This is a genomic window from Legionella sp., assembly GCF_965140895.1.
GTDB lineage: Bacteria > Pseudomonadota > Gammaproteobacteria > Legionellales > Legionellaceae > Legionella.
Genome location: NZ_CBCSKT010000032.1, coordinates 1 through 57,671 on the forward strand (window position 1 = coordinate 1; position 57,671 = coordinate 57,671).

Consider the following 57,671-nt stretch of genomic DNA (forward strand, 5'->3'; position numbering starts at 1 on the left):
GCAATTCCAGAGCAAATGCTAGAAGCTACGTTGTTTGGCTATGAAAAAGGATCATTTACAGGGGCCTATAAATCAACCCCAGGTAAATTTGAACAAGCTCAAGGTGGGACTTTACTTCTTGATGAAGTCAGTGAAATGCCTTTAAGCCTGCAAGCAAAATTATTGCGCGTTCTACAAGAAAAGGAAGTTGAGCGCATAGGCTCGAACAAAACAATTAGTTTGGATGTACGAATTCTTGCGACAACCAATAGACAATTAAAGGATGAAGTTCAAGCCGGTCGTTTTCGAGAGGATTTGTTTTATCGTCTGAATGTATTTCCATTACAGTGGCATCCTTTAAGAGAGCGGAAAAATGATATTATTCCGCTTGCGAATTACTTAATTCGCAAGCACTGCAATCATAAACAGCCAATTGTGCCTGTAATTAGCCCGGCAGCACAAAAATCTATGCTTGCGTATGCTTGGCCTGGCAATACACGTGAATTAGATAATGTCATTCAACGTGCTTTAGTATTGCAAACACAAGGGATTATTGAAATCGAGCATTTACAGCTTTCATCAATTGTAATCCAAGAAACGGAGGTTACGGCAGCAAGCAGCAAAAATTTGCAAGTGCATGAATTTGAACTAATTGTTAAAACTTTAATGGAAAATAATGGGAATCGACAAAAAGTTGCTGCATTATTAGGCGTTAGTGAGAGAACTTTACGTTATAAGCTAGCAAAAATGCGTGAAGAAGGGTATGTTGTATAGCATTCATGTTAGGATGTTAATGAAAATATAGGTTTGCGTTTAAAGTATGTTAAACCTGATTTTTCAGTAAACTAAGCTGAATAGTTACCATGTATTTTTAGGCGGAGCTAAACAGCGAGCGTTAGGGACTAAATGCGTTCGGGGTTTAAGTTTTATCGATATAATAAGTATGTTATGTAGAGGAAGACGAAGGAATGAATGACATTAATACCGTTGGCCTGTTTGATCAAATGCAATCAATGGCAGCAAAGGCTGAAGGCGCAATAGTCGATAGGGAAGCAAATCAATCCTCATTCAGTGCAATTTTTAAAAATGCTTTAAATCAAGTGAGTGATTTAAGCAATAATGCCGATTCTTTAAAAAGCCGTTTTGAACTTGGCGATCCCAAAGTAAGTATTGGCGAAGTAATGATCGCAACTCAAAAGTCAAATCTTGGGCTTGAGGCTGCTTTACGAGTTAGAAATAAATTTTTGCAAGCATATCAAGACATTATGGGCATGCCAGTATAGACAAATCATAACTCCCAAGTTATTTTACAGGGTAGATTTTACAGGAGTTTAGTATGGCATTGGCTGATAATGCTTCAATGGTGGCAGCAAAATTTGCAAGCTTATCGATACCTCGACAAATTGGTTTATTAGTTGGTTTGGCGGCGAGTGTTGCTATAGGTTTGGCAGTAGTTTTATGGTCTCGTGATCCTAATTATGTTCCTTTATATACTCAAATGAATGCCCGTGACACTGCTGAAGTCGTATCGGCTCTTGAGCGCAATGGTATTGACTTCAAAATTGATAACAATAACAGTACTATTTTGATCCCCTCAGAAAAATTACAAGGCACACGGCTTAAGTTAGCTGCTGAAGGCTTGCCACGCGATCCGGTTGGTTCTGAGGAGCTATTCACCAGCGGTAATGCATTCAATAGCAGCCAGTTCATGGAGGTTGCGCGTTATAAGCAAGCGTTGGAAGCGGAGTTGGCTCGAACTATTAGCAAGTTTAATGATATTAAAGCAGCTCGAGTACACTTAGCTATTCCACGTGAGTCAGCATTTGTCCGTGACACACAACAGCCTAGCGCATCAGTTTTTATTGATGTCTATTCAGGACTTGAGCTCAAGAAACAAACCATTGCGGCAATCGTGAACTTAGTCGCATCCAGTATCCCTAATTTAGCAGCAAGCCGGGTTACGGTTGTGGATCAGGATGGTCAATTACTGAATGAGGGTGGTGGGCAGAGCTTATTTACTGATACCGAGCGTTTCCTGGATTACAGACAGAATCTTGAGCGTCAATATGCGCAAAAAATTCAAGACATTTTGACACCATTATTAGGTTATGGTCGTGTACGTGCTAAAGTATCAGCGGACGTCGATTTTACCAGCTACGAACAAACTCAAGAGCTGTTCAATCCAGAACAATCATCCTTGCGCAGTGAACAAACAATGCAAGAGAAACGTAATTCGAACAGTGATGCTCAAGGAGTTCCTGGTTCATTATCTAATACGCCGCAGTCTAACCCAGCGCTTACTGGCAAGAATCCAAATGCTCCGGCAAATCCACAACAAGGACAGCAAGCATCTGAGACGACTCAAAATACTGATGTACGTACGCAAAGTACTAAGAACTTTGAGTTGGATAAGACCATTAGCCACACCAGAAATCAGCCGGGCTCGATTAAACGCTTGTCTGTAGCTGTATTAGTAGATAATCCTGCAGTAATGGATGAAAAAACCAAGAAGATGACTAAGAAAGCCTTGACCGCCAAGGAGATCGATCAAATCAAGCTATTGGTGGCTGATGCGATTGGTTTAAATGCGAAACGTGGTGATAGCTTGAATGTAATCAATAGTGATTTTGTGAAGCCAGATCCTATAGCACCTCTCCCGGAAGAGCGTTTTTGGCAAAAAGAAATTTTCTGGTCTATAGCGAAGCAAGTTGCCGGGGCATTGTTCATTTTATCAATAATATTTGGGGTTTTAAGGCCAATGCTTAAAACCCTGGCAAGTAATAAAGGAGCTGGCGGGGATCTACCTTATCTTGAAGAGCAGCCAGAGACTCAAGGCGAATTGCCTTTTGATGACGGAATTAATGTAGGTGATGCACATGATTATGAGTCACAATTAAATTTACTACGCCAAGTTGTTGATAAAGAACCCAAGCGTGTTGCGCAGGTAGTTAAAACTTGGGTTGATCGAGGATAAGCGATGGATGGAATAGAGCGTGCGGCCATACTGCTTCTCAGTATGGGGGAGAAAAATGCGGCTGAGGTTTTGAGGCATTTAGAACCACGACAGGTGCAGAAAGTTGGAGTGGCAATGGCCGCGCTAAATAATGTCAGCAAGACAAAAATGCAAAATGTTTTGGCTGATTTTACTAGTGCTATCGGGGACCAAACGAGTTTGGCTGTTGATACTGAGCATTATTTAAGAACAATACTTATCGAAGCCTTAGGACTGGAAAAGGCTACACCATTTATCGACCGCATTTTGGTGTCAGATAAAGACAGTGGCCTTAACCGTTTGAAATGGTTGGATGGGCGATTAATTGCTGACGTTATTCGAAATGAACATCCACAAATTATAGCAACCATTTTAATTCATCTGGATAGTGAGCAGGCTGCGGAAGTAGTTAGTTACTTTAGTATGGAAAAACGCTCCGAAGTGTTATTACGGATGTGTAATATTGATGCCGTAAAACCCGAAGCTATTAGTGAGCTTGGACAGGTAATTGAAAAACAACTTAGCGGACAAAAGGTGAGTAAATCAGCTTCCGTTGGAGGCATCAAAAGCGTAGCCGATGTTATTAACTATTTTGATGGCTCGATGGAAGAAGAGGTTTTAGACAAAATTAAGGAATGGGATTCTGATTTAAGCGAAAAAATTCGCGATAAAATGTTTGTATTCGAGAATTTGGTCGATATGGATGACCGCAGCGTGCAAACTTTGTTACGGGATGTATCCCAAGAGTTATTGAAGTTAGCCTTAAAAGGCACAACCGAAATAACTAAAGAGAAGATATATGCCAATATGTCCAAACGTGCGGCTGACCTGTTGCGTGAAGATATTGAACTTCAAGGTCCCGTTAAGGTCGTGGATGTAGAACGTGCACAACGAGATATTCTCACCATCGCCAAGAGCTTGGCAGAGGAAGGAAAGATTGCATTAGGCTCTAAGGGTGGAGATGAAATGATTTAATTTTCGATAATTTAAGTAAAAAGTGTGGGGTAGAAGGTAGGCTGGACTGTTAAGCCCAGCAAACACAGTTCGTGCTAGCTACAATGCTGGGCTTGATAGCCCAGCCTACATTAAGACAAGTTGGCGCCATTAGCGTTTATGAGGTTTGTAAATTTTGCCATTGCGTTCGCAATGAGTGAAATATAAGGGACTAAGGGTTTTTCATGGCAAATAAATTTGAGCCTTATCATACAAAACAAACTAATGATAATGATTTTAGTGTCTGGGACTATCAATCAACGCAAAAAAAAGAAGAGAAGGCTCCAGCGGTTGATGAACGAGAAGTCTTTCGTGTTGAATGCGAGCGTTTAAAGCAAGAGGCAATACAAAAAGGTTATGAACAAGGATTACAGCAAGCTCAAGTAGAAATTGATAAAAAAAAGGAAGAGCTAGTCCGTTGGCTTGAGTTGGTTAAAAATCCAGTAAAACTTTTAGATGAACATGTTATTCAGGAAACATTACAAACGATTCTTTGGCTCAGCCAACACTGCATCGCTGTTGAGTTATCCGTAAATCCAGAAAAATTGCGGGATTTACTTAATGAAATTAAAACCGAATTACCTACCTTAAACAATCATCGCATGCTGGCTATGCATCCATCTGACGTCGAGTGGCTTAAGGCTGAAATCGAAGAAAACCAGTTCCCCGGATTACATGAAATATTGGCTGCAGATCCCACATTAAATCGTGGTGATTTTTATTTAAAAGGCGAACATAGTGAGTTAGATGGTCGTATTCATACTCGTTTTGCTACTTTGTTTTCCAAATACATTACGAAAGACAATTTGATGCCAATGAAGGTTCAGGATTAAGTTATGGAACAGTATGAATCTCGCCTTGCAAAAATAATGTCTGATGTGCGTACTCAAGAACATTCTGGTTTATTACATTGTGGGCGAATAAGTCGAGCTGTTGGCCTTACTTTAGAAGCCAAAGGTTTTAATCAGCCAGTAGGGGCTCGTTGCTTTATTAATGTCAATGAATCCCATTCAATTGAAGCTGAAGTCGTTGGTTTTGGCCAAGATCGCGCCTATTTGATGTCAATTGGAGCCATTCAAGGGCTTGCACCAGGTATGATTATTGCCCCTACGGGGCGAGTTGCACGAATTGAGGTGGGCTGGCCTTTATTAGGACGTATTGTTAATGGCTCAGGAGCGATTATTGATGAAGAAGCTCCTATTGAGTTAACGGAAACTTATCCATTAGAGTCTGCAATCATTAATCCGCTCAAAAGGGCAGCTATAGATACTCATTTGGATGTTGGCATACGTGCAATTAATGGTTTGCTTACCGTGGGGCGTGGTCAGCGAATCGGACTTTTTGCAGGAAGTGGTGTTGGTAAATCAGTCTTATTAGGTATGATGACGCGCTTTACAAAAGCCGATGTGGTTGTTGTAGGTTTAATTGGCGAGCGTGGTCGCGAGGTTAAAGAGTTTATTGAGTGCAGTTTGGGTGAAGAGGGGTTAAAGCGAGCAGTGGTTGTCGCAGCTCCAGCGGATGAAAGCCCGTTAAGAAGGCTGCATGGGGCGAAAGTTGCCACCAGTATTGCAGAGTATTTTCGCGATCAGGGAAAACATGTGCTTTTGCTGATGGATTCTCTGACGCGTTTTGCGCAGGCACAACGTGAAATCGCCTTATCTATCGGTGAGGCGCCAGCAACTAAGGGCTATCCACCTTCAGTATTTACCAAACTACCTAAATTGGTTGAGCGTGCGGGTAATGGCGAGCCAGGAAGCGGGTCAATTACCGCATTTTATACGGTATTAACCGAAGGTGATGACTTACAAGATCCTATTGCCGATGCTGCGCGGGCTATTTTGGATGGACATATTGTTTTAAGTCGCTCTTTAGCAGAAGAAGGGCAATATCCTGCGATTGATTTAGAGGCATCAATTAGTCGCGTGATGCAAACGGTAGTTTCTGAAGAACAAATGAAAGATATGTTGCAGTTGAAAAAATATTTGTCTCTTTATGAGAAAAATAAAGATTTTATTTTGTTGGGGGCTTATGTAAAAGGTTCAGACCCTAACTTAGATAAGGCGATTTTAGCTCGAGATAGGATCAGGAAATATATGGAACAGGGAATGAATGAACAGGTTAATTATGAGGATAGTGTCCGTTTATTATCCGAGTTAGCTAAGTCACTTAGGTAGGAGTTAATTAATGAATCAGCGATTGGACCGCTTGACACAATTGTGGGAAATAAAAAAGGATTTAACGAACACTGCATACAAACAGCTTTTACATGCGCAAGATCAGTTTAGTAAAAATAAAGAAAAGCATGATCAATTGGTTGGTTATCGGCAAGATTATTTGCAACAATTAGAAACAATGGGCGAACAAGGTGCCTATGTGAGTCGTTTGCGTAATCGTATTGATTTTATAACTCATCTCGATATGGCTTTAGTGCAATTAAATGGCCATTTAGCTCAACTTGCCAAGGTAAGGCGAAGTGCAGAATCAACGTATAAGCAAGCTAAAATTTCTGAAGAGAGTGTTAATTTATTAATAGAGCGAGTTAAAAAAACTCAAAAAATTAAATTGAACCTCCAAGAGCAGAAAGAAAATGATGAGTATGCACAAAAGCAGTGGTATAGTAGAGAACTTAACGATGAGTGATTAAGCGGATACGGTGAATAAGATTATTAAAAAAATTTGGATGTCCCTTGCCATCCTCATTATTCTTATGGCTGTTTTGTCCAGTGTTTTTCGTTCGTTAACTCCTTGGGCAAAACAATATAAAGGTGAGGTTGAACAGCATCTGTCAATCCTTTTAGGACAGCCCGTGACCATTCAAACTATGGAAACAGGATGGTATTGGTTTCAACCTGTGCTTAAATTGAAACAAGTTACCTTGGGTAGCGACTCCAGAAAATCATTTCATTTAAATAAACTCCTTGTAGGAATTAATGTTTTCAGATCAATATGGAACTGGCAAATCCAGCCAGGTGTTCTTTATATTGATGACATGCACCTCACGCTAAGAGAAAAAGGCGATCATTGGACTATTGATGGTATTAGTACAGATACGCTTAATAGTGAGGAGATTACTCCTGAAAAAACAAAACAGATTTTAGTTTGGCTATCCCAGCAAGAACGTTTAACCATTAAACGTGTTTCCATGTCTTTTCATTTTAGTGATGGCGGCTTGATTCCTGTGGATGGCCTGAATGTTTCTGTATCGAATAATGGGGGCCATTATAAATTCAAGGGTAGTGCCAGACTGGAGCAGACTAATAGCACTGATTTTGAGCTACTTGGGGACGGTTATTTTGACCCTGATAATTTTGATGAAATTGAAGGTAAATTTTATTTTTCTGCGCAAAATATTATGCCAGCCCAATGGCAAAGTCTATTTCCTAATGCGACGGAACATTTAGAAGGTGGGAAAGGCGGCTTACAGGTCTGGATGGATGTGCATAAAGGCTCGGTTGCCTCGGTGCAAGCTCAAGTAAAATTAGAGCATTTGGCTTGGCGTTTGCTCAACAAAGAAAAAAGCCAATTAGTGCAATCCTTTTTTGCAAACCTGTCTTGGCAACCAGATAATCAGGGGTGGCAATTACATGGTGATCATATCCAATTGCGCGTAGGTGGTTTAAATTGGCCTGAGAATCAGCTTTTAGTTAAATACAATCAGGAACAACAAACTTATCAGTTCTTTATTAAAAACATCATTATTGAGTCACTACTTTCAGATGCGATTAATTGGCCTAAAAGTATTCAAAATCTGTTGCAAATAAAACCACAAGGTATTTTACATGATACCCAGGTTTTAGTGAGGCTCGCAGATGCTTCTTTCCGTATTCCATTGATTCCTCAATTATCCTCAGCTAGTGCTGCGCAGGAGCCTGTCAAAACATGGGCACAAGGAAATGAAATTACCTATGTGCTGACACGTTTTGAGCAATTGGGCTGGAATGGCAATCCGAAAAAGAAAATACTTGAAGTAAGAAATCTTTCGGGCGTGGTTAATTGGCAACCTGAAGAAGGCCGCTTGGAGCTGGACTCGGAGAATACACTGGTTGCTGTACATGGTTATCCTGCACAGAATCTGACCTTACTGAATGGGGCGGTCGATTGGAAGGAGTTAAATGACGGCTTACGGATTAGCATTGATCGCTTTGTCTTAAGTACACCAGAGCTTACTTTAAGTGCTCAGGGAGCTCTCGACCAAGTATCGCGGAAGTCTGTTGGGGCTGTTCGTTTGAATGCCGAGTTTTCAGGTAAAAATATTGAGCAATGGGCTCCATTTCTCCCTAAAAAGCATATGAAAGCCAAACTGTATACTTGGCTGACACGGGATCTGAAGCATATTGCTGAGATGAGCGGAACCATCAGTTTAAATGGAGTGGCCCAAGACTTTCCTTTCGATGATCATAACGGTGAATTTACGATTAAAAGTCATGCAAGTGGTGGAGAACTCTACATCAATCCTAAATGGAAGATCATCAAGGACATTGAAGGGGATATTCAGTTAACTAATCGTAATTTAAATATTGCTATTCTAAATGCAGATTTTCAAGGTGTTCCCGTCAATCAAATGAATTTACGTATTGACAATATAGGTAATAATAAAGAAAACCTTATTGTTACAGGAAGCATCAATGCACCCGTGCAAAAAATGGTGAATTATGTGATGTCTTCTCCGTTAAAAACTAAATTAGCTCTATTAAAACAATTGGCAATAGACGGTTATGCTCAGTTGAATCTTAATTTAGAAGTTCCTTTATACCCAGAAAACGACAAAGTATTAGCTAAAGGGGATTTAACCTTTAAAGACAATGTCATTACGGTAAAGTATGACCTTGTGAAGTTTATGTTAAAGGGTGTAACAGGTGAGCTATTCTTCACTGATGATGGGGTAAGTGATAGTTCATTAATTGCTAACTCGATGGGGCATCCACTTAACATTAAGATTCAGTCAGTAAAAACACCAAAATCCGCTACCTCGATTGTTGTAGAAGGTACTTGGACTGTTGATTCTTTGAAAACTCGCCATAATGCGCCAATTCTTGCCTTATTAAATGGTTCTTTTCCTGTTAAGGCCATTTTGAAGTTAGCAAATAAGTCTTCTGAAGCAGATACAATTAAGTTAACTTCTTCATTGCAAGGTTTGGCTGTTAATTTACCTGCGCCACTTGGCAAAGCGCATAATGATACACTTCCATTAGATGTAAATGTGGATTTAAATGCTGATAAATCAATACGTTTAAAATCTAATTATGATGCGCGTTTAAGCACGGATTTATTATTTAAGATGACTAATGGTGCTTTAGATTTGGATTCAGGTCAGATACGTTTGGGTAACGCAAAAGCACTTAACCAGAAATTGCCTGGATTAGCGCTAGTTGGATCATTAACAGGTTTTGAGCTAGATGAATGGAAGACTGTATATAATCAATATACGGCAACTCAAAACACAGGCCCTTCCTTACTTAATAAACTAAGAATTATTAATGTGACTCTGGATAAATTTAGTATTTTGAAACAACAATTTGATGCATTGACTGTTAAAGCAAAATTATTACCCAATAAAGATTGGTCTTTTAGCTTGAACCAAAAAAATATCGCAGCTGATTTATTATATCGTGTGTCAGCTAATGAGTTGAGTGGCCATATTCAACGGTTACATTTAGAGAAGTTTCATACAAAAGGTATTAAGTCGAGTGAGTCTTCGGAAAAAATTCATCCGAACCAAATTCCAAATCTTGACTTACGAGTTGATAATTTATCGGTAGGGGCTGTGCATATTGGTGATGTGACTTTAAAAAGCCAGTCAACCGTGAAGCGTTGGTCATTGAATTATTGTCGTATTGATTCTCCTGTATATCAATTTAATATTGATGGTGCATGGACGCAGACAAAAAAAGCAGATCAATCCGCGTTCCATTTAAAACTCGAGATGAGTAATGTGGCTAAAAGTCTTGAGCGTTGGGGCGTTAATCCTTCGGTCCGTGCCAAAAAAGGCTATCTAGAATTTAAAGGTGGCTGGAACAGTGATTTAGCCGGTTTTTCATTAGCGAAACTAAATGGTGATATGTTTTTGCAGCTTAAAAATGGCAGAATCACTGATTTGAGCAAATCAACTGAAGGAAAATTGGATCTAGGTAAATTACTGAGTATTTTAAGTTTGCAAACCATACCACGACGATTGCAACTTGATTTCAGCGACTTAGCATCCCAAGGATATAGCTTTGATATATTCCAGGGGAACTTTTCGATTCGTAAAGGAAGAATGACGACTCAAGACAGTTACATTGATGGGCCTGTTGCTTATGCAAGTATGAAGGGTGATTTAGATTTAGTAAGACAAACTTACGATATGAATTTAAAAATATCCCCGCACATCACTGCCAGCTTGCCTATTGTGGCAACAATCGCCGGTGGTCCGGTGGCTGGTGTTGCAACTTGGGTTGCAACGAAAATTATTAATCAGGGCATGCAAAAGATTTCCGCCTACAGCTACAAGATTTCCGGCCCATGGAAACAACCTGTAGTGCAACAATTAACGATTGTTAGGAAAAAGAACAATCCCATCTCCACAGGGCAAGGGCCATTGAAAGATCAGCTTAATTTGGATTAATTAACCATCGTAGCCCTGTTGTCTCATATTACGCTGCGCTAATACGGAATGCCTCGCCCCCAATCGCATATAAAAAACATAATATTTTTATCAAGATAGTAGAATTCTCAATCTCTCCTAGACTAAACTTAACAGTGGAAAGAGTGCGTTTTCCACAAGGTGTCGAGATATTGCCTAATCAACTAAGCTGTGGCAGTAACCTCAGCAATTCAGGCTACACATAAAAAATGAAGGTTTTAAATGATTCACTTTGTTTTGGGCCGATATTGGAATATTTGTTTATTAAAAGAAAGCCCTGAAAATACACCTTATTCAATTATCCGAGTATTTTTGGCTGGCATTGTATTAGCCATTATCATGGTAATTGAATGGAACTATTCTTACTACGATTTCTCAGGGGATCGGGGGTGGTTGTTGATTATTGCCACTTGCCTGCTTTTTTCCTATGTCATTTATACCTATCTCGTATTATTTTTAAAAGGATTTACTCCAAGATTAGTACAAACAGTAACAGCATTATTTTATACTAGTACCATTATTCACATTTTAGTGGCGCCATTGCTGTTTTTTGCTCCGTATTTATCGCACATACACATAAAAAGCCCAGTACTCTTGTTTTTAGGTGTTCTTTATTTATTTATGAGTATTGGATTATCTGTATGGCAATTTGTGATTACTGCACATATTTATAAATATGCCCTGGGCACTACAGCCATACAATCAGTGATCGTCGCTTTTGGTTTAATTGCTGTTAATATTTTAACTGTTTCATCACTACAATGAGAGAATTATGCATTTACATATTTTAGGGATAAGTGGGACCTTTATGAGCGCACTTGCGCTATTAGCACGCGATTCAGGTTATATGGTCACTGGGAGTGATGCCAATTGTTATCCACCAATTAGTGATTTGCTAGCCGCCAAAGGCATCACTTGGACTGAGGGATATGAGGATGCCAGTTTGGCATTAAAAGCGGATGTGGTTATTGTCGGTAATGCGATTAAACGGGGTATGCCTGTTCTTGAGGCAGTTATTGAGGCAGGAAAAACTTATACCTCAGGGCCACAGTGGTTTGCAGAAAATATTTTATCCAAGTATCAAGTTATCGCGGTTGCAGGAACTCATGGTAAAACCACTACAACGTCTATGGTTTCTTGGATCTTGGATCAAGCGGGCTTAAATCCTGGATTTTTAATTGGCGGTGTTTCTTCTGATTTTAAAACCAGTGCGCGGCTAGGCAGTGGCAAATGGTTTGTTATTGAAGCAGATGAATACGACAGTGCCTTTTTTGATAAAAGACCCAAATTCATGCATTATCGTCCGCGTATTGCTATTTTAAATAATCTTGAATTTGATCATGCAGACATTTACCCTGATTTAGCCGCAATTCAGTTGCAGTTCCATTATTTACTGCGGACTATTCCTGCCAATGGTGTTGCAATTAAACCTCGTGATGATAAGGCATTAAATGAAGTCTTGGCACGAGGTAGTTACTCGCGTGTCGAAGAGCTTGCTTTAGATGGTGATGCAGAATGGAGCGCTAAACTAATCGAAGAAAATGGTAGTTCGTTCAAAGTACTGCACCGTGGTGAAGAGGTAGCTGAAATTAATTGGTCTTTAATAGGGCGCTTTAATGTTGAAAATGCATTAGCTGCTCTTGCTGCAAGTGCTAATGCTGGAGTAGACCCTAAAGTAGCGGCAGAGGCATTAGAGCGCTTTACGCCAGTTAAACGCCGATTGGAAGTAAAATCAAATAAGTATGGAATAACTGTTTATGATGATTTTGCGCATCATCCTACGGCAATTACCCGCACAATTGATGCTTTAAAACGAAGTAATCGCCATCATCGTATTTTCGCAGTTCTTGAATTCGCTTCATATACCATGCGTACCGGAGTACATGCAGCAGAAATGGCACAAGCTTTAGCACCTGTCCAGGGGGCCTATGTATTAGAGCCGCATGATTTTGATCTTACCGAAACTATTGGTAATTGGACTTGTCCTTATCGTGTTTGTAAAAATACTGAAGAAATCGTCAAGGAAATTATCGGTAATGTACAAGAGGGTGATGCTATTTTGGTAATGAGTAATCGCGGATTTAATGGTATTCATCAACAAATAATCAATTCTATTGACGCTCGTTATTCTAGTACTCATTGCTAAAATTAAGTGAATGAACTCCGTATCGAGGCGTATCCTCGGGGCGGAGTTAGTGTTTGATCCTCCTTAAGGTTCGATACCTTCCCACGAAAAAAATGCGAATGATTCTTTTTCTGTTCAATTAGTTAAATTAATAGTTGCAATATTTCAGATTGGTTGTTATAAAAAAAAGAGTGCCCTTAGAAATTAATGACACGTCGGTATTTACTATGTTCTTAAACGGCTTTAGGGGGTAGATATATCATGCTAAGAATTCAACATAGATTTTAGAGAAAAAATCCTTAGGATTAGGGTATTAGCAAAAGGAGATTGTATGACATTAAAAACAGTAGGATATGAATTTCTACGAAATAATATTCTGAATTTGAATAGAGAATATTCTAATTATTTAGCACGTTATGCAATCGAAATGACCGAAGCTGAAAAGAAAGAAGCTTCTAATATACCTGACAATTCCCTTTTTATTTTGCTCGCTCGCGTCAATAAGCATATTATTAACTGTGAGACTAAGCGAATAACTGCCCGTGACGTATTCCATCAATTGAGTGATGAGATACGGCGCTCTCCTAAAAAGAAACCCCGAGATATAAAAAGTGATACCCTTTATTTATTGGGCGGATTAATTCATCGTTTTTTGAGAATCGAGACCGAATATAACGATTATAATAAATCTAAACTTAATCTTTATACATGGTTTAGCAGCAAACCTCTTTGGAGTCTTACTGATAGCTGTTTATATATGGCAATAAATAGTGTATTAGGGCTGAGTGACGTCAATAAGCTAGATGATTACACGGTAATTAAAGCCTTAGAGGTTTTCAAAGCAAATATGGAGATGGAGATTGATGTTGAGGAAGTAGTAGGCAACGAGAAAAAAGTGGTAAAAAAGCCGCGATATCAAACATACCAACATTTTAATACGGTGGATCCAAACTTCAAAGCTAACTTAAAGAAAATGATTTCCGAGCGTAGAGCGAGTGGAAAATCGATCATTAGACAGTTTGAGGCAATTGATTTTTTGCAATCGTTAATGAAAAAACTCGATCAGGAAAATCGGGCCATTGAAGAAGAATTAAATGAATGGTGTAAGGATCTGGCTAAGACTCACAAAAATTTTGGTACGTTAAATAAAGGGTTAATTGAGCATCATCTTAATCAATATTATCAATCAAAACCCGAAAAAATAGCTGATAAAGAACACATACAGTACTTGCTTGAAGGGGTATTGAATAATGAGCGTTTCATTGCAAATAATGATCACACTAAATTTTTAAATGAATTAGTAACCTCTAATACTGATCCGAGCCGTAGTATTTGTTGTGGTGCTTATATCTTGTTATTGAAACAAGGACATTTAGATAAAAAGCTAATTACACAAATGACGGATACTTTTGGTTTTAGTGAGAAGCTTACAATCGATGTTCAGGTAGCTTGTCTTAAGGCTTTTAAAGCTTATGCGGACTCTGTGACAGAGTATAATGCAGTGCTTGCTCATAAAGATGATGAAGATGAAAAGGATGTACAATTAGATTACAAATTTTTTGGCACATCAACGGCAATGATAAGCCTCACAACACAATTAATCGTCACGTTAGGTGAGGAAACGGTTCATTCTCTAGTTATGTAATGAAGCCTGTTGCTTAGTGGGACCCTGCGGACAAGCCGCAGGGCGTAATAAAGCGGCTAGGCAACTTATTAAACCGTAAACTGCATTAAACCATCCTTATAACCAACACGTATTGTATCTCCGGAGCGGAACTTTCCAGACAATATTGATTGTGCCAATGGATTTTCCAGTTGCTGTTGAATCGTACGTTTTAAAGGGCGTGCGCCATACACCGGATCAAACCCAGCTTCTGCCAAATGAGCAAGAGCTTCTGAGCTAACAGCAAGATGCATTTCTTGTTGACTCAAACGCTTACGTAGATGTTCAATTTGGATGTCAGCAATTTTGGCAATCTGTGCCTTGGCCAAAGAATGGAACACGACAGTATCATCAATTCGGTTGATGAATTCAGGACGAAAATGCTGGCCTACAAGCTCCATGACCGCATTTTTTACCTCTTCATAACTGCATTTACTACCTATTTCTTGAATGACATGAGAGCCTAAGTTTGAGGTCATAACAATTATTGTATTGCGAAAATCAACAGTACGACCTTGCCCGTCAGTGAGACGACCATCATCCATTACCTGCAAGAGAATATTAAACACATCAGTATGCGCTTTTTCTACCTCATCAAGTAAAATGACTGAATAAGGTCGACGTCTTACTGCCTCGGTTAAATAACCGCCTTCCTCATAGCCAACATAGCCTGGAGGGGCGCCAATTAAACGTGCAACAGAGTGTTTTTCCATGAATTCAGACATATCAATGCGAATCATGGCTTCTTCCGTATCAAAGAGGTAAGCGGCTAAAGCTTTACATAATTCAGTTTTACCTACACCTGTTGGTCCTAAAAATAAGAAGGAGCCTATAGGCCTGTTTGGATCTGCTAAACCTGCACGAGAACGACGAATCGCATTTGATACGGCATTAATCGCTTCCTCTTGTCCTATGAGACGCTCATGCAATACTTCTTCCATTTTTAAGAGTTTTTCTCGCTCGCCTTCCATCATCTTGGAAACAGGGATTCCAGTCCACTTCGAAACCACCTCGGCAATTTCATCTTCGGTGACTTTATTACGGACTAATTTAGTTTCATGTTCTTCTTCTGCTGATGCAACCTGCGTGAGGCGTTTTTCTAGTTCAGGAATGCGTCCATATTGCAACTCAGACATACGGCTCAAATCACCTGCACGGCGAGCCATTTCCATTTCTTGTTTGGCATTCTCAAGTGCCTCTTTAATTTGAGTAGCTCCTTGCATCGTTGCTTTTTCAGCTTTCCAAATTTCTTCAAGATCAGAGTAGCTTTGTTCTAGCTCATTAATTGTATTTTGTAAGTCATCTAATCGTTTTTTAGATGCTTCATCATGTTCTTTTTTCAACGCTTCGCGCTCAATTTTTAATTGAATAAGGCGGCGCTCTAATTTATCCATACTTTCAGGTTTTGAATCGATTTCCATACGGATAAGGCTTCCTGCTTCATCAATGAGGTCAATTGCTTTATCCGGTAATTGTCGATCGGTGATATAACGATGAGATAAAGTCGCGGCTCCAACGATTGCTGGGTCAGTAATTTCTACACCATGATGCACCTCATAGCGTTCTTTTAAGCCCCGTAAAATAGCAATAGTATCTTCAACAGTTGGCTCATTAACGAGTATCTTTTGGAATCGACGCTCTAAAGCCGCATCTTTTTCAATATATTGGCGATATTCATCTAGGGTAGTCGCACCAATACAATGTAACTCACCACGTGCTAAAGCTGGCTTTAACATATTTCCAGCATCCATTGCCCCTTCAGCTTTACCTGCACCTACCATGGTATGAATTTCATCGATGAAGAGAATAATTTGACCTTCTTGTTTCGCCAAATCATTGAGTACAGCTTTAAGGCGCTCTTCAAATTCTCCGCGGAATTTTGCACCAGCGATTAGCGCCCCCATATCAAGGGATAGCAGGCGTTTATTCTTCAATCCTTCAGGCACTTCACCATTGATGATACGTTGAGCTAGACCTTCTACAATAGCTGTTTTACCGACCCCTGGCTCCCCAATTAAAACAGGGTTATTTTTCGTACGTCGTTGTAGCACTTGAATGGTTCGACGAATTTCATCATCGCGGCCAATGACCGGGTCTAATTTACCTTGCTCGGCGCGTGCAGTTAAATCCAGGGTATATTTTTCTAAGGCTTGGCGTTGTTCTTCCGCATTGGCATCGTTTACCGTTTCGCCTCCACGAAGCTCATTAATGGCATTTTCAATTGCTTTGGGGGCGCCGCCTGCTTGTTTTAATATACGAGCTAAAGAGGAGTTTTCTTCATTAATGACCGCTAAGACAAATAATTCGCTGGAGATAAAATTATCTTTTTTTTGCTGAGCTATTTTGTCCGTAAGGTTCAAGAGTCGATTTAATGAATTGGAGATATGAACATCACCACCAATTCCTGACACTTTCGGGAGTTTATCTAATGCTTGATCCAAAAGGGTTCTTAATAGTGAAATATTTACCCCTGCTTTACTAAGCAATGGTCGGCAACTCCCTCCTTGTTGATCCAATAGCGCTTTCATCAAATGCTCAGGCTCAATGAAGTTATTATCTCCACCTAAGGCTAAAGATTGAGCATCAGCCAAAGCCATTTGGAATTTTGAGGTCAATTTGTCCATTCGCATATTTATTCACCTTATCTTATGGGTGTTATTTCTATCTTATCTACCGTAGAATGGGGATTAATTTAATTATTTCAAGTGATTAATATGACAACAGAAATTTCTTCTAACTCTGATTCTAATCCTGATTCGCAAGCTTTGCTAAATCAAATCATTATAGACTACATAAAAGAACAAAAACGTAAGCGTCGCTGGCGTTGGTTTATGCGAGTAGTGTACTTATTAATAGTTCTTTTTATTGCTTATCAGTTAATGTCTAGTAGTAATGAAGAAAGCGGCGCTAATACAAAACCGCACGTAGGATTAATTGATCTGAATGGTGAAATATTTGATGCGAAGCCAGCTAATGCTGATGATTTTGCAAAGGGAATGGAATCAGCGTATAAAAACTCTGGATTAAAGTCCTTAATCATTCGCATTAACAGTCCTGGAGGTAGCCCAGTCCAGGCAGAGTATATGTTCAATGCTATTAAATATTATCGAACCAAGTATTCCGACATTAAAGTTTATGCAGTCTGTGTTGATTTGTGTGCTTCTGCTGCCTATTACGTAGCCGCTGCTGCGGATGATATTTATGCTAGCCCTGCAAGTATGGTGGGTTCAATCGGGGTTATCTATAGTGGTTTTGGTTTTGTGGATGTAATGAATAAAGTAGGAGTTAGCCGCAGACTACAAACATCAGGGGCTAATAAAGGATTTTTAGATCCATTCTCTCCAGAAACTGATGCGCAAAAACAAAAATTACAGATAATGCTTGATACAGTACATGAGCAATTTATTAGTCGTGTAAAAGAAGGGCGGGGAAGCCGTTTGCATATTGATAATGATACGTTCTCAGGTCTTATGTGGACTGGTGAGCAAGCTTATCCTTTAGGTTTGATTGATGGCTTTGCTAGCAGTGGTCAATTGGCTCGTGATGTTATTAAAATTGATTCATTAATTGACTACACACATAAGCAAAATATTTTTGACCGTGTGACTAAAAATTTAGGTACTGCGATGGCTGACGAATTGCCATCTAGTTTGGGAATGAAGACGGGACTTAGGTAAGTCTTCATGTAGCCCAGCGTAATACGGGTGTTCGTGTCACAATATCCCGTATTACGATTTCGTCTATACGAACTGCAGAGGCTATAAAAGATTAATGGCTGGCGCTGACGGATATTAGCCTATAAAATTATTCGCCGTAAGAAATATGTGTCACCGTGAAATGATGTTCGCCATCACTAACCCGCAAGGTTATGCTATCCCCAACTCTAGCCTTCAATAATGTTTTTGCCAAAGGAGAAATCCAGCTTATTTTTCCTAAGTTAATATCGGCTTCATCCAGTCCTACAATTTTAACCGTATGGGGTTCGTCATTTTCATTAGTGTATTGGACGGTGGCGCCAAAAAATACTTGGGTAAGACCTACTTGAAGTTTCGGGTCGACAATTGCAGCATTTTCTAATTGTTTTGTTAAATAGCGTATGCGCCGGTCAATTTCACGTAAGCGCTTTTTTCCATAAATGTAATCACCATTTTCCGAACGGTCACCATTACTCGCAGCCCAACTAACGACGCTGACAATTTTAGGCCGTTCATTACTAACTAAATCACGTAGTTCAGTTTGCAGCATTGAAAAGCCAATAGGGGTGGTATAATTCTTGATAAGAGCTGATTTATTATTCTTTTTAGTGAAAGGCTTACTCACCACAAACTCCTATTATGATAGTCGTTATGACAGGTCGCGTTGATTATATCACTCTTTATGAGCTGAGAACTCTGGGTTGGGATATTATTTTGCTTTGTACGAAGGCCGTCATTGCGAACGTAGTGACGCAATCTAGTGGCTTCGAGCACTGTGCTTGTTTCATTGCTATGATTCGACTGCCGTTTCCGGAAAATCTGGTTGTGAGCAACCTGGTTACACCATTTTAAGGTAAGTGTTTGACTCATCCAGAATGGCTTACTGCGTTAAATTATAAGTAAGCTGCCTACTTCCAGATTATCTTCGAGTTTTTGAAGAGAGGTGTTTATACGCTGTTTTAGCTGATTGATGTCTTGAGTTCTTACTTCCAATAAAGTGATTATAGCGGCTAAATCTGTACTGCTACCACCTGCTTTGGTTCCTCGTCCTCCCTCGCCATAAGTCCACAAGGGCCTATATTTCAAGGCATATGTGTTGCCAGTGATAGCAAAACTTGAACCTAAGCCAGCCATCGCAGTAGAGGAGAACCAGACATCAACTTCTTCAGTCACAAGATTATGGAATCCTAGGGTACGCTTGAAAGTTGGTTCTGTAAAAGAATGCTCGCCATCAAATCGTTTATCGGGATCACAGTAATGCTGGGCAACATGGGCCGGAAGAGTGCGCTGAGCACTGCCTACTTCTTGGCACCAATAATTATCCATCACATCCCATGCTTCATTTGTTGCCCAATCTGCACGCTTAGTAGTATATTCTATTAATGCATTGATTAGTGATGAAAAGTTATAGTGTTTTTCTTGATAAGACGTATTTTCGAGAGAGTAGCAAACACCTTGTTGTTCATGGTTAAGCAATTGTTTTTGTAAAGAGAGCCTTATTTCTTCCCCTTGTTCATTTTGGGGTAGGCAATCCAGCATCATGGTGCACATATAGCGAGTGTCCAATGCCCATAATGCATATTGAAATGGGGAGATGTTTTTAAAGGTTCTTCCTGAGTAATCGGTCACAGTCCCTGCTTGCATGAGGAGTTCAGGGTATTGTTTCAGTATTTTCTCGGCATTTTCTTGATTCCCATGGGCAACGCTTGAGAGTAAGGCGTTGAATAGTCGACGGGGTTGGAACAGACTATAAGCTTCTCTCGAAACCAACGAGAGTGCTGATTTACCTTGTTCATGCGGAGGCTTATTTTTTACTTCGGAGAGATTTTGGCCAATTTTACCACCCATCACTTTACATAAATCAGTCAATTGATGATCGGAGTTAGTAAGATTTTTTGATTTTTCTATGTGATTACGTTCCGATGGGGAATAGCTAAAAAAATCTGGGGTTATGTTCATTAGCTTAAAGATCAAGCTATTTTGGTTAAATTTATAGTAAGTTAGATAATCCATATTGCTTGTAGCTGGTGTCGTTTGATTCAAGATTTGCCGTAGGACATAAATTTTTTTATCTACAGGTTTTACAATGTAGTTGATAATAGGAATATAGCTTAAGAAATTACGAGCTATAATGGTCGTTGTCCACGGGAGTGTTTCATCAAGGCATTGGAATAACGAAGAGTAGAGACGCATAATTTTTCTCAACAAGTAAGCTGATTAATTATACATTTTATTTATTGGTTGAACAATATGCTGACTTGGTAGTGTAGGTATCTAATATAAAAGGGTGGAAAACCTGGTTGCTAGCAACCAGGCTACATTATTTTAAAAAGCCTTATCTTAACGCTGGGGAGATTGTTTGTAATAGCGCTTTAAAGACTTTTGGTGTTCCTGCTACCACATCACCATATTTTAAGAAGTCTTCACCGCCTTGAACATCGCTGATTAAACCCCCTGCCTCTCTAACGATTAACGAACCAGCAGCAACATCCCAAGGGCGTAAGCCTAATTCCCAAAAGCCGTCAATACGGCCACTGGCAACGTAAGCTAAATCAAGAGCTGCGGAACCTGTTCTTCTTACTCCGGCACATTTACCAAAGAGGGCTTCAAATGCAGGTAAATAGCGCTGGCCTATGCTTGCGTCACGAGAAGGGAAGCCTGTTCCTAAAAGTGAGGCACTTAATTGTGTTTGATTTGATACACGAATTCTACGGTCGTTCAAGCGTGCTCCGCGTCCACGGCTGGCGGCAAAGCATTCATGACGTAATGGATCGTAGATAACCCCGTGTTCTATTCGGCCTTTAATTCTTAAAGCAATTGAAACTGAAAAAAATGGGAACCCATGCAGGTAGTTCGACGTACCATCTAAAGGATCAATGATCCACACAGCATCCTCATCAGTACCTTCTTGCATTCCACTTTCTTCAGCCATAATTCCATGATCTGGATAAGCCTTGCGGATGGCATTAATAATTACCTGTTCCGCTTTAATGTCTACTTCACTAAAGAAATCATTAGGTGCTTTAGAAGTTACTTTGAGATGGTCCACTTGCTCCATGTGGCGAATAATAATTTCCCCGGCTTGACGTGCCGCATTCACTGCAATATTTAAAAGTGGTTCCATGGATTTCTCGTTGAATTTACAAAACCGGTGATTCTAGCATATTTTTTTTGTACAAAGGTAACTCTTTTCACTTACATGATGCCTTAATAGGATTCAGCTAGGTGCAAAAGCACTTAAATGATATCATATACGTCTCTTTTGCATTAAGTTAAATCGCCTTTATGAATTTAAGTTCAATTCGTATCATTTTAGTTGGTACATCACATCCGGGTAATATTGGTTCAACTGCTCGTGCAATGAAAACCATGGGTCTAAACTCACTTTATCTGGTTAGTCCTAAGTCTTTTCCCGACATGAAAGCGCGTGAAATGTCTGCTGGGGCTGATGATCTTTTAGAAACTGCAGTGGTTACTGAAACACTGGATGAAGCTTTAGTAGGCTGCCAGCTAATTTTAGCGACCAGTGCAAGACCCCGTGGGCTGTCTTTGCAGGGATTAACCCCGTCTGAAAGTGCTGAATTGGTAAGCAAGCAAGCGGATACAACCCAAATTGCTATTGTATTTGGACGTGAGTATGCAGGCCTTACTAACGAAGAACTGCTAAAATGTCATTATCATATACATATTCCCAGTAATCCTGAGTACAGTTCGCTTAATTTATCTCAGGCAGTGCAGATTGTTGCTTATGAATTACGTATGAAGTTGTTAGCGCCTAAGGCGGAAGTTTCTTTACGTGCAGCTGATGACTTCGCTACAGCTGATGAAATTGAACAATTTTATGAGCACTTAAGAGAAGTGTTTATTGAAATTAAGTTTTTAAAAGAAACAAACCCACGACGCTTAATGCAGCGTGTAAGACGTTTGTTTAATCGGGTGAATCTGGAAAAGATGGAAGTTAGTATTTTACGGGGTATGTTAAGTCAGGTACAAAAGTCACTGGAATGGGCTAGCAAACGAGGTAAGAGTGAAGAAGGAAATTAAGGTCCCTATTTATCTGGATTATATGGCAACAACTCCCGTGGATCCGCGGGTGGTTGAACGCATGTTGCATTTTTTAGGTCCTGATGGTGATTTTGGAAATCCTTCATCAATTACTCATGACTTTGGTCGTAGGGCGGCTCAGGCCGTAGAGCTGGCTCGTAGTCAGATTGCTGAGGTGATTCATGCTTCTCCTCAAGAGATTGTTTTTACTTCTGGAGCTACAGAGGCTGATAATTTAGCGATTATCGGAGCGGCACATTTTTATCAGAACAAAGGTAAACATGTAATTACTATGAGCACGGAGCATAAAGCTGTTCTGGATAGTTTTCATCGCTTAGAGAAGGATGGTTTTCAAGTCACTTATCTTGAGCCTCAAGCTGATGGTTTACTCAATTTACAGCAATTGGAGCGTGCTTTACAACCCGATACCATCCTGGTGTCGATTATGCACGTGAATAATGAAATTGGTGTGATTCAAGATATTGCCGCCATTGGTGAGCTATTGAAAGGTAAGGGCATTCTTTTTCATGTGGATGCCGCACAAAGTGCAGGACGTCTCGCTATTGATTTAAGTACACTTCCCGTCAATTTAATGTCATTTTCGGCCCATAAATGCTATGGACCTAAAGGAGTTGGGGCTTTATACGTTCGTCAACGCCCTAGAGTGCGTTTACAACCGCAAACTTTTGGTGGTGGGCATGAACATGGGTTACGCTCAGGTACATTGGCAACGCATCAAATTGTTGGTATGGGTGAAGCATTCGCATTATCTGAACGTACACGTGAAGAAGAGCAAGCAAGCCTTTTACAGTCTCGCCAACGATTATGGGATGGAATTAAACATTTACCCGGAATTCAACTCAACGGCCATGAGCAACAACGTGTTGCGGGTAATTTGAATATCAGTTTTAAAGGATTGGATGGTGATTCTTTATTCCTCGCTTTGAGTGATTTGGCGGTATCTACTACTTCAGCCTGTAGTGCGGCAAGTATCCAGCCTTCTTATGTCTTAAAGGCGATAGGCTTATCTGATGAGTTAGCTCAAAGTTCGATTAGATTGTCTTTAGGGCGTTTTACCCTGGAGAAAGAGGTAGAGCATGCGATCGCTGTGATTAATGCTCAAGTGCTTCATTTACGTAATATATCCCCATTATGATGTATAATAAAACAGTTCTAGATTATTTTTTTTCACCTGCGCATGTAGGTATTATTGATTTAAATGACTATACCGTTGTTGTTAAAAACAATCAAAAAAAGCAAGGAACTATTGAGCTTTATATGCAATGCGGACAGGACAGGGTGATTCAGCGTATTTGTTTTAAAACGAATGGAAATCCTTATCTTATTGCTGGTTTAGAGTGGTTATGCAGGCAGATAGAGGGTAAGTTAATCGATGAATTACCGTCAATTGATTATCAGTTATTGGTAAATGTGTTGAATATACCTGTAACTCAATATCCATTGGCTTTACGAATTTTTAGTGTTTTTAAAGAAACGTTAATTTTAATGAATAACAAGTTGCTTCCAAATGAGCAGCATACCTAGAGGTACTATAATGAGTGTAGTAATGCAACATGCAGTAAATGAGCCGACACCAGAAATCAGTTTCACTGAATCAGCAATAAAACACTTAATTTCCTATTTACAAAAGAATACTGGACATGCAGGTGTGCGTTTGTCAGTTAAAAAAACTGGATGTTCGGGGTTTTCTTATGTCGTTGATTACGTTCATGCTCCTGAACCGGGTGATTTAGTAATGCGGTTGAATGAGAATTATGTGGTTTGCGTTGATAAGGCAAGTTATCCTTTTCTTCGAAATATGAATGTTGATTATGTAAAGCAGGGATTAAATTATAAATTTATTTTTAACAATCCAAATCAAACAGGACAATGCGGCTGTGGAGAGAGTTTTACTGTTGAATAGTCTCCCTCGCATTTTATTAATGCCTTCCTGACCCAAAAACAGCAGTTATTGCGAACAAAATGAAGCCGCCTAGGGTTATAGTGCCACGAACTCTTGGGTTGCTTCATCACCGTGCTTCTCGCAATGACAGGATATTATTTGACGTTTTATTCTTGCATTTAAATCACATCGCGGTCATTGCGAACGAAGTGAAGCAACCCACGGTTCAGTGCTTCGATCTTTGGAATTGCTCGATGACTACATTTTTTTAATCCACGTTACAATTTATTATAAATAATAAATCAATTCATTGATCTCCTGTTTTGCCGGTAACAATTGCACCCTGAGCGCCATGTTAGTGCATTGCGTTTTATTGAGATCCAACTAGTATATTCCTTGGTCTAGGGTAATTCTTATTAAGATTTTAACTGAGGATGTAATTTTTCCTCCCTCCCCCTCTATCTGATCAGTAATTAATCAAATCTTAAGGGAACCTTAAGGTTCCCTTAAGGAATGATAGTAATTATTCATTACAAAACAGACGGTTAGTATAAAAAAAATCCTTAATGAACATAATAGGTGAAATTAAATAGTGAAATAACCTTGGGATTTGGAGCGTTAAGTGATAAAATTTTTTATCTTAATATTTCCTTAATAAATGAATATCATTAAAACAATGTTTACACTCTTTGGGATGTTTGATACTATATAGACCATGGTGTTCAGTGAGAGAGTCTACTGAGCATAATTTATTTGTTAATTTGTACTGGGAGACTTAAATGAGTACAGAAGTTATGGTGCAAAGCAGCGAGTCGCTTTCGCATCAAGTCATACATGCTGTAAAGAACTATTTAACTACTGTTAATAATAAAGATGCTAACTTGAACTTATATCAATTAATCGTTGAAGAAGTTGAAGCACCTTTATTCAGAACTGTTATGGAATTAACTCGTTACAATCAATCTAAAGCTGCTCGTGTTTTAGGCGTAAGCCGTGGTACTTTGCGTACTAAGCTAAAGCGTTATTTTGATGATGAGTTCATCGGTACTCGCGATTTCTAATTAGATATTGCGTGAGAAGTTGTAGTTTTTTGTGGTTTTTTCGTATAAAGCACTCATTATGGTGGCCTTTAGCTAAGCACTCTGCTACTATTGGTAACAGAGTTGGTTAGACAATCGCTCCTTGCTTCGGTGGGGGGAGGAAAGTCCGGGCTCCATAGGGTAGAGTGCCAGGTAACGCCTGGGAGGCGTAAGCCTACGGAAAGTGCCACAGAAAATATACCGCCTCTTCGGAGGTAAGGGTGAAATGGTGCGGTAAGAGCGCACCGCGCGTTTGGCAACAGACGTGGCAGGGAAAACCCCACTCGGAGCAAGACCAAATAGGAATCCACTTGACTACAATGTCATGACGTGCGACCCGTACGGGATTCGGGTAGGTTGCTTGAGGCATGTGGTGACGCATGTCCCAGATGAATGATTGTCCAAGACAGAACCCGGCTTATCGACCGACTCTTCTTTTTTCTTCGTTCATATAATCATTGTGTTGTTGTTACGTTGGGCTGCAAAGCCCAACGGTGAATATGGTTATTTTTCTTTATTTATAAAAATTCCTAAGAATATTAGTAATTGCTTATGTTAATTGCAATCTTATTTGTGCCGTTTCAGGAAACCTGGTTGCAAGCAACCAGGTAAATTTAAGGGCGGCTCATCCAGTCAGGTGTTTTTTCAACAATGTATTAATTAACTCAGGATTTGCCTGGCCTTTTGTTTGTTTCATTATTAGCCCTACAAAAAAGGCTAACAGGCGTTCCTTTCCTGCTCGATACTCAGCGGTTTGCTCTGGGAATTGCAGAAGTAGGGAGGCAATCATTTCTTCTAAGCCTGCGGTATCATCAACTTGTTGATAACCCTCTTGCTCAATAAGTGCATCGATGTCTTCTTCGCCTTCCCATAATAATGCAAACAAGGAACGCGCATTGGTTAATGAAATACTATCCTCATGCAATTTATCTAAGAGCTGTGCCATCGTTTTTGCTGAAACTTGAAGGGTTTCAAAATTTAAATTCTCGTTATTTAATGCGGCCGCGTACTGACCTTTTAACCAGTTAACAATCATTTTTTCCGTGGCTTGGCTCAGCGCTTTTATTTCTTTATAGAAATGATAGATTGCTGGTGCTGAAAGCAGAAAATCAATGTCATCACTTTTTAGATTTGGGATCTGATTTAATTGTGCGCGGATTTTACCGGGTAAGTCAGGTATTTTCCCTTTTATTTCAGCAATCTGATAACGGGTGATTTGAATTGGCAATAAATCAGGATCAGGAAAATAACGGTAATCATTTTCATTTTCTTTTTGACGTAAGGTATGCGTGCTGTTGGTTTCTGGATTATAAAGACGGGTTTCTTGTTTTACTTTCTCTCCACATTCCAATAAATCTTGATGCCTTAACTCTTCATAAGCAATAGCTTTTTCAATATAACGAAATGAGTTTAGATTTTTTAATTCCGTACGAGTCCCTAAAATAGTAGAACCTTTGGGTTTTAAGGAAAGATTCACATCGCAGCGAAATGATCCTTCTTGCATATTTCCATCACAAATTCCTAAAAACTGGACTAATTGATGCAAGGTTCTTAAATAGCTGATGGCTTCTTGTGCTGAATACAGACAAGGGGCGGTTACTATTTCTAATAATGGGGTGCCTGCTCGGTTCAAATCAATGCCACTAAAACCTTGATGCACACCATGTAAGGATTTTCCCGCATCTTCTTCTAAATGAGCACGAATAATTTCCACTTCGTGCTCACTGCCATCACCTAGAGTAATTTTAAGTACACCGTTACTCACAATAGGTTTTTGAAATTGACTGATTTGATACCCTTTAGGTAGATCGGGATAAAAATAGTTTTTACGCTCAAAAATGGATTGATCATTAATATCTGCCTGAATAGCTAGGCCGAATTGAATCGCCATAGTGACTGCCTCTTGATTCAATACCGGCAAAACCCCAGGAAAACCTGCGTCAATCAAGCAGGTTTGGGTATTGGGTGCCGAACCAAAAGCAGTAGAGGCGCCAGAAAAAAGCTTGGATTTTGTTTTAAGTTGGACATGTACCTCAAGTCCAATTACTGTATCCCATTCCATAGTTTACCTCTATTGCTTTGGTTTGGCTTGATGCCAATCAGTATGTTGTTGGTAATGATGTGCTGCATTCAGTAGAAGCCCCTCACTAAAAGGCTTACCCATTAATTGCATGCCAATAGGTAAGCCTTTAGCAAAGCCTGCAGGAATAGATATTGCGGGAATGCCGGCAAGATTAGCCGCGACAGTAAAGACATCAGCCAGATAGTTTTGAATCGGGTCGGCGATTTTTTCGCCTAATTTAAATGCGGTTGTTGGCGTAGTTGGACCTAGAATCACATCAACGGAGCGGAGCGTGGTGAGTAGTTCTTCTTGAATTAAACGGCGAATTTTTTGCGCTTGTAAATAATAGGCATCAAAATAACCTGAAGAGAGAACGTGAGTACCTGTAATAATACGGCGTTTTACTTCAGCACCAAAGCCCTCGCTGCGTGAACAGCGGATCAATTCATTCAGGTTCGTTGCTTTAGTACTACGATGACCGAAACGCAGTCCATCATAGCGGGATAAATTAGATGAGGCTTCTGCACAGGCAACTACATAGTAGCAGGGCACCCATAAGGATTGTAGCTTCAAATCAAGAGGAATGATTTCTGCGCCCAGGCGTTCATAGATTGTAACGGCCTCGTGTATGGCTTGTTGAATTTCAGGCTCTACCTGAGGTTGAAAGAAACAAGAGGGTAAGCCAATTTTTAATTTCCCTAAAGGTTTATTTAATTCGCCTTCATAGTTAGGAATCGTAGTTTCTACAGAGGTGGAATCTTTATTATCAAAACCTGAAATAGCCTGTAAAACCAAAGCTAAGTCTTCAGCGCTACGAGCCATTGGACCGCCTTGATCTAGGCTTGAGGCATAGGCAACCATTCCAAAACGTGAAACTAAGCCATAGGTTGGTTTAAGGCCACTTATTCCACAAAAGGCTGCCGGTTGGCGTATGGAGCCACCCGTATCGGAACCAATAGAGAAGGGGACTAAACCTGCTGCAACAGCTGCTGCTGAACCACCAGAAGAACCACCAGGAACTCGCTTTTTATCCCAAGGATTTTTTACAGCAGAGAAATAACTGTTTTCATTGCTGGAACCCATGGCAAATTCATCCATATTGGTCTTGCCAACTAAAATGGCACCACACTCTTTTAATTTTGTTGCAAGAGTTGCTTCATAAGGTGATTGAAAATTTGCCAACATTTTTGAGCCGCAGGTTGTGGTCATCCGCTGAGTGCAAAATAAATCTTTAAGCGCCATTGGAATTCCAGTAAGCGCATGGGCATTACCTTGTCGTAATTGCAGATCGGCTTGTTGCGCATTCTTTAATGCAAGTTCCTCATCCAGACTAATAAAGGCGTTCAATTCTTGATGCTTATTGATTTGTGTCAGGTAGTGCTGGGTGAGTTCAACACTGGATAGTTTTCCTTGATGGAGTGCTTCAGATAATTGTTTTACCGCGAGTTGTTCCATGGTTATTTGTCCTGTTCAATAACTTGGGGGACTAAATAAAGATCATCCTCAAACAAAGGTGCGATGGCTTCTAGCTCTGCCAAGCAGCTTTCTTCCGTAATGGTATCAGGTCTTAATCGTTGTTGTAAGGCAAATGGGTGGAATAATGGGGAAACATTGGTGGTATCGACCGAACGTAATTGCTCCACAAAGTCCATGATTTCATTAACTTCTTGTATGAGTTGAGGAGTGTGATCCGTATCTGTATCCAGATACGCGAGTTGTGCGATTTTTTCTAGTTCTGTAGGTGTGATGGTCATGATGAACAATGTCCAAATAGAGAAACAGCTTATTATAGCGAGGATATATGAAGTTACAAATATAATATGGCCATTCTATAGTGTTGTCATATGCTTTATCGACAACAGAATTACCGCAGCTTGACCGTGGTAATTCGTAGTGGGCATCAGGCCCTCCTTTCGATGCACTAATCAATTCAAATAACTAATTTTTATGTTAAATAGGGAAACTCTGCACGCAGTAGCTGTAATACCTCTTCTTGCTTCTCCTTACTTTTAACAATCAACAAAACAGTATCATCCCCGGCAATGGTCCCTAAAATCCCCGAGTTCTTATTGCTTTGCATCGAAAATGAGACGTATTTCTTATCAAGATAATAAGCAAGACTATTGGCATTACCTGGATGAGTATGCAAAACGATTAATCCAAAATCAGAAACCTGTATGTTCAATACCAACGGCAGATTGGGAATATTAAAATCTACAACTTGATAAATACCAGCAACTTTAGCGATTTTTAATTTTTTTAAACGACGGGATAGGGTTGCTTGGGGGATAGTATACCCTCGTTCCGTTAGACTCTTTTGTAAATCGCTCTGTTCGGAAATTTGTTCTTTTTGCACAATATTTAATATATGTCCGTCGAGAAGTGCATCTTGGCTCATGATATCCCTAAATTGAATATGTAATCATTTTTAAGAAATTATATTCAATTGTGCTTGACATGACAAGTCTCGTTTTGTTAAATTCTTAAAACGGATAAAATTTGGATTTGTATTCATATGAAAAAGATAATTAATATAATGCTCATTAGTTTTGCTCTTGTTGTTTCATGGTGCTATGCCTATATTCCAGAAGAAAGCAAGACATTTATTCATTTTGCCACCTCCGCAGAATATCCACCTTTTGAATATAATGAACGTGGTGAAATTAAAGGTTTTGATATCGATTTGGCACGTTTAATCGCAAAACAACTCGGTAAAGAAGTTGTTTTTGACAGTATGCAATTTAGCAGCATTTTACCAGCTCTGAGCATGGGGCAGGTGGATGCAGCCATATCGACACTCACAATTACCGAACAACGAAAAAAGAATTTTGACTTTAGTATTCCTTACTATTTTGAAAGTCTCGCGGTTGTTTATTCGCAGCAACAGCCCATTAAAAATGTAGCTCAGCTTGCGAATAAAAAAATTGCGGTGCAATTAGGTAGTACCATGGAGATTTGGTTAAAGAATAATATTCCTAATGCCACGCTGCTGGTTATGGATAATAACAATCAAGCTATTGCTGCTTTAAATGCAGGGCATGCTGATGCGGTTGTGGTGGATGGAGCTCAAGGCGTGTCCTTTAGCCAGAAAAACCCTGGTTTAGCGTTTACAGTAATTTCTAAGTCCAATGATGGCTACGGTTTGGCCTTGAAAAAGAATTCTCCGTTAACTCATGAAATCAACAAGGCATTACAACAGCTTGAGCAAAAGGGGGAGCTGGCCAAACTCAAGCAAAAATGGTTTGGAGGTGCTTAATGAATGAGTTGAAGCAAAATATCCTGTTTATCGGTGATGGGGTCATGATGACCCTTACACTTCTAATTGGTGGTCTCTTGATTGGCGCTTTATTGGGTACTACTTTGGCTTTATTGCGTCATCAAGGCATTGCAAAGCCAATAATTAATGGATTTATTTCCATTATGAGAGGGACGCCCATGATTTTGCAATTAAGTTTTGCATACTTTGCAGTCCCTGTTCTGATTAGTTTCAAGCCGAATATTTTAATGGCAGGTTTATTAACCTTTGGTTTGAACAGTTCTGCTTATGTGGCTGAAATTTTAAGGGCTGGAATAGAGAGCTTACCAAAAGGGCAATTTGAAGCAGCAAAAACCTTACAGATTTCTGGTTTTTACTTGTGGAAAGACATCATTTTACCGCAAGTGATAAAGAATATTTTTCCAGCATTTATTAATGAAACAATCACCTTACTTAAAGAAACGGCATTGATTGCAACGATTGGGGGTATGGATGTTATGCGTCGAGCTCAATCTGTTGCGGCGGAGCAATTTACTTATTTTGTTCCTTTATGCATCGCGGCGGCTTACTACTATGGATTAGTTTTATTTATTGAATATTTAGGCAAGAAAATTGAGTCAAAGGGGGCGCCATGCTAACGATAAACAATGCATGTAAGCATTTTGGTTCTTTACCTGTATTAAATGGGATTAGTCTAGAAATTGAATCGCAAACAGTGTTAGGGCTGGCAGGGTCTTCGGGAGGTGGAAAATCTACCTTATTACGTTGTCTGCAAGGGTTAGAAACTTTGGATTCGGGAAGCATTAACTACTGCGGAAAAAGTGGTTTTATGTTTCAGGATTTTCAATTGTTTCCGCATATGACGGTATTGCATAACCTAATTTATGCGCCCAGTTTGCAAGACAAGGCCGTAAACCATGAATCTCAGGCTCAAAGCTTACTTCAACGTTTAGGAATTAGTGATAAATCAGGCTCTTATCCGCAACAGCTTTCGGGCGGACAAAAGCAGCGTGTTGCGTTAGCGAGGTGTTTGATGATGCAACCGGCTTTATTACTTTGTGATGAACCTACATCGGGTTTGGACTTAGCAACGATTGATGAGGTCATTTACTTATTAAATTCGGTTAAATCTTTAGGTGTGACAATGGTAATTGCCTCACATGACCTTGATTTCCTTAGCAAAATGGCTGATCGCCTAGTGGTTTTGAAAGAGGGAAAAATTGTTGCGGATGTACTATCTAAAAATTTGGCTGAGCCCATTTCGTATTTAAAACATTATTATCAGGAGTAAATCATGGCTGAATCCATCCAAAAAATTGTACTGGCTTATTCTGGTGGACTTGATACCTCAGTAATGATTCCATGGTTAAAGGAACATTATCAACAAGCAGAGATCATTGCGGTGATTTGTGATCTTGGCCAAAGTGAGGATTTATCTGCAATTAAAGAAAAGGCAATTCGCAGTGGAGCATCTAAAGCTTATCTAATTGATGTACAGGAAGAGTTTGTCGATAATTATCTGTGGAAGTTAGTCAAAGCGGGTGCTCTCTATGAAAATCAGTACATTCTTGGAACCATTTCCAGACCATTGATTGCTCAGAAGTTAGTTGAAATCGCCCAGCAAGAACAAGCCGAAGCCGTGGCACATGGGGCTACGGGCAAAGGGAATGATCAGGTGCGATTTGAATATACGATTAAAGCTTTGTCGCCTGAGCTTAAAATCATTGCTCCTTGGAGAGTTTGGTCAATTAAATCCAGACAAGAAGCTATTGAGTATGCCAAGTTACATGATATTGATGTGCCTGTCACGCCTAAATCTCCATACTCAAGGGATCATAATGCTTGGTATATTTCCCATGAAGGTGGCGTTTTGGAAGATCCTGCTCAACCTATGCCTAATGACTTATTATTAATGACCGCTTCTTTAGAGCAAACTCCCGCGACTCCTGAGTCGATTAGTATTGGTTTTGAGCAAGGAATACCTGTTGCCTTAAATTCCAAAATAATGTCGCCTGTAGCTTTATTAGCTGAGCTTAATAAAATCGCAGGGAAACATGGCATCGGTGTAGCGGATCTTGTTGAAAATAGATTGGTGGGGATGAAAATTAGAGGAGTGTATGAAGCGCCTGCTGCTGCGGTTTTATATAAGGCACATTTAATGCTCGAAAGCTTGTGTATGGACAGGGCCACACTACATTTAAAACAATCTTTACAACAGACTTATGCCAATATGGTGTATGAAGGACGTTGGTTTTCACAAGCCAAAAAAGCTTTGGATGCACTAATTGATGTAACGCAACAACATGTAACAGGAATAGTTAACTTGCAACTATTTAAAGGGAATATGATTCCTCATGGCATGAAATCACCCTTTAGTTTACATGAGCCAGCTTTAGCTACCTTTGAAGAAGATTGCGTTTATAATCAATTTGATGCTGAAGGGTTCATTAACTTATTTTCTTTATCCGCTAAAATATATGGTATGGTCCATAAAGGGGAAGTTTTATGAGTCACAAAACTTGGGGCGGACGTTTTAGTAAAGAGCTTGATCCACGGGTGATGCATTTTAATGCATCATTAGCTTTTGACCGAGTACTTTATGTTCATGATATTGCTGGAAGTCAGGCCCATGCGACGATGCTCGCGCAGCAAGGGCTTATTTTATACAGTGAGGCTGAATTAATTTGTCAGGCACTTGCTGAGATTGGCTATGCTATAGAGCATGGTCTTCAAAAATTTGATGAGTCCTGTGAAGATATTCACATGTTCATTGAGCAACTATTGATTGCAAAGATTGGCGATGTGGGGAAAAAACTTCACACAGGTAGAAGTCGCAATGATCAGGTGGCTCTTGATTTACGGCTGTATGTGCGTGATGCCGGAGAGTACATCGGTGCTTTATTGAAGGATTTGAATACGGTATTGGGGGATTTGGCTATACAACATGCCAATGCAAAAATGCCAGGATATACACATTTACAACAAGCACAGCCTATTTCTCTTGGTCAGTATTTTGCGGCCTATTTTTCTATGTTTCAACGTGATTTAAGCAGAGTGGCTGATTGGCATGTCCGTATGAATTACTCGCCTTTGGGAGCTGGGGCTTTGGCTGGAAGTAATTTACCCTTGGATCGCGATTGGACCGCGAAAACATTGGGTTTTTCTGGTGTTATTGAAAATACATTAGATGCAGTAAGTGATCGTGATTTTGTAATAGAGTTTTGTTCGCTTGCCTCAATTATTATGATGCATTTGTCACGTTTGGCTGAAGATTTAATTTTATGGGCGACTCAAGAGTTTGGCTTTATCACCCTTGATGATGCTTTTGCTACGGGTTCGTCTTTAATGCCGAATAAGAAAAATCCTGATGTCTTGGAGTTAATCCGCGGCAAAAGTGGCAGGGTATTTGGACATTTAATGGGTATTTTAACCATAATGAAAGGATTACCGCTGGCATATAATAAAGACATGCAAGAAGATAAAGAATGTTTATTTGATACGGCAACCACGCTTACCGCGTGTCTGCAAATCATTGCTCCTTTTTTACAAAGTATTCATTTTAATACCGGGTTGATGCAAGAAAAAGCAAGCAGTGGTTATCTTGATGCTACTGAAGTTCTGGAATCCTTAGTGTTAAAAGGTATTCCATTTCGTGATGCCCATCATCAAGTAGGCCTTTGGATTAAAGAAGCAATAGAAAAGAAATGCTCATTAGCTGAGATAGTAAAGACTAAGGATATTAAATAAGAGCTAAATAAAGGCTCATAATTAAATCCAGTTTTCATTTGCAGTAAAAGCTATAGTTAGCCAACGTCTTGGCGAGTCTTCTCCAATAGCCAATGCGATTTCATTACGAATTTCATCCAAGGTTTCAATGCTTGAAATTGGAAAATTCATGGGTAGTACTATATGTATTTCAATAAACTGTGCACGTCCTATTTTTGCAACGTAGCTTGTATAGGTTTTGAAATTACGCTGTTTTATAAGCTGCTCTAAAAAATCTCTTATTTTTTCATCAAGCTCCAAGGGGGCCATGCGAAATATGTCTCGCAGCGCATCTCGGACCGTGGCCATAGGCACAAAAATCAAACAAGCAGTAAGACTCGCCAAAATAAGGGGGTCGATGTAGGGGGTAAAATATCCGTAGACCCCACCATGCAACAATGCGGCGATACCAAACGCCAATAGGAGCGATGAGGAGATCAATCCAGACATTAGCCAACTTTGAATGTCTAATCGTAAGAATTCGGACTTGATTTTTCGGTTTGTTTTAATCAAGTAAAAATACATGCCGGTGGATAAAAAAAAGACCAAAAGAGCAAACACAAATGCCCAATCAAAATTCAACTCATGTCCACCAGACATTAAACTGCCTATGGCATTTATCATCGCATAAGCACAAAGAAGTATTAGAATACTACCATTCAAAACAAGAACCATAGGTTCAATATGCCAGTAACCGTATTGAAATCTCCGGTCCCCTGTTCTTGTTAAAAGACGGGCAACAAAAAAGGCCAAGGTTGACATAACGGTATCAACCATATTAAACATACCGTCAAAGACAATAGCCAATGAACCCGACAATAGCCCAAATAAAATACCTACCACCGCTAAGATAAAGGTAACAGCTATTGATATTTTAAGCGCTCGCCGTTCATGACGCCCCTCGTGTATTTGCATTTGAGTGATATCCTGATGTTAAAAAATGCTTATCTTTGTATATTATTGCTTCAAAAGTTCTTGGTAAATCTATAAGCTTGTATTCGTAGGGTCCTTCACATAATAACAACTTCTTTTTTCTAATTATTGCGGTAAGTTTTTTTGCTGGGTTTAGACAAATCAGTTTATTTTACGCACATTAACGTTGTGTTCGTTTGATTCTGCACTTTGGCGGGAATAATGGAGCAATACTTTTTTGCTGCAAACTCAGAATCAATTCATCATTAGGAAACAAAATGTGTTTTAGTTAATTGAGCTCCTGTCTTATTTGCATTAGACTTTTTTGTTGGCAGTAGGCTCATTTTCGATAATATGATTACTAGCCTCATTATATCATTGTTTTCTCAATGATGGGATATTGCACGCATCAGTAATCCGTTTTTTTGTTGAAGTAATAAGGATTTTTATTTAAATTTAATTGCTGAAACACTTGAGTACGCGCGTCTGGATGATCTTATTGAATTCCTACTAAAAGCACCTTAGCGCGAGCATTATCAATAGAAAATTCATTGATTTTTCTGAAATTTGTTCTTGATTAATTGCTTGCGCTAAATTTGCACACAATAATACTGCGTTTTTTACAACGTATATGAACCATCCTTTATTGCAAGCTAATTTTTTTAGAAAGTTATTGATAATAGTTGCTGTCGTATATTCGATGGAGCCAGTATTATATAATGCAATTTACAGATGCTTCATCACTTTCAACGGTTCTTTTAGGAATAAATTTCTTAAAGAACTGAAAAATATTAGTTGGTAAAGAATTATTTCCTGATGTATTTGTTGAGGAGGAACGCTTATTTTTCTCTTCTTTTTCTATAATAAGTTGCTTAATACAATTTGATTTAACTGACGCTGGGGCAAGGAATGACAAAATTGTAGCAACGTTATCTGCAGGCAAAGGCTCCGCAGCCTTATTTGTTCTTCCTTTTGTAGCAAAAGAAATCATGGGTGCTAAAGCTCTGGAAAAATTGGATTCTCCATTGTCTCTCCAATTAAAACGTTCCGGTTCCTTAACATGGTTTTGCAAGGTGCTAAAGAAATTATCTGTTGTTTGTACCTTCTTAAATAATTTATTTTTTTCAACGTTGATATTTTTTACATGAATAGGTATCGCACTTAAAATTTCAATCACTTCACTGTGTTTCTTTTTATAAAATTTGTTATCACCTAAAGAAATGGACGTAACATGCTTTGGAAAAATAGCAAAGGCCTCCTTTAATTTGGAGGTATCCATTTCCCCAAAGCCATTATTACTCAAATTAATAGAAGTTATGTGAGAAGGAATCGCTTCAAACAGTCGTGATAAGTCCCGTGCTTTAATTAGATAAAGGTTATTAGAGCTAAAATTCAGTGTCGTAACTCCTTTGGGAAGAGAATGCATAAATCTGATTAATGAGTCAATGCCTCTTCTAACAAGGAGCATCCCACTAAAATCAAGCATCTCTACCGTCTCAGGAATAGTACTCAGGATTTTTTCCAATTCATCATCATTTTTATTATCAAAACCAGGAACTAGCCCAAAGTATTCATTTAATTTTTCTTGCTGAAAATTATTATAAAAATTATCTGCAGAGAAACTTAGCGAAGTTAGGTGTTTGGGAATATTCTTCATTAGAGCGATTAATATTGTTGTTTCTATTCTGCTCAGGCCATTTCGTTCTAAATTTAGAGTAGTTACATTAACAGGAATCGACTGGAAAATTTCAATGAATCTATCATCCGTGCTTTTTTCGTGTAAATAATTTCCACCAAGATTAAGGGATTTTAAATGATCTGATAACTGAGCAATCGCCTGAATTAATTTGTCGGTCGATATTATATCTAGTCGGTTATCACTTAAGTTCAGCTCACTAATGTTACCGAGATTACCTTGACCTTGATTCGTCTCAGAAATAAAAATTAATTCAAAATCAGCTTTTCTTAAATAAAGTTTGTTATCTCTTAAATCAAGAGCATGCAGCTTATCTCTATTCGCCAGTGTAGTCAGAATCGCTGACAGAGCAGTGGCACTTTTATGCCCCAGATTATTTCCATCCAAATGAATACGAGTGATATTCGTATGAAGCCCACTTAAAGCTTGAATCAATTCATCTGTTTTCAATAGGTTTAAATCATTGTAACTCAATTCCACCGAGGTAACCCAGCCAGGAATAGCCTTTAAAATGTCCCTTACTTCCTCCGCATTTCGAGTGCCCAATTGAAGAAAACTTAAATCGAGAGCAACAATATAGTCCGGTATCGCTTGGAAAATTTCTATTATTTGCGAAACGCTTTTTTTCTTAAGAGCGCTAGAAAAATTCAACTTGGTGTAGCCCAAAGGGGTATTTTGCACATTGTGGATTAACTTACTTTGTTTTGCCTTTTTTATATAGTACGTCATCTTATATTTCCTGTTGGTTTTTTTTAAGGACTTGCGGTTCAAATTATACACAAAGAATCATTTTTATCCATATCAGGTATACGTAATGGCTTTAAATTAAATTCATAATAGATTGTGCAGACAGTTAGGTTGATGATTTTTAAATAAAAAAACTTTAATTACTCTTGACTTAAAATCCGTGTAGGGCGCATTTTAGAGTCAGGTAAACTAGGATGGCAATCTTTCTTCAGAGAAGGGGGGCGTCAACTAAATTACTGGTTATGCAAACACTTTATGCATTAATCAAAGTTCAAGTTGATATCAAAATAATTGAGTTAATGGTGGCGCTTCCTCGTACTGGTTTAATCATAGCGAATAATTTTAATAAGTTACACCCCTTCTGAATTAAGGCGTGACATACATTGGTAATATCAATTAATATCAGCATAGAACGTAGTAAAGAACTTGTGGACATTTTGCCAAATATTTTTTTATGCTTGTCTTATCGATATAAAACTTTTAAAACTGAAAACAGTAACAACCGTAAGTCTGCTTGAAGAATTACTTAATCTTAATGAATGCCAGGAAATAACCGTAGTTAGTCAATATACGCGAGACCTAAAAAAGATTGAGCGTTCTGGAATCACTAATATTCAAAAAGCTGAGGAATTCTATCCTTCAGAAACTACAGATTTATCAATCAAGAACGTTATATAGGTCGCTATAAAGCACATTACATTGGAGCCATAAAACGCTTTATTTTTAGGAGGTACTTACATGTATGATCAAAGAAGCTTAGTGATAGAACACTCTCAAGAGAAAATACCACCAGTTGTTTTTTTAACGCCAGGCCAGCATGGTGATATACAAGCCAGTAGTGCAAACGGCCAAGCACTTAGTCCTTTGGTACAGCATCAAAAAAATATTGCCGTATTTTTTGTGCCAGTTTTAATGGTGCAACAGGATTTGGTTTTTAACGATTATGCCCTTTATTTAATTACTGATAAAAATAATTTATTCTCTAAATTAGAGTCTTTGGCTAAAAAAAGCGTTAATGCCATTGTTTTAATCCGTACAACGCTTATGATGAAAAAAGATTATGTTTCAGCTTATTGTATTGAAGAAGGAAAAGTTCTCGATGCAATTGAATTGCCTTGCGTGATTTATTATCAAATTATTAATAATCTTCGCGCTAATTCTGAAGGAATTATCGATCCAGTAAGTATTAATGAAGCGGATTTACAAAATTTGATCAAATATTTTCTTTTTACTACTGGCAGAGGAAATGAGGTCGATAGAGGCAAAGCTAAAACAGGTAGGCATTTATTCTCACAAGACTTTGCTCCTTGTAATGCGGTAGTAGCAAAAAGAAAATCTGATGATCAATTTGTTCTATATCATGCAACGTCTCCATTTATTGATAAGGTTGGTGCAGGCTCCAAGGCTTTTGTAGAAGGAATAGGTGAGGGCGGGGACGATTTTATTGCGGTGATGGCTAAGCCTAAATTACCAGTAAATTATCTAAAAGGATTAATGATAACAGGTAGATTAGCAGTAGAGTTGCAAAATTCTAATGTCAACATGTATCGTTTCGAGGAAGGTTATAGGGGTGTTGCTTGTATTAATGGCAATACAGTGATTATGACGAAACAGATGTGTTTGTATAAAGACATTCACCACGCAAATAAAATTATTGCTTCAATAACAGATATTACAGATAACCAATATCCGATTGGACTCTTAACATTGCCTAGTCGGGAGATTGATTTTTCTTCAAATGATACACTTTCTTTGGCCAAGGCATGCAGTGAACTGATCCAATTATCTAAGACTGAAAAAAATAAAAGGATTAGGGAAAGTTATATGGCGATAGTAAATTCTATTTTTTCTCTCGGGCTATTGTCAGAGGACGCAAAAAAAGAAATTACCAAAATAGAAGAAACGCAAATTTCTTGCTGCCGTTTCATGTAGGAATTGCTTTTACATTTAAATGGCATCATTTTCAGGATGCAAGAGTCTTGAGGTTATAGGAAATTCAAAAGGTAAAAGGATTGATTTTGTACAGTAAAATGGTCATGGTTTATCGATGGTTGTGGTGTGATGCAGGGATAAGGAATAGAGCCAAGAATAAATTTACTCCAAAAAGAATTTCTAATGAACGTATTTTTGAAAAAAAGACGTAGTAATCCCGTTAATTGCTGCGAATGGGTTTTTGCAGGGCGATTTGCGAGGTGTAATTCATCAATTGTCTGGAGGAGAGCTTAAAGAGCAGGAAAGACAATCGCATGTCCTGTTTATAGAGGATGCAATTGAGTGGATTGCTCCCTGATTGGTGTTTAACTCGCAAAGCCCAGGAACGTTGTTTTGGATTGGGCTGATGATTAAATAGAGCAGAGACAATAGGCAGTAATTGAGAACGCAAGCGATTGGCAAGAAATCCAAAGTATCGAATGAGGCGAAATCCTTTTTCAGGGAGGTGTTGAATGAATCGAGTAATAAAATCAAAAGGATGCAGCTCTGTATATTGAGTTTGTTTGGTGCGATGATTTAGGAACTTAAAGAGTAGCGATGTTCCGTTGTAATGAACGAGACGAGAGTTGGCAATGGCTGGCCGTTTAATGTAACGCCCTAAGTATTCGAGGTCTTTTTTAGGATTTTTGTGGGGTTTTGCGCAATGGACTTGCCAGTATTTAGCGTATTGTTGTGCCAGCATGGAATTCATGCTTTGGTTTCCCATCTCAGGGGGTTGGTTTAGAGTTCCTTGCCGATGCTGCTGTCTTAAAAAGGCGATGAGCGCATAGCGCCACATGACCATGAGGGTGTTCTTTTTGAAAAAGAGGCTTTTCCATTGCAGGTCGTTGGTTAATCCGCCCTGGGTTGCAGACACGTGAAGATGCACGTGCCAGTTGAGGGTTCTGCCAAAGGTGTGTAGGGCCATAAAAACTCCTGGTTTGAGTCCTTTTGCTTTAGCCAGTTGATTGATAATGTTCCCCACAAGGGCTGGTAATTGATTCAGTAGATGTCGGTTTACCAGGAATAAGTCACTTAAGGCTTTAGGCATGGTAAACGTAATGTGCTGCCAGGGGCAGGGCGGGAGAAGTTCTTTATTCTTTTGCAGCCAGTTATCGGTGGCGATTTTGCCGCAGGCACTGCAGCCTCGGTCTTTGCAACTAAAATGCACTCGTTTTTCATGAGTGCACGAGGGATTAGAGCAATGATAATGGGCGTGGCCTCGCATGTAATGACGACAACTCAATATTTTGTTGATGCTGTAGTCTACGCTTTCTCTGATTCCACCATACTCTGAATAAAACTGACGGTAGCGGTACCAGTTTTCATCTTTGAGCAGAAGCTTTTTCAGCGTAAGGTGCATACGAATAATGAATTATAATAAGGCTCTTAGTCTAACACGAAACGTGACAAGTCGCCGACTTCGTCGGCCTGTGCGCCATAGGCGCCTTGAGCCTCTTGCAATATAAGGGTAGTTAAATCGTTTTCGCTGATTGTTTCAAGATTAATTTCTCTAAAGTTGTAAGCGCTAGCACCACCTAAGACAATATAACATAATTCAGACATATTTATTTTCTCTAGAAATAATTGATTCAATGTGATTGGATTTTGATCTTATTATACATATTGCAATTACAATATACTAGCTTCGCATTTTAAATGCGAAAGAGGTGGTTATTTTTCTGAATGAACAATGGTGTCAATTTAGAGAAAATTGTAGTTAAAGTGCGGGGACTTGGCTCACCTATAATGTTTATAGCAGGCATGCCGTTTCATTCATGTATTGCCGTGTTTTGGCAATTTTCTGAATCACTTGCTTTCTTATTGCTTGTTCTCTGATAAATGATCCGCTGTCAATAGATTTATTAATGAACATAATGTATTATTATGTAATAATCGCATTTGTTATCTATAATAAAAAAATCATCTAATACTTTTAATAGGGTATTATGAAAATTCTTATTTATAGTGGATATAGTAATGGCCTGGGTGATTTATCTTTTGGAAAAAAAGTATCTGACTTAATTCATAATCAATATCCAGATGCAGAATTAGTTCTAATTACTTCGGCAGTGTCTCGGCTAAAAACAACGCTCAATGGCCTAAATAATGTAGAGCAGTTTAATATTCAAAATAACGTGATGTATATTCCTTATGATCAATACATAACCAGGGAAAATACACCTCCAGACTTACTCATCGTTGGGCCTACATTAAATTTTTCGGCAAATTTGGTTATTTCCCCTTTGGTTACTCATAAGGCTACGCCTATTTTATTACTTACTGAATATAGTTTTGCAGGGTTTCATATGGATGATTTAAAAAACGATCTAAAGGAGCTTCAGTATACTCATGTCAAAGCGCTACCGACTGGATTGGGCCCCAATGAATATGGTATTTTTCTTGATAAAGACGCAATAGAATTTAATATCGAAGATCCCAAAGGAATAGAGTCACTTTTTACAACCAAATTACCAGTCACCTCATCTTTCTTGTTGGGGGGGCAATCCCCGGTAGCTTATCTTAACCATACTAATATTGCGGTTAATTACAGTCATGATAATGCCTCGCGTTTTTTACGAGTACATAGCTTAATTACCGAAGCGAATCAAAATACTGATGTCATTATTATGGGAGAGGCCAAAAAAAAAGATAGGTCAACATTGGGTCGGATTGCTTTAGAATTAATCGATAAGGGGTTTGGTTGTGTGATGTATCACGAGATTGGCCAAGAGCCAGAAATAATTGCTCAAGGTAATGCCTCTGGACCAACCTATCGCGTGTTGCATACAGGACGAGTGGGGGTTTTAGAAGCAAGTAATTTAAGGCTGCTTGGAGGAAGTTTTGCAGGAGCCACGGGAGATCAGTCTTATAGTGAAACAATAGCTTCAAGTTGTATGGTAGTTTATGAGGCACAAACATGGAAAAAGGATTTTGTACTGGGGATGGAGGCTATTGCGGATCAAATTGCTCCGGAAAAGTATTTATCTCGGGCAATAAAATTATTGAGTTCAGCGCAAAATGAAGAGGAATATCAGGAATTAGCGGCTTTGCTGCGTCAGCCAAAGATTCAGGAACAGTTCAAAACATACCGTACTCATGTTATTGCAAATTATAATTTTAACCAAGCTCTGGAAAAGCAAGTCGCTGAAGTGAGAAAGCAGTTACAGCTGAATAAAAAAGCAGATACATTTTTATCATTTGGAAAAACATTAAAAAACTCATTTGGCAGATTTTTTCATAATACTCAAGCGGTGGCTGAATCTGAAAAGGATGAAGAAAAAAAAGAAAAAGTGAGTTTCTTCAAATGGATTAACAAAAATTAAAGCCCTAACATTCCCTTATTTTTTGCTCCCGCAAGCGCGGGTAGTTGATTCAGTAGATGTCGGTTTACCAGGAATAAATCACTTAAGGCTTTGGGCAGGGTGGTAGAAGTTCTTTATTCTTTGTAACCAGTTATTCGTAGCGATTTTGCCACAGGCACTACAGCCTCGGTCTTTGCAACTAAAGTGAACTCGGTACACGAGGATTCGAGCAATGATAATGCGCATGTAATGACGGCAACTTAATATTTTATTGATGCTGTAGTCCACACTTTCTCTGATTCCACCAAACTCTGAATAAAAATGACGGTAGCGGTACCAGTTTTCATCTTTGAGCAGAAGCTTTTTTAGGGTAAGGGCCATACGAATAATGGAGTAGAATACAAGCTCTTAGTGTAGCACGGAACAGGACAAGTCGCCGACTTCGTCGGCCTGTGCGCCAACGGCGCCTTGAGAAAGAAATTTAGTTGAATACTGGAATTAGTGATGTGGAGCCTAGGCACACCGTTCTTAACCTTCTACCTATAGCTGGCACTCACTTGATCACGCCCGGTTGCCTTGGCTGCATAAAGCGCGCTGTCCGCGGCACTAATAAGTTCGTCTCCAGTTCTGCCATCTTCAGGGAATGATGCAACACCGAAAGAGGCTGTAACTGGGATAGCAGAGGTACCGTAAAGTATGGGAGCAGCAGCCATGGTGCTTCGCAATTGCTCAGCCCGCTCGATGGCGAGAGATTTCTCAACTTTCGGTAATACCAGGAGAAATTCTTCGCCGCCATAACGGCAATAGGTGTCGCCTTGGCGAGCTTGTTGCCTCAGAAGATTGCCAAAAACCCGTAATACTTCATCACCGGCAAGATGACCAAAGTGATCATTAACCATTTTGAAATGATCAAGATCGCCCATGATTATACTAACAGGGTAATTATTATGTTCAGCTAGGAGTAGTTCTCGAGCTAATGTTTCTTCAAGATAGCGACGATTATAAAGACCAGTCAGGGCATCGTGTATTGATTGGTCAAGCAATATTTTTTGTAACGCGTGCAATTCATGTTCAGCACGGATGCGTTCTGTTACATCCATAATTAGTCCAATGAGTGCAGGTTTGTTATTGATTTCCATGACACTACTATGAACCTCTATATCAATGACTTCGCCATTTTTACGTAAGCCATGAAATAGGTAAACAACTTGCTTCACTTCTCCAGAAAGTCGTTTTCGGATATTCTTTGCGATGAGTGGTCTATCCATTTGTTCGGTGACATCGAGTGGCCCTAATTCCCGAACTTCCTCTGCGCTATAACCAAAAATTTCATTAAATTTGGCATTTGAATAACTGAATTTCCCATTTTCGATGATTACAATACCTACTAGAGACTGGCTTACCAAGCTATGGAATTTTTTTTCTGATTCACTTAAGGCTCGATTTATTTTTTCATTTTCGCGTAATGCTTGTTCTAGTTCTGCTGTACGGATACGTACTTGCTCTTCTAATATAATGGTGGTCTGGAACAGACTGAAATCGGAACTTCGAGCACTGGTGCTACGCTCTGCGCGATCCATCAAGGCCTGTATTATCTTGTTAAGACGAGCAATTTCACTCTCTAATTCATCTTCGCTGGAACTGGAATTTGGTAATGCCGAATCAAGCATTATCTACCTCCTTTGAATTTGAGCCAATCGCAATTCCAACTAGAGTCTGATTAACATGCACGCCTAGGAATTGTTCACCATAAGTATTAAAACCAATAGTGTTGTTTTGCTGAAAAATATCGTTAATAGGAGCTAGTATTTCAGGAGAAACTTCTAGCTTGCGTAGAATACAGTCACAGCCGAGAACAAGTTGTGGTGGACCAATTTCAGAACGGAGTTGGGCAAAATTTTCTTTCAGGTTATCCACTAAATCCACTCCTTTAGCTACTCGAAGGACCAATCCATTCTCAATGGCACAGAAAAAAGTTAAACTACCATCAGAATTGGCTTTTTGGATAGAACGCACGTAGTTGGTGCCGCCGATCATGACGACAATCGGTGATGTAGCGAATCGCATCGGATCAAGGCCATATGCATCAATACCGAGAATTCGTGCATATTCTTGTGCCGCAGGTAGGCCATTGATTTCTTTAACCCTGCGGTGGGCGGTATCCGCGTCTGTAACGACCAATCTTTTGTCAGTGACAATAAAATGCTGTGTTTTGAATATCTTAAACGGTAAGTTAGTCGTAACCAATGTCATGATAGCGCTGTCTGAATGAAAATGCCCATCGAAATACACATAGGTTGCGTTGAAGTTAAGGTTATCACCGGCCGAGCCGCCAACTAGAGGAATTTTTCCCAGCTCACCCTGCAATATCCGTGTGACGGGTTCTTCACGTATTGATAAGCCATCAATTAACAAAAAGGCAAAGCTGTTTTGAGTATCTGTTTGTCGTTCCAGACGCTGCAAGAGTTCTTGAGTAAAGTGCTGGCATTTAGAAATTTGTAATTGTTGCAAGTCAGTAAGAAGGCCGGCTACAGCCTTAAAATCAGTCGCTGAAAAGCTAACTCCAGTCAGGCTGTGATCTCGATATCCGGCAGGTCCAATTTCTCCGGCTGTAGTACAGCCTATAACTTGTATGCCTGTAAATAAACATTTCATTTCATCTGCCAAGGCATCTAGATCATATTCGCTTGAGCAAAAGAAAATTACTAATTCTATGTTTGGCTGTTTTACGGCTTCGTAAAATTCGCGTACAGCCTCACGCGCATTAGTCAGACAAGATTGAGCTAGACGTATTGACGGGTTATTCTCCATCGTTTTCTCCTAATTCGTTCCATTGAATAACTTACTTTATTTATAAAGTATAGATGGGTTACATTACAGTTGGTATTCAGTGAAGACCTTTTATGGCTTTGGAGCTCCTTTTCCTAGGGCTAGGCGTTCGATTTGGTCCATTTCTAATGCATTTACAATTTTATTCCCGCGAAACAATATATCAAGATTACAGAAATTGTTTTTAAGGCCGAATACTTCAAGAGCTCCATCTCTTCCTATGTTATTAAATTGTAGGCTAAGCTCTTTTATATTCTCAAAATCACATAATCGTTCACTTAAAATAAGTGCACCTGCATCACTAATGTTATTATTATCTAAATCAATCATGGAAACATCAGGTTTCTTTATTTTAATAGTTTCTATTATTTCTAAAATTTCATTATCTTGGATTTTCATGCCAGCTAAAGTTATTCTAGTTGAATCTTTATTTTCATTAATTTTCGTTAATATGATTTCTCTCATATTGTCCCCAAAGATTCTATGATCTATCCTATATTATCTATTTTTCATACTAGCACAGCTTAAGTTATTCATAAATTTAGATTTTTAAATAGACGGTTTTTGTTCTTTAGCAGATAACAGCGTTTCTCGGTGTTCAAGCATTTTCTCCAATGCTTTTATCGAGGACGTTTTGATACCCAGCTTTTGAGTGAGCCAGCCTTGTCCTGTTTTTAATATATCGTACTCATAGGAGGTTTTAAATTTTTCTTTTAATTTATTTAATTCTTGGCTTGAAGTAGTCTCGTTAATTTGCTCCTCAATATTCTCTAAAATTTGGGTTTTTAAGCGATCTCCTTTAAGGGCGTGATATTGTTTTTTAAACTCAGTAAATTCAGTGGTTGCTTGGCTTTTTTGGCAGTTGATGTTCGATAAGGAGGCCGTATAAGATTTGTGATCTCTGCCAGTCGAAGGCTCTGAAGTTTTATAAGCATATTTATTCTTTACGTCCTCTATAAGAAAGTGAACTTCCTCACGAGCTATCTCAAATATTCTAAATTTGTCATTTCCGAATGCAAGTTTTTGCCAGGCACTTTTTTGCTGTGAAATACCTGCTTTGCATTTTTTCGGTGAGTTGTAGGGATCCGTATGCATTATGGCGCTTCCAAGACACCTTGTTTTATCTATGGAAATGCTGTTGGACACTACAACATGCGAAATTGGTTGTTTTAATATAGCGGGGGTAAGCTTTGCAAAAGCCTCAAAATTATCCTTTGCTACCCCATATGCATGATCTAAGCAAATATCTACAGCGGTTATGAATGGAGTACCACCGGGCGTTTTGCAGGACACTATGTTATTGAAAGAGAAGTTCATAAGAACTCCATTGATTCTGATTCCTGGCATAGATATAGATGAATTATAGGTGCGCTTATCTAATACCGCGAGCGTATTGGTGTTTCCGAGCTTGTCCGTTATTTTATAACGGACGTCTATAGATGAAGTATAATTTTTGACAATGAATTGAAAGTCTGCGGGGTGTCCACAAGTAATATGTGGCGTTACATTCATCACTTGATCCTCATCTGTTTTTACAGCAAAAGACCCAAGAATTAATTGCACTCCAGGAGACAGGTTTCCTGCTTTTCTAGCGATTTGCTCCTGTAAATCTTCGAATTCACTCAATGTAAGCGGTTCTTTAGTGTAAAAAAAGAATTCATTAGTACTTAGTCTAGTTATGTAATCAGGATCTACATCCGTAGTTCCGGGTTTATAGCGGTTTGCTTGATAAGTTTTTTCAGCATCATTCATGAGCCTGGTAATACTTTCTTCTAAACGAATAACCATATCCTCGCGTTCGAACTCTGTCATAGGTGAAACCAGGACAGCCTCCCCGCATTTGGGGGCTTCGCCAACAGGGTTTACCTTTGTTGTTTTTGCTATAATTGCTTTCTCTTGAATCACCGGTTTTTTTCTAGGCATAGCGGGTACTCATGAATTTACCCAAGAGTGTGTATTAATTATATAATATATGATTTAAATAAAATCAATATGTTCTGTGTGAAAGCACCGGTTTGCTCGGATGCAAATATCACTGAATCTGATGAGTAGAGGAGAGAACTTACGTGTTATGGGTAGGGTATCTTTTAGTTCCTACTCTGATAGGAACTTGTTTATTTTTACAGTAGAATGCTGAGTAATCCCTAATCCTAAGTCGAGTAAGTTATTCATGCTGCAACAATTTAAAACCCAGGGGGGTGTTCAGGTTGAGGTTTCTCAACAGCAATTAGATTATCAAGAAGGTATCACACACTTGATTGAGCGTTTGGACTCAGAAAGAGGGGCCTTGTTTGCTTCTAGCTTTGAATATCCAGGGCGTTATACTTGCTGGGATATTGGATTTTTTAATCCACCTTTAGCCCTTGTGTGCAAGCAGAGTTCTATTCATATTGATGCCTTAAATAAACGTGGAGAGGTTTTACTTGGTTTTGTTCAGCAACTATTCAGCTCAGATGAACGTTTAGAACTTGTTGTCCAAAGTGAGCGCAAAATCCAGATTAGCATAAAAGCCGCAGAGCAGGCTTTTAGTGAGGAAGAGCGCAGCCAGCAACCCTCCGTATTTACCGTAATCAGATTATTACTTTCATTTTTTAAATCGGAGCAGGAACCTTATTTAGGCTTATACGGATCCTTTGGTTTCGATCTAATTTTCCAATTTGAAGATTTGTTTCAGTATAAGGAACGCGATCCGACTCAGCGTGATATGGTTCTTTATTTGCCGGATGAAATCTTTGTAGTGAACCATCGTAAAGAAGAAGCTTTTGTTAATCGTTATGAGTTTCAATTTCAAGATCATTTAACTCATGGTCTTCCTCGTGCGGGTATTCAGTCAGCTTATGAAACACCTAATAAACCTGAAAAATTCTGTGATCATGAGCCTGGCGAATATGCTGCAGTAGTGAATAAAGCAAAAGAACGATTTGCATGCGGTGACTTATTTGAGGTCGTGCCAAGCCAAACTTTTTATACGCATTATACCGAGCAGCCATCTTCTTTATTCAAGCAAATGCGTCAACTAAATCCTTCACCTTACGGATTTTTTATTAACTTGGGTGATGGGGAGTATTTAGTTGGTGCCTCTCCGGAAATGTATGTTCGTGTGACTGGGAAGCGAGTAGAGACCTGTCCTATTTCTGGCACCATTAAACGCGGTGCTGATGCAATTGAAGATGCTCAAAATATTCAGATTTTACTTGATTCTCCCAAAGAAGAATCTGAATTAACTATGTGTACGGATGTGGATCGTAATGATAAGTCACGTATTTGCGAGGCTGGCTCGGTTAAGGTAATTGGTCGACGCCAAATTGAGGTTTATTCACGAGTGATTCATACCGTAGATCATGTTGAAGGAACTTTAAGAGAAGAGTTTGATGCTGTGGATGCCTTCCTGACCCATATGTGGGTGGTTACGGTAACTGGGGCGCCGAAAATTTGGGCTTTAAATTTTATTGAGCAGCATGAAAAATCTCCTCGTAAATGGTATGCAGGAGCAGTTGGCTGGTTTGGTTTTAATGGTAATTTAAATACTGGCCTGGTTTTAAGAACTGTACGCATATCTCAAGGTATTGCGGAAGTTCGTGTTGGCGCTACGTTACTATATGATTCAGTACCTGAATCTGAAGAACAAGAAACACGTTTAAAAGCTTCGGCGTTTCTGGATATGTTAAATCATAAAGCTCCCGTGAGCGCAAATAGAGAATCCTTGCCGCTAACAGGAAAAGGGAAGCGCGTGTTACTGATTGATCATCAGGACTCATTCGTCCATACACTTGCCAACTACATTCGCCAGACTGGTGCTGAGGTCAGCACGATTCGTTTTGACAAGGCTCAGCAATATTTGCAAGAACATCACTATGATTTAGTTGTTTTATCTCCTGGGCCAGGCAAACCTGGCGATTTTAATTTATCAGCAAGCATTGATGCTGTTGTGGCACGAGGTATACCTTTATTTGGTGTGTGCCTAGGCCTGCAGGGGTTAGTTGAACATTTTGGTGGTGTATTGGATATTCTGGAATATCCAATGCATGGTAAATCGTCAATGATTAAGGTTTTAGATTCCTCTGATTTATTTGCAGGCTTAGGGGCGAAATTTAAAGCAGGGCGGTATCATTCATTATATGCGCGATTGAATGCAATGCCGGAAGCGCTTAAGGTAACTGCGCTGAGTGAGGATGGTGTTGTGATGGCTATATCTCATCAACATTTACCAATTTATGCTGTGCAATTTCATCCAGAAACTATTTTGTCTTTAGTGAATCAAGCAGGATTGAAAATTATTACTAACTTAATGGGAATGGTAACAAGGAATGCGCCATAAAATTGCAATTCTGTACTTTGTGTCTATTGTACTGGGAGTTATTGTTGGATTAGTCGGATCTTCATTTCGTTTATCAATCGATTTGCTAGATTCTTCTTTAATGCATATGGTTCATGTGCTTGGCGGGCAGGGATGGCTGGCTGGGATTATTTCCGGGGTTTTCTCTATGCTCATGGTGCTTTCTGCATTCATGGCGGTGAAGTACATTGCTCCGGAAGCTGGTGGCAGTGGCGTTCAGGAAATAGAAGGAGCCTTATTGCATGTACGGCCCATCTTTTGGCGACGCTTAGTACCGGTAAAATATTTTTTTGGTATTTTAGCTATTTCTTCCAATATGATTTTAGGACGTGAAGGGCCGACCATCCATGTCGGAGGTAATTTGGGGGAGATGCTGGGGGCTTTATTTAACCTCAGCCGCCGTCGTCGAGACAGCCTAATTGCTGCCGGAGCGGCAGCAGGTCTTGCTGTCGCTTTTAATGCACCTTTGGCTGGTGTTATTTTCGTGATGGAAGAAATGCGTAATCAATTTAACTACTCATTTACCAGTTTCACTATGGTGGTGATTACGTGCATTACAGCGACGCTCATGATGGATTTGATCATCGGTACCCAAGCGACCATTCCGATGGATGTGTTTCAATTTCCATCTTTAGACGCATTATGGCTATTTGTATTTTTCGGATTTATTGTTGGTGTGGCTGGGCTGTTGTTTAATAAAGGACTCATGACAACCTTGGCTTGGACCGATCGATTATCAGCATCCCAAAAGTTAGTGTATGTTTTAATCGTAAGCTTCCTTATCGGCTATTTAGCGGTATCTAATCCAGCAGCCACTGGAGGCGGAATGCATATTATTCATCAGGCCTTAACACTCTCTCCTGGACTTTCCATTTTATGTATGCTGTTTCTTATTCGCTTTGTTGGGACCATTGGCTGTTATGCCACTGGCATTCCGGGGGGAATCTTTGCGCCAACTTTAGCCTTAGGGACCTTACTTGGCTTGGCTTCGTTTCAGGTGTTAGCTTTTTTGCATCTCGATTTTCTAGTACATCCAGGCATGTTTGCAGTAGCTGGGATGGCTGCATTTTTTGCTGCAATTACTCGTTCACCCATCACAGGAGGAATCTTGGTTGTGGAAATGACGCAAAATTACGCGCTAATCGTTCCAGTTATGATAACTTGTATTTGTGCCACGATTATGTTGCAACTTGCACGCAATGAGCCTATTTATGTTCAGTTGTTGAATCGTACTATGAAGAATAGTAAGTTAGCCTAGCGCAACAGGGATCTAATCGGCCCCGTATATGCTGCGCTAATACGGCTAGGTTTAGGCTACATGAATAACAATTTTGCCAAAATGGACACCCGCTTGCATGTGTTGTTGTGCTTCTTCGATTTGTTCCAAATTGAACTCTGAATCAATTACTGGTTTGATTTGCTTTTTTGCTACGACATCAAACCAGCGTTCATGAGCTTGTTTCCATAAAATTGCTTTTTCTTGCAGGCTTTGTGAGCGTAGAACAAAGCCAATAAGCTGGAGTCTTTTATGCATGATTAACGCCAGATTGCATTCAACCCTGCTGCCTTGAAGACAGGCTATTTGAATTAATTTCCCCTGAGGTTTTAACAATTGAATATGCTTGTCAAAATAATCTCCGGCAATAAAATCCAGAATTAAGTCAAGGCTTTGTGTAGCAATTAGATCTTCAAAATCATGCGTTTTATAATTGATTACCTGATCAGCGCCAAGTTGTACTGCTTTATCTATTTTATCATCCTTACCTACAGTGGTGATGACGTTGGCACCTACTTGTTTTGCCATTTGAATTGCTAATGAGGCAATCCCACTTCCTGCGCCATGGATTAAAAGTGTTTGCCCTGATTTTAATCCACCGAGGTTAAATAAGGTGGCATGAACGGTAACTAAGGATTCAGGAAGAGCTGCGGCAAGGGGGTAATCCCAGCCCTCTGGAATTAAATGTGCAAGTGATGATTCAACCAGGCAATATTCGGCATAAGCACCACTTCCTACTAAAGCATAGACTTTATCTCCAGGTTTAAATTGAGTTACCTGAGCACCTACAGCAACTACATCACCAGCAAGTTCTAAACCTAGAACCGCTGATTCTCCTGCGGGAGGAGGATATTTTCCATAGCGTTGCATTAGGTCGGCGCGGTTTAACGCCGTTGCTTTGACCTGAACTAATATTTGGCTGTCTTTAAATTTAGGGGTAGGGGCATTTTCTATAGTAAGGCGGCTGTATGAGCCGGGGTTTTCTATATGTACGTAGCGCAAAATATCTTCCTTAATTATGGTAAATGTTTACTTAGGCTTTTTGCCATGATTCAAGTATCTCACCTGAACAGATACTAATTGTGTTTTGCTTGCCCTATCAAGTGACTACCTCACTTGAATCTATATACCCAAAGTATATAATCGCAGGCCTACACGATTTTCCACACCAAGCAGGGCTAATGTCAAAATTTAATCATCAGCGTTTTTATGCCTGGCTTTTTATAGTCCCACAACTTATTGTCACCCTCATATTTTTTATTTGGCCTGCAGGTAATGCTTTAGTACAAGCATTTTTTTATACCGATGCTTTTGGATTGCACAAGCACTTTGCTGGCCTAACTAATTTTACAGATTTGTTTGCCGATTCCAGTTATCGTAAAGCAATAATGGTAACCTTTATTATTGCGTGCAGCGTGACTTTTTGCACTATGTGCCTTGGTCTTCTTACCGCCATATTAGTTAACAATCGTAGTAAAACGCAAGGGGTTTATAAGTCTTTATTATTATGGCCATATGCTGTAGCACCAGCAGTAGCTGCGATTCTTTGGCGTTTCTTGTGCCATCCTACCTTGGGCTGGTTAACTCATGCATTACAACCTCTAGGAATTAATTTTGATTACGTAAATAATGTAAATCAAGCCTTGTTGGTTGTTATTCTTACTGCCAGTTGGCAGCAATACAGCTATAATTTTTTATTTTATTTTGCGGCATTAAAAGCCGTTCCTCCATCGTTGATTGATGCGGCAATTATTGATGGGGCATCAGCTTGGCAGCGTTTTTGGCAAATTATTTTTCCCTTGTTATCGCCAACGACTTTTTTCCTATTGATTATGAATTTAATGTACGGTTTCTTTGATACCTTTGGAATTATTCATGTGATGACACATGGGGGACCGGGAAACAGTACAACGAACATGATGTATAAGGTCTATCAAGATGGATTTGAAGGAATGGATTTGGGTAGCTCGTCAGCCCAATCCGTAATTCTAATGGTTGTTGTGATACTTGTTTCTTTAGTGCAATTTAAGTATCTCGAGAAAAAGGTTCATTACGCATGAAATTAGTGTCTCGCATTTTAGCCCATGGATTTTTATCCTTATTCATTTTGCTCATGTTGTTGCCGATTTATTTAGCCATTGTGGCTGCGAGTCATGATGGCAGTGCGATGATGCAATCATCCGTCCCCATGATTCCAGGAACCTTATTATTAAAAAATCTAAAAGCGGTTTTGAGTGACGGCCTATCTGTTACCGGGGGCGAGCCGATTACCGCGATGTTATTTAATAGCTTAGCTATGGCTTTAGCTATCGCTTTGGGCAAAATTATTTTGGCACTTGGGTCTGCATTTGCCTTAGTTTATTTTGATTTTCCTTTTAAAAAGCTCTGTTTTGCGCTGATTTTTGCAACGATGATGTTACCGGTAGAGGTGCGGATTGTTCCCACGTTTCAAGTGGTGGCCTCATTTGGATTATTAAATTCATTTACGGGATTAACCTTACCCTTATTTGTTTCAGCAACAGGAACCTTTTTATTCAGGCAGTTTTTTAAAACTGTACCTGCTGAATTGGTCGATGCAGCAAAATTAGATGGTGCAGGTGCTGTGCGTTTCTTTTTTGATATTCTTTTACCTTTATCTAAAACGCAAATCGCTTCTTTATTTGTAATTTTATTTGTCTATGGATGGAATCAGTACTTATGGCCCTTAGTCATTACTACTGAAACAAAAATGGCGACAGTAGTGATGGGAATTCGTTATCTTGCGGGGGTGGCTGATCAAGTTCCGCAATGGCATTATATTATGACAATTGCCCTGGTTGCTTTGATTCCGCCTTGTTTGGTTGTGATGTTGATGCAACGATGGTTTGAAAAAGGATTAAAGTAACATGGCAACAGTAACTTTGGTTGATGTCTCCAAACGAGTTGGGCAAACGACTATTTTAGACCGAATTAATCTCAGCATCAAAAAAGGCGAGTTTATGGTTATTGTGGGGCCTTCAGGTTGTGGTAAATCAACCTTGCTTCGCTTAATCGCGGGCTTAGATGATGTGAGTTCAGGATCTATTTTAATCAATGAGCAACGAGTTAATGATGTTCATGCCGCGAAACGTGATATGGCAATGGTATTTCAAAACTACGCCCTTTATCCGCATATGACTGTTTTTGATAATATGGCATATGGGTTAAAAATGCGCGGCTTTAAAACGGATGTGATTAAACAACGAGTAGCTGACGCTGCGAAATTGTTGCATTTAATACCTTATTTAGAGCGAAAGCCTCAAGCATTATCAGGTGGGCAAAAGCAACGTGTGGCAATGGGTAGGGCGATAGTCCGCTCCCCTTCTGTATTTTTATTTGATGAACCATTATCGAATCTTGATGCAAAGCTACGCACCGAAATGCGCCATGAACTGAGACGTTTGCATCAACAGCTTAATACCACCAGCGTGTATGTAACTCACGATCAAACAGAAGCTATGACCATGGCTGAACGGGTGATTGTGCTTAATCAGGGGCTTGTCGAACAAATTGGCACGCCGCAAGAATTGTATCAACGTCCAGCAAGCTTATTTGTTGCAGGATTTACGGGGCATTATCCGTTAAATACATTTTCAGGGGTATTTAATAAAAAGAATGCTACTATTGAAACGAGCATAGGTATTAATTTTCCGATTTCTGAAACAAATTATTTACTTGAGGACAAGATGAAATTGGTTTTGGCAATTAGAGCCGAGCATGTACAATTGGCTAACGAACCAAACGCACAACGCATCACAGTAGCTGTTGAATTTATCGACGATATGGGGGCGGACAAGTTAATTAGAGCACGCTGTATAAACAATGGAGAGCAACTAAATTTACGAGTTTCTGCTGATCAATTAATTCCTAGTGGACAATTCGAGGTTGAACTACCTAAAATGAAATTACATGTGTTTAATCAGCAAACTGGACAACGTATTGGAGAATCGCGTGGGTAAAGAAAAAACGGCACTAAAACCAATTGATACACCGGTATATAGTTATTGGTCTGCACTGTATCGATCATTTTATTCACGACGCCTGTATGTGGATGTGGGCAAGCGCTGGAAGGGATTTGGTGTGCTTTATCTCTTATTGGTTATTGCGATACTGAGTGTGCCATTCTTTTTTAGAATGTCGATTAGTTTAGATGAATCCTTTAAAGAGCAGATAGTTAAGCCTTTATTAAAAATTCCTGTTTTTTACATCCAAAATGGTGATGTTCTTTTTGATCAACCAATGCCTTATTATGTTAAGAATGATAAAGGTCAGACAGTGGTTGTTATTGATACTACAGGGGCTGTAAATGATTTTACGGCACAATATCCTTATTTAAATATTCTGATTAATAAAAATCAGATTGCATTTAGGATCCCTAATCCACAGCTGTTTACTATGGGTAAAGAGGCGCCACCAACTAGAAGTACTCCTATTGTGCAGACTTTTGATAAAGGGTCCAATTTAGTATTCGATGGCAAAAAAATGGTGGAGGCAAACTCCGTTACTGGACTTAAATACGCCTCACAAGCAGTGCTTTATCCTATTATCGTGGGTATTTTCTTTTCTATTTTTTTAGTTTTCTTTTTAGTACTTGCTTTACTAGGGCAAACTTTTTCATCGATTTTCTTTTCTTTTAAAATATCATTTGCCGCCTCAAGCCGTATGATTATGGTAGCAGGAACGCCGATGTTGTTGGTGCTAATGACTATATTGTCACTTAATAGTGTATTTACGGGGCTGGGTATTATCTTATTCTTCCTCTTGATTGCTTATTACAGTTTTGCACTTTATGCATTAAGAGCTGAAAGTAGGCAAGTAGCTCGTGTATGAAAGAGTTAATCCATTTTGCTCATGGAAACGGGTTTCCAGCATTATGCTATAAGCAGATGCTGGATGGCCTTAATCCTTATTATGATTATTGTTATATTGATAAGATTGGTCATGATCCGGCTTTTCCTGTGGGTGAAAATTGGCATAATTTGATCTTAGAGGTGATTGCCAGTATTGAACGGCAAGCAGATCGCCCAGTGATTGCTCTAGGCCATTCTTTGGGTGGGGTTTTAAGTTTATTAGCCGCTATTGAACGACCTGATTTAGTTAAAGCAGTTGTTATGTTGGATTCTCCTTTACTCGGTCTATTAAAATCCAGCGCAGTTCGACTCGCCAAGGTTTTTGGCATCATTGATAGAGTTACTCCTGCGTTTAGGACAAAAGGGCGACGTAAGCATTGGCAAAGCTATGAGCAAATACTGCCATATTTAAAAAGCAAAGAATTGTTTAAAAACTTTTCAGATGAGTGTTTGAGCGACTATATTAAATATGGCCTGAAATATAAAACCGATGGTTACTATCTTCGTTTTAATCGCCTTGTGGAGTATCAAATTTATCGAACGATACCACATATCATCCCACGTTATGAGGGGAAATTATTAACCCCATCTGCATTAATTTATGGTGACAAAAGTAACGTGGTTGGTAAAATGGAACTTCGGTATATGAAAAAGAATTTCAATATTACCTGCTATAAAACCCATGGGAGTCATTTGTTTCCTATGGAGTATCCACAGGTTGTAGCTGCGCAAGTTTTAAGGGTTTTGGATAAGCTAACATAAGGAGAATACAGTGCTACATGCTATTTTAGTGCTTCTGGTAATAGGAGCTGCAGGAGTATTGTTAACACGGCAAGCGGCAGTCGCAGTATGGGCTATTAGTTTTGCTCTATTTACTGGGCTGGTTTTTTACTATGGCACCCCAGGATTTTTGACTAAAGCGCTGTTAATCTTGATTGAGCTTACCTTAATCGCATTCGCAATTAAACCATTACGACGCGAATTTGTCTCGAAACATTTATTCAAGACAGTGAGTAAGGCTATGCCGGCTATGTCTGCTACAGAGCGAGAAGCTTTAGAAGCAGGAACCGTGAGCTGGGAAGGCGATATCTTCAGTGGCGCCCCAGATTTTTCAGCGCTTCGTAGCACTCCTCCTGTTCGTTTAAGCGAAGACGAGCAAGCGTTTTTAGATGGTCCTGTAAATATCTTATGTTCCATGCTTAATGATTGGGATATTACTCATAAACAAACTGATCTATCTCCTGAGGTTTGGAGCTTCATTAAAGAAAATCGCTTCTTTGGTATGATTATTCCTAAGCGTTATGGTGGCTTAGAGTTTTCAGCTACTGCACAAATGACGGTTTTAGCCAAAATTTACGGTTGTTCTATTACTGCGGCATCAACAATTTCTGTACCTAATTCTTTAGGCCCTGGTGAGTTATTACTTAAATATGGAACTGAAGAACAAAAGAATTTTTATTTACCACGACTGGCGGATGGTCGAGAAATCCCATGTTTTGCTTTGACTGGTCCTAATGCGGGTTCTGATGCAGCTTCGATTCCTGACCAAGGTA

50 protein-coding genes and 1 other RNA gene (1 of these 51 running past the window's edge) are annotated in these 57,671 nt (G+C 39.3%); 33 read left to right on the plus strand and 18 right to left on the minus strand.

The window, feature by feature from the left end; genetic code table 11:
- The 11 genes from ACQY7T_RS03815 to ACQY7T_RS03865 form a co-directional block, all read left to right on the plus strand.
- Positions 1-753, plus strand: a 753-nt coding sequence (locus tag ACQY7T_RS03815) for a sigma 54-interacting transcriptional regulator (RefSeq protein WP_428411387.1), incomplete at its 5' end; no start/stop codon positions are given.
- Positions 754-947: 194 nt separating this feature from the next.
- The gene (gene fliE, locus ACQY7T_RS03820; RefSeq protein WP_428411388.1) at positions 948-1,262 is read left to right on the plus strand and encodes a flagellar hook-basal body complex protein FliE; all 315 of its coding nucleotides are present in this window, start codon (positions 948-950) and stop codon (positions 1,260-1,262) included.
- Positions 1,263-1,315: 53 nt separating this feature from the next.
- Entirely contained in the window at positions 1,316-2,953 is a 1,638-nt protein-coding gene (gene fliF / locus ACQY7T_RS03825; RefSeq protein ID WP_428411389.1) for a flagellar basal-body MS-ring/collar protein FliF, read from the plus strand.
- 3 nt (positions 2,954-2,956) lie between these two features.
- Entirely contained in the window at positions 2,957-3,946 is a 990-nt protein-coding gene (fliG, locus tag ACQY7T_RS03830) for a flagellar motor switch protein FliG (RefSeq protein WP_428411390.1), read from the plus strand.
- Positions 3,947-4,149: 203 nt separating this feature from the next.
- Entirely contained in the window at positions 4,150-4,797 is a 648-nt protein-coding gene (locus ACQY7T_RS03835) for a flagellar assembly protein FliH (protein ID WP_428411391.1), read from the plus strand.
- Positions 4,798-4,800: 3 nt separating this feature from the next.
- The gene (fliI, locus tag ACQY7T_RS03840; RefSeq protein ID WP_428411392.1) at positions 4,801-6,138 is read left to right on the plus strand and encodes a flagellar protein export ATPase FliI; all 1,338 of its coding nucleotides are present in this window, start codon (positions 4,801-4,803) and stop codon (positions 6,136-6,138) included.
- Between the two features lie 10 nt (positions 6,139-6,148).
- The gene (fliJ, locus tag ACQY7T_RS03845; RefSeq protein ID WP_428411393.1) at positions 6,149-6,604 is read left to right on the plus strand and encodes a flagellar export protein FliJ; all 456 of its coding nucleotides are present in this window, start codon (positions 6,149-6,151) and stop codon (positions 6,602-6,604) included.
- Between the two features lie 13 nt (positions 6,605-6,617).
- Positions 6,618-10,568 (plus strand): YhdP family protein, encoded by a 3,951-nt coding sequence (locus tag ACQY7T_RS03850; protein ID WP_428411394.1) that lies wholly within the window; start codon positions 6,618-6,620, stop codon positions 10,566-10,568.
- A gap of 240 nt (positions 10,569-10,808) precedes the next feature.
- Positions 10,809-11,351, plus strand: coding sequence for a hypothetical protein (locus ACQY7T_RS03855; RefSeq protein WP_428411395.1), 543 nt, complete (start codon positions 10,809-10,811; stop codon positions 11,349-11,351).
- A 7-nt stretch (positions 11,352-11,358) separates the two neighbouring features.
- Positions 11,359-12,732 (plus strand): UDP-N-acetylmuramate:L-alanyl-gamma-D-glutamyl-meso-diaminopimelate ligase, encoded by a 1,374-nt coding sequence (mpl, locus tag ACQY7T_RS03860; protein WP_428411396.1) that lies wholly within the window; start codon positions 11,359-11,361, stop codon positions 12,730-12,732.
- Between the two features lie 310 nt (positions 12,733-13,042).
- Positions 13,043-14,356, plus strand: coding sequence for a hypothetical protein (locus ACQY7T_RS03865; RefSeq protein ID WP_428411397.1), 1,314 nt, complete (start codon positions 13,043-13,045; stop codon positions 14,354-14,356).
- A 68-nt stretch (positions 14,357-14,424) separates the two neighbouring features.
- Here ACQY7T_RS03865 and clpB read toward each other — a convergent pair whose 3' ends face one another.
- Positions 14,425-17,004, minus strand: coding sequence for an ATP-dependent chaperone ClpB (gene clpB, locus ACQY7T_RS03870; RefSeq protein ID WP_428411398.1), 2,580 nt, complete (start codon positions 17,002-17,004; stop codon positions 14,425-14,427).
- 84 nt (positions 17,005-17,088) lie between these two features.
- On the opposite strand from clpB, the gene ACQY7T_RS03875 reads away from it, so the two are divergent.
- Entirely contained in the window at positions 17,089-18,051 is a 963-nt protein-coding gene (locus ACQY7T_RS03875) for a S49 family peptidase (RefSeq protein WP_428411399.1), read from the plus strand.
- 127 nt (positions 18,052-18,178) lie between these two features.
- On the opposite strand, the gene greB is transcribed toward ACQY7T_RS03875, so the two are convergent.
- From greB to ACQY7T_RS03890, 3 genes are all read right to left on the minus strand, one after another.
- A complete protein-coding gene (gene greB, locus ACQY7T_RS03880) occupies positions 18,179-18,694 on the minus strand; it encodes a transcription elongation factor GreB (RefSeq protein WP_428411400.1) in 516 nt (171 codons plus the stop codon).
- 263 nt (positions 18,695-18,957) lie between these two features.
- On the minus strand, positions 18,958-20,262 hold the full coding sequence (locus ACQY7T_RS03885; RefSeq protein WP_428411401.1) for a hypothetical protein: 1,305 nt from the start codon (positions 20,260-20,262) through the stop codon (positions 18,958-18,960).
- A 142-nt stretch (positions 20,263-20,404) separates the two neighbouring features.
- The gene (locus tag ACQY7T_RS03890) at positions 20,405-21,193 is read right to left on the minus strand and encodes an inositol monophosphatase family protein (protein WP_428411402.1); all 789 of its coding nucleotides are present in this window, start codon (positions 21,191-21,193) and stop codon (positions 20,405-20,407) included.
- Between the two features lie 161 nt (positions 21,194-21,354).
- Between ACQY7T_RS03890 and ACQY7T_RS03895 the strand changes: the two genes are divergently transcribed.
- The 6 genes from ACQY7T_RS03895 (at position 21,355) to rnpB (ending at position 25,532) form a co-directional block, all read left to right on the plus strand.
- Entirely contained in the window at positions 21,355-22,113 is a 759-nt protein-coding gene (locus ACQY7T_RS03895; protein ID WP_428411403.1) for an RNA methyltransferase, read from the plus strand.
- On the plus strand, positions 22,097-23,269 hold the full coding sequence (locus tag ACQY7T_RS03900) for an IscS subfamily cysteine desulfurase (protein WP_428411404.1): 1,173 nt from the start codon (positions 22,097-22,099) through the stop codon (positions 23,267-23,269). Before ACQY7T_RS03895 ends, ACQY7T_RS03900 begins: the two co-directional genes overlap by 17 nt.
- Positions 23,266-23,658 carry an iron-sulfur cluster assembly scaffold protein gene (locus ACQY7T_RS03905; RefSeq protein WP_428411405.1) on the plus strand — a complete coding sequence of 131 codons (393 nt, stop codon included), beginning with the start codon at positions 23,266-23,268 and terminating at the stop codon, positions 23,656-23,658. The genes ACQY7T_RS03900 and ACQY7T_RS03905 overlap by 4 nt, the downstream gene beginning before the upstream one ends.
- 10 nt (positions 23,659-23,668) lie before the next feature.
- A complete protein-coding gene (locus ACQY7T_RS03910) occupies positions 23,669-24,037 on the plus strand; it encodes a HesB/IscA family protein (RefSeq protein WP_428411406.1) in 369 nt (122 codons plus the stop codon).
- A 758-nt stretch (positions 24,038-24,795) separates the two neighbouring features.
- A complete protein-coding gene (locus tag ACQY7T_RS03915) occupies positions 24,796-25,077 on the plus strand; it encodes a helix-turn-helix domain-containing protein (RefSeq protein ID WP_428411407.1) in 282 nt (93 codons plus the stop codon).
- A gap of 98 nt (positions 25,078-25,175) precedes the next feature.
- Positions 25,176-25,532: RNase P RNA component class A (gene rnpB, locus ACQY7T_RS03920), an RNA gene on the plus strand.
- 188 nt (positions 25,533-25,720) lie between these two features.
- Here rnpB and gatB read toward each other — a convergent pair.
- The 4 genes from gatB to ACQY7T_RS03940 all read right to left on the minus strand — a co-directional run bounded on the left by gatB (position 25,721) and on the right by ACQY7T_RS03940 (position 29,555).
- Positions 25,721-27,157, minus strand: a complete 1,437-nt coding sequence (gene gatB / locus ACQY7T_RS03925) for an Asp-tRNA(Asn)/Glu-tRNA(Gln) amidotransferase subunit GatB (protein WP_428411408.1) — start codon at positions 27,155-27,157, stop codon at positions 25,721-25,723.
- A 9-nt stretch (positions 27,158-27,166) separates the two neighbouring features.
- Positions 27,167-28,612 (minus strand): Asp-tRNA(Asn)/Glu-tRNA(Gln) amidotransferase subunit GatA, encoded by a 1,446-nt coding sequence (gatA, locus tag ACQY7T_RS03930; RefSeq protein WP_428411409.1) that lies wholly within the window; start codon positions 28,610-28,612, stop codon positions 27,167-27,169.
- Positions 28,613-28,614: 2 nt separating this feature from the next.
- The gene (gatC, locus tag ACQY7T_RS03935) at positions 28,615-28,911 is read right to left on the minus strand and encodes an Asp-tRNA(Asn)/Glu-tRNA(Gln) amidotransferase subunit GatC (protein ID WP_428411410.1); all 297 of its coding nucleotides are present in this window, start codon (positions 28,909-28,911) and stop codon (positions 28,615-28,617) included.
- A gap of 191 nt (positions 28,912-29,102) precedes the next feature.
- Positions 29,103-29,555 (minus strand): arginine repressor, encoded by a 453-nt coding sequence (locus tag ACQY7T_RS03940; protein WP_428411411.1) that lies wholly within the window; start codon positions 29,553-29,555, stop codon positions 29,103-29,105.
- Positions 29,556-29,672: 117 nt separating this feature from the next.
- On the opposite strand from ACQY7T_RS03940, the gene ACQY7T_RS03945 reads away from it, so the two are divergent.
- The 5 genes from ACQY7T_RS03945 to argH are packed head-to-tail and all read left to right on the plus strand — an operon-like array spanning position 29,673 to position 34,160.
- Positions 29,673-30,413 carry a substrate-binding periplasmic protein gene (locus tag ACQY7T_RS03945; protein ID WP_428411412.1) on the plus strand — a complete coding sequence of 247 codons (741 nt, stop codon included), beginning with the start codon at positions 29,673-29,675 and terminating at the stop codon, positions 30,411-30,413.
- A complete protein-coding gene (locus tag ACQY7T_RS03950; protein WP_428411413.1) occupies positions 30,413-31,051 on the plus strand; it encodes an amino acid ABC transporter permease in 639 nt (212 codons plus the stop codon). Before ACQY7T_RS03945 ends, ACQY7T_RS03950 begins: the two co-directional genes overlap by 1 nt.
- The gene (locus ACQY7T_RS03955) at positions 31,045-31,704 is read left to right on the plus strand and encodes an ATP-binding cassette domain-containing protein (protein WP_428411414.1); all 660 of its coding nucleotides are present in this window, start codon (positions 31,045-31,047) and stop codon (positions 31,702-31,704) included. Before ACQY7T_RS03950 ends, ACQY7T_RS03955 begins: the two co-directional genes overlap by 7 nt.
- Positions 31,705-31,707: 3 nt before the next feature.
- The gene (locus ACQY7T_RS03960) at positions 31,708-32,922 is read left to right on the plus strand and encodes an argininosuccinate synthase (RefSeq protein WP_428411415.1); all 1,215 of its coding nucleotides are present in this window, start codon (positions 31,708-31,710) and stop codon (positions 32,920-32,922) included.
- A complete protein-coding gene (gene argH, locus ACQY7T_RS03965; RefSeq protein WP_428411416.1) occupies positions 32,919-34,160 on the plus strand; it encodes an argininosuccinate lyase in 1,242 nt (413 codons plus the stop codon). Before ACQY7T_RS03960 ends, argH begins: the two co-directional genes overlap by 4 nt.
- 21 nt (positions 34,161-34,181) lie before the next feature.
- Here argH and ACQY7T_RS03970 read toward each other — a convergent pair whose 3' ends face one another.
- Both ACQY7T_RS03970 and ACQY7T_RS03975 read right to left on the minus strand, forming a co-directional pair.
- The gene (locus ACQY7T_RS03970; RefSeq protein WP_428411417.1) at positions 34,182-35,093 is read right to left on the minus strand and encodes a cation diffusion facilitator family transporter; all 912 of its coding nucleotides are present in this window, start codon (positions 35,091-35,093) and stop codon (positions 34,182-34,184) included.
- A 709-nt stretch (positions 35,094-35,802) separates the two neighbouring features.
- A complete protein-coding gene (locus tag ACQY7T_RS03975; protein WP_428411418.1) occupies positions 35,803-37,467 on the minus strand; it encodes a hypothetical protein in 1,665 nt (554 codons plus the stop codon).
- A gap of 804 nt (positions 37,468-38,271) precedes the next feature.
- Between ACQY7T_RS03975 and ACQY7T_RS03980 the strand changes: the two genes are divergently transcribed.
- Positions 38,272-39,465 (plus strand): hypothetical protein, encoded by a 1,194-nt coding sequence (locus ACQY7T_RS03980; RefSeq protein WP_428411419.1) that lies wholly within the window; start codon positions 38,272-38,274, stop codon positions 39,463-39,465.
- A gap of 220 nt (positions 39,466-39,685) precedes the next feature.
- On the opposite strand, the gene ACQY7T_RS03985 is transcribed toward ACQY7T_RS03980, so the two are convergent.
- On the minus strand, positions 39,686-40,867 hold the full coding sequence (locus tag ACQY7T_RS03985; RefSeq protein ID WP_428411420.1) for an IS91 family transposase: 1,182 nt from the start codon (positions 40,865-40,867) through the stop codon (positions 39,686-39,688).
- Positions 40,868-40,893: 26 nt separating this feature from the next.
- Positions 40,894-41,070 carry a hypothetical protein gene (locus ACQY7T_RS03990; protein ID WP_428411421.1) on the minus strand — a complete coding sequence of 59 codons (177 nt, stop codon included), beginning with the start codon at positions 41,068-41,070 and terminating at the stop codon, positions 40,894-40,896.
- A gap of 383 nt (positions 41,071-41,453) precedes the next feature.
- Between ACQY7T_RS03990 and ACQY7T_RS03995 the strand changes: the two genes are divergently transcribed.
- Positions 41,454-42,830 (plus strand): hypothetical protein, encoded by a 1,377-nt coding sequence (locus ACQY7T_RS03995; RefSeq protein ID WP_428411422.1) that lies wholly within the window; start codon positions 41,454-41,456, stop codon positions 42,828-42,830.
- A 78-nt stretch (positions 42,831-42,908) separates the two neighbouring features.
- On the opposite strand, the gene ACQY7T_RS04000 is transcribed toward ACQY7T_RS03995, so the two are convergent.
- From ACQY7T_RS04000 to ACQY7T_RS04020, 5 genes are all read right to left on the minus strand, one after another.
- Entirely contained in the window at positions 42,909-43,190 is a 282-nt protein-coding gene (locus ACQY7T_RS04000; RefSeq protein WP_428411423.1) for a transposase zinc-binding domain-containing protein, read from the minus strand.
- A 155-nt stretch (positions 43,191-43,345) separates the two neighbouring features.
- Positions 43,346-44,479, minus strand: a complete 1,134-nt coding sequence (locus ACQY7T_RS04005) for a sensor domain-containing diguanylate cyclase (protein WP_428411424.1) — start codon at positions 44,477-44,479, stop codon at positions 43,346-43,348.
- Positions 44,472-45,620, minus strand: a complete 1,149-nt coding sequence (gene nosP, locus ACQY7T_RS04010) for a nitric oxide-sensing protein NosP (protein ID WP_428411425.1) — start codon at positions 45,618-45,620, stop codon at positions 44,472-44,474. Before nosP ends, ACQY7T_RS04005 begins: the two co-directional genes overlap by 8 nt.
- 90 nt (positions 45,621-45,710) lie before the next feature.
- Positions 45,711-46,103 carry a hypothetical protein gene (locus ACQY7T_RS04015; protein ID WP_428411426.1) on the minus strand — a complete coding sequence of 131 codons (393 nt, stop codon included), beginning with the start codon at positions 46,101-46,103 and terminating at the stop codon, positions 45,711-45,713.
- Between the two features lie 84 nt (positions 46,104-46,187).
- Positions 46,188-47,561 carry a hypothetical protein gene (locus ACQY7T_RS04020; protein WP_428411427.1) on the minus strand — a complete coding sequence of 458 codons (1,374 nt, stop codon included), beginning with the start codon at positions 47,559-47,561 and terminating at the stop codon, positions 46,188-46,190.
- 247 nt (positions 47,562-47,808) lie between these two features.
- Here ACQY7T_RS04020 and ACQY7T_RS04025 point away from each other — a divergent pair, with 247 nt between their 5' ends.
- Both ACQY7T_RS04025 and clcA read left to right on the plus strand, forming a co-directional pair.
- The gene (locus ACQY7T_RS04025) at positions 47,809-49,956 is read left to right on the plus strand and encodes an anthranilate synthase component I (RefSeq protein WP_428411428.1); all 2,148 of its coding nucleotides are present in this window, start codon (positions 47,809-47,811) and stop codon (positions 49,954-49,956) included.
- The gene (clcA, locus tag ACQY7T_RS04030; RefSeq protein ID WP_428411429.1) at positions 49,946-51,232 is read left to right on the plus strand and encodes a H(+)/Cl(-) exchange transporter ClcA; all 1,287 of its coding nucleotides are present in this window, start codon (positions 49,946-49,948) and stop codon (positions 51,230-51,232) included. Before ACQY7T_RS04025 ends, clcA begins: the two co-directional genes overlap by 11 nt.
- Positions 51,233-51,283: 51 nt before the next feature.
- On the opposite strand, the gene ACQY7T_RS04035 is transcribed toward clcA, so the two are convergent.
- Positions 51,284-52,252, minus strand: coding sequence for an NAD(P)H-quinone oxidoreductase (locus ACQY7T_RS04035; protein WP_428411430.1), 969 nt, complete (start codon positions 52,250-52,252; stop codon positions 51,284-51,286).
- A gap of 179 nt (positions 52,253-52,431) precedes the next feature.
- Here ACQY7T_RS04035 and ACQY7T_RS04040 point away from each other — a divergent pair, with 179 nt between their 5' ends.
- The 6 genes in view from ACQY7T_RS04040 to ACQY7T_RS04065 are tightly spaced (at most 10 nt apart) and all read left to right on the plus strand, a layout consistent with a single transcriptional unit that may run on beyond the window.
- Entirely contained in the window at positions 52,432-53,310 is an 879-nt protein-coding gene (locus ACQY7T_RS04040; protein ID WP_428411431.1) for an ABC transporter permease subunit, read from the plus strand.
- Positions 53,307-54,134: a sn-glycerol-3-phosphate ABC transporter permease UgpE gene (ugpE, locus tag ACQY7T_RS04045; RefSeq protein ID WP_428411432.1), complete on the plus strand. Its 828-nt coding sequence runs from the start codon at positions 53,307-53,309 to the stop codon at positions 54,132-54,134. Before ACQY7T_RS04040 ends, ugpE begins: the two co-directional genes overlap by 4 nt.
- 1 nt (position 54,135) lies before the next feature.
- Positions 54,136-55,227: an ABC transporter ATP-binding protein gene (locus ACQY7T_RS04050; protein WP_428411433.1), complete on the plus strand. Its 1,092-nt coding sequence runs from the start codon at positions 54,136-54,138 to the stop codon at positions 55,225-55,227.
- Positions 55,220-56,098 (plus strand): DUF1189 family protein, encoded by an 879-nt coding sequence (locus ACQY7T_RS04055; protein WP_428411434.1) that lies wholly within the window; start codon positions 55,220-55,222, stop codon positions 56,096-56,098. Before ACQY7T_RS04050 ends, ACQY7T_RS04055 begins: the two co-directional genes overlap by 8 nt.
- Positions 56,095-56,880 carry an alpha/beta hydrolase gene (locus tag ACQY7T_RS04060; RefSeq protein ID WP_428411435.1) on the plus strand — a complete coding sequence of 262 codons (786 nt, stop codon included), beginning with the start codon at positions 56,095-56,097 and terminating at the stop codon, positions 56,878-56,880. The genes ACQY7T_RS04055 and ACQY7T_RS04060 overlap by 4 nt, the downstream gene beginning before the upstream one ends.
- A gap of 10 nt (positions 56,881-56,890) precedes the next feature.
- Positions 56,891-57,671: the 5' end (the start) of an acyl-CoA dehydrogenase gene (locus ACQY7T_RS04065; RefSeq protein WP_428411436.1), read on the plus strand. It continues 1,736 nt past the right edge of the window; 781 of the gene's 2,517 nt are visible here — the first part of the coding sequence; the start codon lies at positions 56,891-56,893; its stop codon lies off the right edge, out of view.

Excerpts from the sequence above, each read along its gene's own strand:
- fliE (WP_428411388.1), top strand. The coding sequence starts at position 948 with ATGAATGACATTAATACCGTTGGCCTGTTTGATCAAATGCAATCAATG.
- fliF (WP_428411389.1), top strand. The coding sequence starts at position 1,316 with ATGGCATTGGCTGATAATGCTTCAATGGTGGCAGCAAAATTTGCAAGC.
- fliG (WP_428411390.1), top strand. The coding sequence starts at position 2,957 with ATGGATGGAATAGAGCGTGCGGCCATACTGCTTCTCAGTATGGGGGAG.
- ACQY7T_RS03835 (WP_428411391.1), top strand. The coding sequence starts at position 4,150 with ATGGCAAATAAATTTGAGCCTTATCATACAAAACAAACTAATGATAAT.
- fliI (WP_428411392.1), top strand. The coding sequence starts at position 4,801 with ATGGAACAGTATGAATCTCGCCTTGCAAAAATAATGTCTGATGTGCGT.
- fliJ (WP_428411393.1), top strand. The coding sequence starts at position 6,149 with ATGAATCAGCGATTGGACCGCTTGACACAATTGTGGGAAATAAAAAAG.
- ACQY7T_RS03855 (WP_428411395.1), top strand. The coding sequence starts at position 10,809 with ATGATTCACTTTGTTTTGGGCCGATATTGGAATATTTGTTTATTAAAA.
- mpl (WP_428411396.1), top strand. The coding sequence starts at position 11,359 with ATGCATTTACATATTTTAGGGATAAGTGGGACCTTTATGAGCGCACTT.
- ACQY7T_RS03865 (WP_428411397.1), top strand. The coding sequence starts at position 13,043 with ATGACATTAAAAACAGTAGGATATGAATTTCTACGAAATAATATTCTG.
- clpB (WP_428411398.1), bottom strand. The coding sequence starts at position 17,004 with ATGCGAATGGACAAATTGACCTCAAAATTCCAAATGGCTTTGGCTGAT.
- ACQY7T_RS03875 (WP_428411399.1), top strand. The coding sequence starts at position 17,089 with ATGACAACAGAAATTTCTTCTAACTCTGATTCTAATCCTGATTCGCAA.
- ACQY7T_RS03885 (WP_428411401.1), bottom strand. The coding sequence starts at position 20,262 with ATGCGTCTCTACTCTTCGTTATTCCAATGCCTTGATGAAACACTCCCG.
- ACQY7T_RS03890 (WP_428411402.1), bottom strand. The coding sequence starts at position 21,193 with ATGGAACCACTTTTAAATATTGCAGTGAATGCGGCACGTCAAGCCGGG.
- ACQY7T_RS03895 (WP_428411403.1), top strand. The coding sequence starts at position 21,355 with ATGAATTTAAGTTCAATTCGTATCATTTTAGTTGGTACATCACATCCG.
- ACQY7T_RS03905 (WP_428411405.1), top strand. The coding sequence starts at position 23,266 with ATGATGTATAATAAAACAGTTCTAGATTATTTTTTTTCACCTGCGCAT.
- ACQY7T_RS03910 (WP_428411406.1), top strand. The coding sequence starts at position 23,669 with ATGAGTGTAGTAATGCAACATGCAGTAAATGAGCCGACACCAGAAATC.
- ACQY7T_RS03915 (WP_428411407.1), top strand. The coding sequence starts at position 24,796 with ATGAGTACAGAAGTTATGGTGCAAAGCAGCGAGTCGCTTTCGCATCAA.
- gatB (WP_428411408.1), bottom strand. The coding sequence starts at position 27,157 with ATGGAATGGGATACAGTAATTGGACTTGAGGTACATGTCCAACTTAAA.
- gatA (WP_428411409.1), bottom strand. The coding sequence starts at position 28,612 with ATGGAACAACTCGCGGTAAAACAATTATCTGAAGCACTCCATCAAGGA.
- gatC (WP_428411410.1), bottom strand. The coding sequence starts at position 28,911 with ATGACCATCACACCTACAGAACTAGAAAAAATCGCACAACTCGCGTAT.
- ACQY7T_RS03940 (WP_428411411.1), bottom strand. The coding sequence starts at position 29,555 with ATGAGCCAAGATGCACTTCTCGACGGACATATATTAAATATTGTGCAA.
- ACQY7T_RS03945 (WP_428411412.1), top strand. The coding sequence starts at position 29,673 with ATGAAAAAGATAATTAATATAATGCTCATTAGTTTTGCTCTTGTTGTT.
- ACQY7T_RS03950 (WP_428411413.1), top strand. The coding sequence starts at position 30,413 with ATGAATGAGTTGAAGCAAAATATCCTGTTTATCGGTGATGGGGTCATG.
- ACQY7T_RS03955 (WP_428411414.1), top strand. The coding sequence starts at position 31,045 with ATGCTAACGATAAACAATGCATGTAAGCATTTTGGTTCTTTACCTGTA.
- ACQY7T_RS03960 (WP_428411415.1), top strand. The coding sequence starts at position 31,708 with ATGGCTGAATCCATCCAAAAAATTGTACTGGCTTATTCTGGTGGACTT.
- argH (WP_428411416.1), top strand. The coding sequence starts at position 32,919 with ATGAGTCACAAAACTTGGGGCGGACGTTTTAGTAAAGAGCTTGATCCA.
- ACQY7T_RS03970 (WP_428411417.1), bottom strand. The coding sequence starts at position 35,093 with ATGCAAATACACGAGGGGCGTCATGAACGGCGAGCGCTTAAAATATCA.
- ACQY7T_RS03980 (WP_428411419.1), top strand. The coding sequence starts at position 38,272 with ATGTATGATCAAAGAAGCTTAGTGATAGAACACTCTCAAGAGAAAATA.
- ACQY7T_RS03985 (WP_428411420.1), bottom strand. The coding sequence starts at position 40,867 with ATGCACCTTACGCTGAAAAAGCTTCTGCTCAAAGATGAAAACTGGTAC.
- ACQY7T_RS03990 (WP_428411421.1), bottom strand. The coding sequence starts at position 41,070 with ATGTCTGAATTATGTTATATTGTCTTAGGTGGTGCTAGCGCTTACAAC.
- ACQY7T_RS03995 (WP_428411422.1), top strand. The coding sequence starts at position 41,454 with ATGAAAATTCTTATTTATAGTGGATATAGTAATGGCCTGGGTGATTTA.
- ACQY7T_RS04000 (WP_428411423.1), bottom strand. The coding sequence starts at position 43,190 with ATGGCCCTTACCCTAAAAAAGCTTCTGCTCAAAGATGAAAACTGGTAC.
- ACQY7T_RS04005 (WP_428411424.1), bottom strand. The coding sequence starts at position 44,479 with ATGCTTGATTCGGCATTACCAAATTCCAGTTCCAGCGAAGATGAATTA.
- nosP (WP_428411425.1), bottom strand. The coding sequence starts at position 45,620 with ATGGAGAATAACCCGTCAATACGTCTAGCTCAATCTTGTCTGACTAAT.
- ACQY7T_RS04015 (WP_428411426.1), bottom strand. The coding sequence starts at position 46,103 with ATGAGAGAAATCATATTAACGAAAATTAATGAAAATAAAGATTCAACT.
- ACQY7T_RS04020 (WP_428411427.1), bottom strand. The coding sequence starts at position 47,561 with ATGCCTAGAAAAAAACCGGTGATTCAAGAGAAAGCAATTATAGCAAAA.
- ACQY7T_RS04025 (WP_428411428.1), top strand. The coding sequence starts at position 47,809 with ATGCTGCAACAATTTAAAACCCAGGGGGGTGTTCAGGTTGAGGTTTCT.
- clcA (WP_428411429.1), top strand. The coding sequence starts at position 49,946 with ATGCGCCATAAAATTGCAATTCTGTACTTTGTGTCTATTGTACTGGGA.
- ACQY7T_RS04040 (WP_428411431.1), top strand. The coding sequence starts at position 52,432 with ATGTCAAAATTTAATCATCAGCGTTTTTATGCCTGGCTTTTTATAGTC.
- ugpE (WP_428411432.1), top strand. The coding sequence starts at position 53,307 with ATGAAATTAGTGTCTCGCATTTTAGCCCATGGATTTTTATCCTTATTC.
- ACQY7T_RS04050 (WP_428411433.1), top strand. The coding sequence starts at position 54,136 with ATGGCAACAGTAACTTTGGTTGATGTCTCCAAACGAGTTGGGCAAACG.
- ACQY7T_RS04060 (WP_428411435.1), top strand. The coding sequence starts at position 56,095 with ATGAAAGAGTTAATCCATTTTGCTCATGGAAACGGGTTTCCAGCATTA.